Genomic DNA, 57,671 nt, shown 5'->3' on the forward strand with positions numbered 1-57,671 from the left:
TCTTCAGCATGAAACCGGCCCCCAGTTCTCGATCATGGAATGGTGGCGTTCACGCTAACAAGGCACATCTCGACTTTACGTAAAATTTATACCAACTCGCTGCAAAGCAGAGCGGTATGAGTGTTCACCCACCCATACCGCCCCTCCCCCCGCCTCCCCTCCTAGAACGCGTCCCCCACCCCCGTGAACTCGCACCAGACGATCTTGCCGGGCGACCGGGGGCCCACGCCCCAGCGGTCCGCGAGGGCGTCGACCAGGAGGAGACCTCGGCCGGACTCGTCGGCGGGTTCCCGTCGCTCGGGGGTGCCGTCGCCGCTGTCGTGGACCTCGACGCGGAGAGGACCCGGGCGGTCGAGGGAGAGGCAGAGCCGGTAGCCACGGCCCGGCGGGACTCCGTGGCGGAGGGCGTTGGTGGCGAGTTCGCTGACGCACAGGAGTACGTCGTCCGCGCAGGCGTCCAGGCCCCAGTCGATCAGCGCCTTGCGGGCGAAGTCGCGGGCGAGGGGGACGGTACGGCGCTCGCGAGGGTAGAAAACCTCGCGGAACAGGGGGAGTTGGTTGTCCACGGCGCTAACCTTCATCCCTCCCGCCCCAACCGCCCCAGGGAGCCGACCCGTACAAATTCTTTGTACGGGTCCGTGATGCGTCGAGCACGCCCAGTGAGGGGAAGCCACCGATCATGCAACGCGGCACCAACACCAAGAAGAAAGTTCCCTCATGGGAAGTGGTCGGCGCGCTCCTGGCGCTCTACCGGAAACAAGCCGGTCTGACCCAGCCCCAGTTGGCCACGCACCTGTGCGTGGGGCTGGAGACCCTGGGCTCGATCGAGCAGGGGCGGAGAGCCCTGCGACTGTCGCTCGCCCGCGAGATCGACGACCTCCTGGAGACGAAGGGAGCACTCACCGTAGCCGTCTCCAAGGCGCCGAAGAAAGAGCGGTTTCCGGCGTTCGTTCAGGACTTCATCGAGCTGGAGGCACAGGCACTCAACCTCTGCTCGTACGAGAACGGGGTCGTTCCTGGTCTGCTCCAGAGCGCCGAGTACGCCCGCGCCGTCTTCGACAGTCTGTATCCGCCGATCACTTCGCAGGAGGCGGAGGATCGGATGCTCGACCGGCTCGATCGTCAACGGATCTTCGAGCAGAAGCCCTGGCCGCCGATGATGTCCTTCCTCCTGGATGAATCCGTCCTGGAGAGGGCCATCGGCGGACCCGAAGTACTCAGGGGGCAGATTCTCCATCTGCGCCAGATGGCCGAACTGCCCTTCCTCGCCATCCAGATCATCCCGAAGTCCCGGACCAAACACGCGGGGCTCGACGGACCCATGGTGCTCATCGAAACGCCTGACCACGAACACGTCGCCTATATCGAGGGACAGCGGGTGAGCTGCCTCATCGACGACCCCGACGAGGTCGGTATTCTCCAGGCCAAGTATGGAATGCTGCGGTCACAGGCCCTGACGCCCGAGGAAACCATGGGCCTGTTGGATCGTCTGGCAGGAGAGACATGAGCGCAGCAGCACTTTCGTGGTTCAAGTCCAGCTACAGCGGCAGCGAGGGTGGCAACTGCCTCGAAGTCGCCTACGACTGGCGTAAGTCCAGTTACAGCGGCAGCGAGGGTGGCGACTGCCTTGAGATGGCCTACGGCTGGTGCAAGTCCAGCTACAGCAGCGACGAGGGCGGCGCCTGCGTAGAGGTGTCCGCCCACCCCGCCGCCGTCCACGTCCGTGACTCCAAGCTCGGCGAGACCAGCCCCGTCTTCACCGTCTCCCCCGGCGTCTGGGGCGCCTTCGTCGGCGCGACGGTCTGAGCGCGGCGACAACTCCGCGCCTGCCCGTTCACACCTGGCACACAAGAGCGGCCCCGCACCGGATTCCGGTGCGGGGCCGCTTCTCGCGCTGAAGACCCGGGGAAGGGCTCGCCCACGCCTGCCCGTGGGCATACCGCCAGGCTCAGCCGTGCTCGGGCTCCACCGGGAGCCACAGTTCGGCGTCTGCCTCGGTCTTCTCCGGGGACAGATGGGTGCGCAGGATCTCGGGGCCGGTGCGGGTGCGGTACGGGTTCGACGGGAACCACTCGGTGAACACGTCCCGCCACAGCTCCTGGATGGCCCGCGGTACCGGCCCGGAGGTGGTGAAGACCGCCCAGGTGCCCGCCGGAACGGCCAACGTGGTCGTGCCCTCCGGAGCTGCCGCGGAGGTGATCACGCCCTGGTGGTAGTCGAGTCCAGTGCCCTCGGCGCGGCTGGGGTCCATGCCGTCGCAGACCGCGACGATGCCATGCGGCTCCTGGTCCGACAGCTTCTCCAGGCGCTCCAGGGCCCGTGGGCCGATCCCTCGGACGAAGTCCATGATCGCCTGGTTCGGGCCCGCGTGCACCAGCGGTACCCGCGTCTTGAACCCGACGACGGTGAAGTCCGCCCTGTCCACGACGCGGTAGCGCATACTGCTGCTCCCTTCGACGGTGAGGCGGAAGGCCATCCGGGACTGGGAGTCGAGTACCGCGCCGGTCCGCCGGGCCTCGCCTGGTCCGACGCCGTGCATGGCCCGGAACGCCCGCGCGAACGCCTCACCGGAGCTGTAGCCGTAGCGCACCGCGATCTCCAGCAGCGTTTCACGTTCCGCGAGCACTTCGGCGCCCGCGAGAGTGAGCCGACGGCGCCGGATGTACTCCGACAGCGGCATGCCCGCGAGTGCGGAGAACATCCGGCGCAGGTGGTGCTCCGAAGTGGCCGCGATGCGTGCCAGCTCCCCCACGTCGACGGCCTGGTCGAGATGGCGCTCGATGTGCTCCATGGCCTGGTTCAGCCGCTCCAGCATGCCTGGCCTCCTTCCTCATCCCTCTTCACGGCCACCTCGCCGACGACAGTCGTGGAACACGTCTACCCGGCGCTGTGGTCGGTTCCGTCCCCGTCCGGACCGGGGGTATCCCGTCCCAGACCCCGGCGGATCGCGATCTCCACGGGTGAGTACGCGCCGTCGGCCCGCTCCAGTTCGTACGGCGTGGCCGGCATCAGCGGCGGCTGGGCCATGAAGCGCGGTCGCGCCCCATGGTGCGGTTGCGCCGCGTGCACCAGGAACGGGTGGCACAGGAAGACGTCGCCCGGGGACCCGGTGGCGAGGGCGAGTGGCCGGTGGTCGGTCGCCGCCACCAGACCGGGCGCGAGGGCCAGCCCGCTCGCCCCGCTCTCCCCGTACTCCTCCAGCACCTTCGGCACGTCGAGGTGTGAGCCGACCCTGATCCGGGTCGGGGCGTCCTCCTCACCGACCTCGCTGAACAGGAACAGCATCAGCAACGCCCGGCCCCGGGAGCGCAGATTGGTGAAGTACCAGCTCTCCCCCTCCGGCAGATAGCTCCCCTCGATGTGCCAACCCGCGTCGTCCGGCTCCTCCTCGTGCGGGAAGCGCAGCGGGAACGTGCCCAGCGAGTAGCGCGGCTCCCAGCGTCCCGCGCCGACGAGCAGGTCGTACGCGTGCTGGAGGGACGGGGAATTGGGTGCGGCGGCGAACGGCCCCTGCGCCATGCCTGCCACCCAGTGCACGGGCTCCGTCCATGTCGACGGGTCGTCCGGGTCGCAACCCGTCTCCCGCCACAGCAGCCGTGCGCAGTCAGCGGCCACGCGCGGCGCGACGGCGCCCTCCAGCTTCACGAAGCCGTCACGGAGGAAACGGGATACCAAGGTCGTGTCATCCATGCCCCCATCCTGCGGCGACACCGGCTCCGACCACCCGATATTTTCCGCACCGCCTTTGTCGGGTACGAGGATGGGCGCCCGGCCCCCTGCCACACCGCCCGCTCCAGGGCCCGCGTCGAGGCCGAGGTCCACCCGGGCCAGCGCTCCGACCAGGAGGGTTCGCCGGAGGGACGGTTCAGGAGGCGGGCGGCTCGATTTCCCCCGCGAAGACGATGACCTGGTCGATGAGGCTCCGTCGCAGATGGACGACGTCCGTTCCCGCCAGGCGGGGGCCGCCCTCGGGCGTGGTGAAGACCCACTGGTAGCGGGCCCATTCGTGAGGCATGTCCACCGCCGAGCAGCGCACCATCGTGCCGGTCCCCGCCGGGTGGTGCCGGATGTCCAGCACGAACCGCTCGACCGCCGCGATTCCCTCGCTGCGGCCCAGCGGTCCCCAGAAGACCACGTCCGAGGTCAGCGCCTGGGAGAGCAGGACGGTCACATAGTTGTCGTCCGAGGCGTTGAACGCGGAGATGAACGTGTCGATCGCGGAACGTGCGGTCTCTTCCTGCATGCCCCAGTAATACCAGCCGCTCCGCCGCCTCTGGCGGGGGTCGCCGTTGCGGTACCAGACGACCAGTCCGACGACGGTGGCGGCGGACGTCAGTGGCCCCGCACCGGGAGTTCCGGTGCGGGGCCACTGACGTACGAATACGGGGAGATCAGTCGTACGAAGACGACGGGATCAGCCGTACGAAGACAAGGGGATCAGCCCTCGGTGACGCCCAGCTTCTCCAGGATCAGGTCCTTGACCTTCGCCGCGTCCGCCTGACCGCGCGTCGCCTTCATGACCGCGCCGACCAGCGCGCCGACCGCCGCGACCTTGCCGCCGCGGATCTTGTCGGCGATCGCCGCGTTGCCCGCGATGGCCTCCTCGACCGCCGCGCCGAGCGCGCCGTCGTCGGACACGACCTTCAGACCGCGCTTCTCGACGACCTCGTCCGGAGTGCCCTCGCCCGCGAGAACGCCCTCGATGACCTGACGGGCCAGCTTGTCGTTCAGATCGCCGGAAGCGACCAGGGCGGAGACCCGGGCCACGTCCGCAGGCGTGATCGCCAGCTCCTCCAGGGAGACACCCTGCTCGTTGGCGTTGCGCGCCAGCTCGCCCAGCCACCACTTACGGGCCGAAGCCGCGTCCGCGCCCGCCTCGATCGTGGCGACGATCGGGTCGACCGCGCCCGCGTTGAGAATGGACTGCATGTCCAGCTCGGACACGCCCCACTCCTCGCGCAGCCGGTTGCGGCGCACGCGCGGCAGCTCGGGCAGCCCCTTGCGCAGCTCCTCGACCCAGTCACGGGCGGGAGCCACCGGCACCAGGTCCGGCTCCGGGAAGTAGCGGTAGTCCTCGGCGTTGTCCTTGATCCGGCCCGAGGTGGTGGAGCCGTCGTCCTCGTGGAAGTGACGGGTCTCCTGCACGATCGTGCCGCCGGAGGACAGCACCGCCGCGTGACGCTGGATCTCGAAACGCGCCGCCCGCTCCACCGAACGGAGCGAGTTCACGTTCTTCGTCTCCGAACGCGTGCCGAAGGTCTCGGTGCCGTGCGGGCGCAGCGACAGGTTCACGTCGCAGCGCATCTGGCCCTTGTCCATCCGCGCATCGGAGACGTCCAGGGCACGGATCAGCTCGCGCAGCTCGGCGACGTACGCCTTGGCGACCTCGGGAGCCCGCTCGCCCGCGCCCTCGATCGGCTTGGTGACGATCTCGATGAGCGGGATGCCGGCCCGGTTGTAGTCGAGCAGCGAGTGCGAGGCGCCGTGGATACGGCCGGTCGCGCCACCGATGTGGGTGGACTTGCCGGTGTCCTCCTCCATGTGGGCGCGCTCGATCTCCACGCGGAAGACCTCGCCGTCCTCCAGCTGCACGTCGAGGTAGCCGTTGAAGGCGATCGGCTCGTCGTACTGGGAGGTCTGGAAGTTCTTCGGCATGTCCGGATAGAAGTAGTTCTTCCGGGCGAAGCGGCACCACTCGGCGATCTCGCAGTGCAGCGCGAGACCGATCTTGATGGCCGACTCGACGCCGATCGAGTTGACCACCGGCAGCGAGCCGGGCAGACCGAGGCAGGTCGGGCAGGTCTGCGAGTTCGGCTCCGCGCCCAGCTCGGTCGAGCAGCCGCAGAACATCTTGGTCTTGGTGCCCAGCTCGACATGGACCTCAAGGCCCATGACGGGGTCGTACTCGGCGAGCGCCGCTTCGTACGACAGCAGTTCAGTGACAGTCACGGTGGAACTTCCCTCTCAGCCCAGCAGGACGTCGTCGTCGCCGAGCCGCTTCAGCTCGCGGTACAGGATGGCGAGGCCGGTCACGATGGCGGCGGCGGACACGACCGCGTCGACGAGCTTCAGCGTGTCGTGCTCGTCGCGGGCCTTCTTGATCTGCTTCGTCACCGCGACGGCACCGAAGGCGGTGGTGCCCATCGACAGGTACGTGCCGGTCTTGGACTTCTTGAAGCCCTTGGCCTTCTGAAGTGCACTGGTACTCACAGCGACGGAGCCTCCTCAAGCAGCGGGTGCCCCCACTTTTCCACGAAGGCGGCCTCGACGGCGGCACCGACCTTGTACAGGCGGTCGTCCTTCATGGCGGGAGCGATGATCTGGAGACCGACCGGAAGACCGTCCTCGGGCGCGAGGCCGCAGGGCAGCGACATGGCCGCGTTGCCCGCCAGGTTGGTCGGGATGGTGCACAGATCCGCGAGGTACATCGCCATCGGGTCGTCGGCGCGCTCGCCGATCGGGAAGGCGGTGGTGGGGGTCGTCGGGGAGACGATCACGTCCACCTCCTCGAAGGCCTTCTCGAACTCGCGGGTGATGAGGGTACGGACCTTCTGGGCCGAGCCGTAGTACGCGTCGTAGTAGCCGGAGCTGAGCGCGTACGTGCCCAGGATGATCCGGCGCTTGACCTCGTCGCCGAAACCGGCCTCGCGGGTCAGGGCCGTGACGTCCTCGGCGGAGCGCGTACCGTCGTCGCCGACCCGCAGGCCGTAGCGCATGGCGTCGAAGCGCGCCAGGTTGGACGAGCACTCGGACGGCGCGATCAGGTAGTACGCCGAAAGGGCCAGGTCGAAGGTCGGGCAGTCCAGTTCGACGACCTCGGCGCCCAGCGACTTCAGCAGCTCGACGGACTCGTCGAAGCGCTGCACGACACCGGCCTGGTAGCCCTCGCCGCGGAACTGCTTGACGACGCCGACGCGCATGCCGGCCACCGAGCCGTTGCGGGCCGCCTCGACGACCGGCGGGACCGGGGCGTCGATGGAGGTCGAGTCGAGCGGGTCGTGCCCGGCGATCGCCTCGTGCAGCAGGGCCGCGTCGAGGACCGTACGGGCGCAGGGCCCGCCCTGGTCGAGCGAGGACGAGAAGGCCACCATGCCGTAGCGGGAAACGCCGCCGTAGGTCGGCTTGACGCCGACGGTGCCGGTGACGGCGGCGGGCTGACGGATCGAACCGCCGGTGTCCGTGCCGATGGCCAGGGGCGCCTCGTACGCGGCGAGGGCGGCGGACGAGCCACCACCGGAGCCGCCCGGGATACGGGTCAGGTCCCAGGGGTTGCCGGTCGGGCCGTAGGCGCTGTTCTCCGTGGAGGAGCCCATCGCGAACTCGTCCATGTTGGTCTTGCCGAGGATGACGACGTCGGCGGCCTTCAGGTTCTTCACCAGGGTCGCGTCGTACGGCGGGAGCCAGCCCTCCAGCATCTTCGAACCCACGGTGGTCGGCATGCCGACGGTGGTGAAGATGTCCTTGAGCGCGAGCGGCACGCCCGCGAGCGGGCCGAGCTTCTCGCCCCGGGCACGCTTCTCGTCCACGGCACGCGCCTGGGCGAGAGCGCCCTCACGGTCGACGTGCAGGAAGGCGTGCACCTTCTCGTCGACGGCCTCGATGCGGGCCAGGTGGGCCTCGGTGACCTCGACGGCGGTCAGGTCGCCCGAGGCGATCCTCCCGGCGATCTCGGCCGCGGTGAGCTTGATGATGTCCGTCATGGCTGTTAGTCCTCCCCCAGGATCTGCGGCACCTTGAAACGCTGCTGCTCCTGGGCCGGGGCGCCGGAGAGCGCCTGCTCGGGGGTGAGCGACGGGCGGACCTCGTCCGCGCGCATGACGTTGGTCAGCGGCAGCGGGTGGGAGGTCGGCGGAACGTCTTGGTCGGCGACCTCGGAGACGCGGGCGACCGCGCCGATGATCACGTCGAGCTGTTCGGCGAAGTGGTCTTGCTCTTCGCCGGACAGCTCCAGACGCGTCAGCCGGGCGAGGTGGGCGACCTCCTCGCGCGTGATGCCAGGCATGCAGCGATCCTCAGGGGTGAGTCTTGTGGGATGTACCGCAATCCTATGGGGCGCGGACCACCACGACGAACACACCCATTCGTCCTCGGGCCGTGGGTCCGAGCCGAGTGCCCGGGACGACCGTGCGGAGGGGGTCTACCCGACCACCCGGCCCGAGGGGTGGTCCAGGTCGATACGGGTCCCGGACTCGGTCCCGGACAGGGGCTGGGTCCCCCCGGGCAGGGGCCGCATCCGGCTCTGGGGCTGGGTCTGAGGCTGCGTCTGGGCCTGCGTCTGGGTCTGGGCCCGGGTCTCGGCGGGGCGGCGCCAGCCGTGCTCGCTCCGGGCGGACAGCCAGGCGGTGGCCTCCCCCGGCGGCATCGCGGCGGCGACCAGCCAGCCCTGGACCGCGTCGCAGCCCAGATCCCGCAGCCGCTCCCAGGTCTCGTCGTCCTCGACTCCCTCGGCGACGACCAGGAGGCCGAGGGAGTGGGCGAGGTCGACGGTGCAGCGGACGATCTCGGCGTCCTCGGTGTCGACGGCGAGCCGGGCGACGAAGGACCGGTCGATCTTCAGCTCGCTGACCGGCAGACGGCGCAGATGCACGAGGGAGGAGTAGCCGGTGCCGAAGTCGTCGAGCGACATCTTGACGCCGTGGCCGGTGAGACCGTTGAGCGTGTCGGCGGCCCGCTGCGGGTCCTCCAGGAGAACGTGCTCGGTTATCTCCAGCTGGAGCGCGCCGGCCGGGACGCCGTGCCGGGCGAGCCGGGCGGCGACGGCGCCCGCGAAGCCGGGGGTGTGCACATCGCGCGGCGACACGTTGACGGCGACCGGCACGACGATGCCCTGGGCGCGCCAGCGGGCGACCTGCGCGAGCGCGGTCTCCAGGACGTACTCGGTGAGGTGCGGCATCAGACCGGAGGACTCGGCGATCGCGATGAACTCGTCCGGGGGGACCTTGCCCCGCTCCGGGTGGACCCAGCGGACGAGCGCTTCGAGACCGGCTACCTGACCGTCGAAACGGACCTTGGGCTGATAGTGCAGTTCGACCTCGCCCGCGTCGAGAGCGCGGCGGAGGTCGCCGAGGAGACCGAGCCGGTCGGGCGTGTTGGAGTCCCGCTTGGACTCGTAGACCTCGACTCCGGTGCGGTCCCGCTTCGCCTGGTACATGGCGACGTCGGCGCGGCGGAGCAGCCCCTCGGCGTCGAGCGCGTGTTCCGGGAAGACGGCGACGCCCGCGCTGGCCTCCAGGACGAGGGTGAGCCCGTCGAGGTTGAGCGGCGAGGACAGCTCGGCGACGAGGTGGCGGGCGACGCGCTGGGCGCTGGTGGTGGAGTCGGTGGCGGGCAGCAGGACGGCGAACTCGTCGCCGCCGAGCCGGGCGGCTTCGGCGCCCCGGGGCAGGGCGAGCCGGATGCGCTCGGCGATCTGGAGCAGAAGCCGGTCGCCCGCGAGGTGGCCGAGCGTGTCATTGACCGAACGGAAACGGTCGAGGTCGATCAGGACGAGGGCGGCGCGGGCGCCTTCGCCTTCGGCCTCCTCCAGGGCGGTCCAGGCCCGCTCCAGGAGCCACTGCCGGTTGGGCAGGCCGGTGAGCGGGTCGCGGAGCTGCTCCTCGGCACGGGCGCGGGCGATCCAGAGGGTGGAGTCGAGGGCGATGAGGGGGACGGCGAAGAGCGGCAGCAGTACGGGGCTGGTGGCGGCGACGACGCAGATCAGCGGGGCGATGCCGAGCAGGGCGACGGCGACGAGACCCTGCCGGAGGAGGGCGGTGCGGGCGAAGGTGGGCAGCCCGGGGCTCTGGGGGGCCAGCGTGTACCAGAGGAAGAGCCGGGTGACCACGAGATACGCGGCGGCGGCGAGGACGATCTCCGGGAGGTCGCCGATGGTCCAGTCGAGGGGCGCCCAGGGCTGTTCGACGGTGGGCACGTCGCCGAAGGAGGCGAGGAGCAGGGCGGCGGTGGCGAGCCCGAGGACGTCGGCGGCGCCGTGCAGCAGGCTCTGGCGCCAGCGGTGTCTGCGGGCGGCGCCGACGAGGGCGAGGACGGTCAGCGAGACGAGCCCTGCGGGCACCCAGCCGTAGAGCAGCAGAACGGCGAGGGTGAGGGCGGCGGCGGAGCCGGTGCCGCCCCACCAGCGGTCCCGGCCGAGGGCGACCAGATGCCCGACGATGAGCCCGGTGAGCACGGCGAGGGACCAGCCGGGGGCGCCACCGGGGAAGAGCCCCTGACCGGCACTCAGGGCCCGCTGGAGCCCGGCGAGAAGCACGAGGGCGGCGAGCGCCGTGAGCGCGGCGGGCAACCGCGAGACGAACCCGAGCCCCCCCGCCGCCACCGAGCCCCCCGGATGCCCGGGAGAACCCTGAAACCCCTGGAACCCCTGGGAAACCTGAAACCCCTGAACGGGCGGGGAAGCCTGCGGAGCCCGGGGGGCTGAAGAAGCTTGGGGGGCCTGGGGGGCTTGGGAGGCCGAAGAAGCCTGGGGGGCCTGGGGGGCCTGGGGGGCCTGGGGGGCCTGGGGGGCCTGGGGGGCCGAAGAAGCCTGGGGAGCCTGTGGGGCTTGGCGGGCTGAGGAAGCCGGAGAAGCCTGAGGGGCTTGGCGGGCGGGGGAAACCTGGGGCACCTGGAAACCCGGGGAGGGCTGGGAGGCGGGGGAAGCCGGGAAACCTGGGGAGGGCTGGGGGCCGAGGGAGGCCGGGAAACCTGGGGAGGGCTGGGGAGCTTGGGATGTCCGGGGGCCCGGGGAAGGCTGAGGAGCTTGGGCGGCGTGGGGGGCTTGAGGCGCCGGGGTGGCGTGGGGGGCCCGGAAGCCGAGGGAGGACTGGGGGGCTTGGGGGGCTTGGGACGCCTGGATGCCCGGGGAAGACTGGGGGTCCTGGGGCTCCTCAAGGCCATGGGAACCCTCCACCGCCTGGAGGCCGTGAGGGTCCTGGCGCCCCTCAAGTCCGTAGGAGCCCTGTGGGCACGGGGAGCCCTGGACCGCCTGGAGCCCGTGGAGGTCTTGGGCGTCCTGGAGGCCCTGAGAAGCCTGAGGTTCTTGGAGACCCAGGAGGCTGAAGAAGCTCTGGGGGCTCTGGGGCTCCTCGCGGCCCTGGTCGCCCTGGCGCCCCTCAAGCCCCTGGGAGCCCTGCGGGCACGGAGAACCCTGGACCGCCTGAAGCCCGTGAAGGTCTCGGGCATCCTGGAGGCCCTGCGGGCTCGGCGAACCTTGGGTGCCCGGGAGGCCCCGGGAAGCCCGAGGAGCCGAGGGAGCCGAGGGAGCCGAGGGGTCTTGAAGGCCCAGGAGGCTGAAGAAGCTCTGGGGCTCCTGGTCCCCCTGCGCTCCCTCAAGGCCTTGGGAGTCCTGCGGGCTCGGCGAACCCTGGGCGCCCGGGAGGCCCCGGGACGCCTGAGGAGCCGAGGGAGCCGAAGGAGCCGAAGGGTCTTGAAGGCCCAGGAGGCTGAAGAAGCTCTGGGGGCTCTGGGGCTCCTGGTCGCCCTGGAGACCCTGAGGCTCCTCAAGGCCATGGGGGCCCTGCGGGCACGGAGAGCCCTGGACGGCCTGGAGCCCGTGGGAGCCCTGGAGGTCCTGGGGACCTTGGAGACCCCGGAAGTCCTGAGGGTCCAGGGGCGCCTGAGGGCCCAACGGTTCCTGAGGGCTCGGGGACGCCGGGGGGCCTGGGGGGCTCGGGGGCGCCGGGGGGCTCGGGGGCGCCGGGGGACCCTGGGGGTCCTGGAAGCCGGAGGGCACGGTGTGCCCGGGTGTCCGTGGCACCGGGGCGGCGCGGTCGGTCGGTTCCATTCCCGTCCCTCTCACAGGCGGCGGTGCCGTCGGTGTGCGATGGGCCGCGGTGAGGCGGCCGTCCGTCGTCCGGCCGGCCGTGGGGAGGGCCGCCGACGGGCGGTGGCCGATCCTGGTGGCACGGGGCCGATGTCCAGGCACCACGGACGGCGGAGCCCTCGCATGGCCGTGCGGACGGACGCACGGTCACCAGACTAGGCCGCCGAGGGCTCCGACGGGCAGCGCTCTCCCTCTCTTGCCCGAATGCGGCCGGGCCACCCGTAACGATCTGATATGCGTCGGACGGGTGGCCTTCGTCGGCCTCGCGGGGCCCCTGGCGGGCGCTACTCGGGGACGGGCTGCGCGGCCTCCCGAGCCGCCTCGGGCCCTTGTTCGAGCAGAATCGTGAACCCGTTCTCGTCCAGAACCGGAACCTTCAGCTGCATCGCCTTGTCGTACTTCGAACCAGGGTTTTCACCGACCACTACAAAGGCGGTCTTCTTCGAAACGGAACCGGTCACCTTCGCTCCCAGGCCCTGGAGCGATTCTTTTGCGCCATCCCTGGTGAAGTTCTCCAGAGTGCCGGTCACCACGACCGTGAGCCCCTCCAGCGGACGCGGGCCCTCGTCCTCCCCGGCGCCCTCGTCCTCCAGGGCGATTCCGGCGGCCCGCCACTTGCGCACGATCTCGCGGTGCCACTCCTCGGCGAACCACTGCTTCACCGCCGCCGCGATGATCCCGCCGACCCCGTCGACGGCCGCAAGCTCCTCCTCGCTCGCCTGCTCGATCCGGTCCAGGGAGCGGAACTCGCGGGCCAGCGCCTCGGCGGCGACCGGTCCCACATGCCGGATGGAGAGCCCGTTGAGGAAGCGGGCGAGCGGGCGCTTCTTGGCGTCCTCGATGTTCTTCAGCATCGCCAGGGCGTTCTTCTTCGGCTCGCCCTTCTGGTTGGCGAAGACCGTGACGATCTTCTCCTCGCCGGTCTTCGGGTCCCGCTTGGGCAGCCCGCTGTCCGGGTCGAGGACGTACGCCTTGATCGGCAGCAGCTGCTCGATCGTCAGGTCGAAGAGGTCGCCCTCGTCGGCCAGCGGCGGCTCGGCGGGCTCCAGCGGGCGGGTCAGCGCCGCCGCCGCCACCGCGCCGAAGTTCTCGATGTCCAGGCACTGCCGTCCGGCGAGGAAGAACAGCCGCTCCCGCAGCTGCGCCGGGCACGTCCGGCCGTTCGGGCAGCGGAGGTCGATGTCGCCCTCCTTCATCGCCTGGAGCCGCGCCCCGCACTCCGGGCACAGCTCCGGCATCACGAACTCGCGCTCGCTGCCGTCCCGCAGGTCGGCGACCGGCCCGAGGATCTCCGGGATGACGTCACCCGCCTTGCGCAGCACGACCGTGTCGCCGATCAGCACGCCCTTGGCCTTGACCACCTCCTGGTTGTGGAGGGTGGCGAACTCGACCTCGGAACCGGCCACGGTCACCGGCTCCACCTGCGCGTACGGGGTGACCCGCCCGGTCCTGCCGACGCCGACCTTGATGTCGATCAGCTTGGTGTTGACCTCCTCCGGCGCGTACTTCCAGGCGATCGCCCAGCGCGGGGCGCGCGCGGTGGAGCCGAGGCGTCCCTGGAGCGGGATCTCGTCGAGCTTCACGACGACGCCGTCGATCTCGTGCTCCACGGAGTGCCGGTTCTCGCCGAAGTAGGCGATGAACTCCCGCACCTCGTCGAGCGTGCCGACCACCTTGTTGTGCCGGGCGGTGGGCAGTCCCCAGCCGCGCAGCAGCTCGTACGCGTGCGAGAGGCAGTCGATGGCGAAGCCCTCGCGGGCGCCGATGCCGTGCACCACCATGCGCAGCGGGCGGGTGGCGGTGACCTTGGGGTCCTTCTGGCGGAGCGAGCCCGCCGCCGCGTTGCGCGGATTGGCGAAGGGCTTGTCACCCGCCTCGACCAGACGCGCGTTGAGCCCCTCGAAGGCTTCCATCGGGAAGTAGACCTCGCCGCGGATCTCCACCAGATCCGGCACCCGGTCGCCGTGCAGCCGCTCCGGGATGTCGGCGATCGTCCGGACGTTGGGCGTGATGTCCTCGCCGGTGCGTCCGTCGCCCCGGGTCGCCGCCCGGGTCAGCCGCCCGTGCTCGTACGTGAGGTTGACCGCGAGCCCGTCGACCTTCAGCTCGCACAGATAGTGGAAGTCGGGCGTGCCGACGTCCCGGGCGACCCGCTCGGCCCAGGTCGCCAGCTCCTCGTCGTCGAAGGCGTTGTCCAGGGAGAGCATCCGCTCCCGGTGCTCTACGGCGGTGAACTCCGTCTCGTACTGCCCGGCGACCTTCTGGGTCGGCGAATCGGGCGTGCGCAGCTCCGGGTACTCCTCCTCCAGCGCCTCCAGGGCGCGCAGGAGCCGGTCGAACTCGCCGTCGCTGATGACGGGCTGGTCCTTCACGTAGTACCGGAAGCGGTGCTCCTCGACCTGCTCGGCCAGCTCGGCGTGCTTCTCCCGTGCCTCGGCGGGCAGGGCCCCCTGTTCGACTGTCACCTTCGTCCGTCCTCCCGTACTTCTGAACCCGGTCACTCTGGGTTGTCCGCGAGCGATCTCGCCGCCCGGACGCAATGGGCGAGGGCCGCCCGCGCGTAGGCCGGCGAAGCGCCCGCGAGCCCGCAGGCGGGCGTGACGACCACGGACTCGGCGAGAGTCCCCGGATTCAGCCCCAGCCTGCGCCACAGCGTCCTGACACCCATGACGCTACCGCCCGGGTCCGACAACGGGCTGTCGGTGGACGGCACCACACCGGCGAAGAGCGTGGTCCCGGCCTCGACGGCCTCCCCGATCGTCTCCTCGTCACGTTCGGTGAGGAGGCTGAAATCGAACGACACGCCGGTGGCTCCGGCCCGGCGCAGCAGGGCGAACGGCACGTCGGGGGCGCAGGAGTGGACGACGACCGGCCCGTCGTGGACCGCGAGGACCTCGCGCAGGGTGCCCTCGACGAGCTGCCGGTCCACCGCCCGGTGGGTGCGGTAGCCGCTCGCCGTACGGATCTGCCCGCGCAGTACGGCGGTGAGCGAGGGTTCGTCGAGCTGGAGGACGAGCCGGGCTCCGGGGACGCGCCGGCGCAGCTCCGCGAGGTGGGCGCGGAGCCCTTCGGCGAGGGAGCCCGCCAGGTCCCGGCAGGCGCCCGGGTCGCCGAGTGCGGCCTCGCCGCCGCGCAGTTCCAGGGCGGCGGCGAGCGTCCAGGGGCCGACCGCCTGCACCTTGAGCGGGCCTTCGTAGCCCTGGGTGAACTCCTCCAGGGCGTCGAGGTCCTCGCCGAGCCAGGAGCGGGCCCGCTTGGTGTCGCGGCCGGGCCGGTCGCCGATCCGCCAGCCGGACGGCTCCACGCGCGCGTAGAGGTCGACGAGCATTCCGGTGGTGCGGCCGATCATGTCGGCGCCGGGTCCCCGGGCGGGCAGTTCGGCGAGGAAGGGGAAGTCCTCGAAGGAGCCGGTGACGGTCTTCGCCGCCTCGCGGGCATCGCCGCCGGGCAGGGAACCGACGCCGGTGGCGGGCCCCCACGGGTTCGTGTCGCTCACGTCTACCGCCCCGGGCGGACGGTGAGGTCGTTGATCTCCGCGTCGCGCGGGAGGTCGATCGCCGTGAGGATCGCCGTGGCGATCGACTCGGGGTCGATCCACTTCGCGGAGTCGTACTCCCTGCCCTCCTGGGCGTGGATCTTCGCCTGCATGGGGCTGGCGGTGCGGCCCGGGTAGACGGAGGTGACCCGGACGCCGTGGGCGTGCTCCTCGTGCCGCAGGGCGTCCGCGAGGGCCTTGAGGCCGTGCTTGGAGGCGGCGTACGCGCCCCACTCGGCGTGCGCGTTGAGCCCGGCGCCGGAGTTCACGAAGACGACGTGGCCCTGGGAGAGACGCAGCTGCGGCAGGAAGTGCCGGGTCAGCTCGGCGGGGGCCACCAGGTTGACGTTGAGCTGGCGGTGCCAGGTCTTCGGGGTGAGGTCGCCGACCGCGCCGAGGTCGACGACGCCCGCGATGTGCAGCAGGCTGTCCACCCGGTCGGGCAGGCTCTGGTGCGAGAACGCCCAGGAGAGCCGGTCCGGGTCGGCGAGGTCCCCGACGAGCGTGTGCGCGCCGGGGAACCCGGCGGCGAGTTCCCTGGCGCGCCCCGCGTCGCGCGCGTGCAGGACGAGCTGGTCCCCGCGCGCGTGGAGGCGGCGCGCGACGGCCGCGCCGATGCCGGAACCGGCTCCGGTGATCACATGTGTAGCCATGGGAGTCATCGTCCCATCAGCGGAGCCCAGAGCCCTCCTCCAGGTAGGCGAGGGCCGCCGGGCCGTCCTCCGCGAAGAAGACCAGGTCCGTGAGGGGTATGGGGAGGAAGCCCTCGTCCTCCATGCGCCGGAACTGTGCCTTGAGGCCGTCGTAGAAGCCGTCCGTGTTGAGCAGGACGACGGGCTTGCGGTGCTTGCCGTGCTTCTTCAGTTCCAGGATCTCGGTGGCCTCGTCGAGGGTGCCGGTGCCGCCGACCATGATCACGACGGCGTCGGACTTGGCGAGCAGGAGGGCCTTGCGCTCGGCGAGGTCCCCGGCGACGACCATCTCGTCGGCTCCCGGGCGCGCCTTGTGGGCGAGGAAGTCGACGGAGACGCCGACGAGCCGGCCGCCCGTCTCCGCCACGCCGTCCGCGACGACCTTCATCAGACCGGTGTCGGAGCCGCCCCAGACCAGGGTGTGCCCTCCCTTGCCGAGGAGCCGGGCGAAGTCCCGGGCGGGGGCCGTGTAGCGCTCGTCGAGATCGGCGGCGGAGAGGAAGACACAGATGTTCATGGCTTCACCGTATGCCCTGACCAGCCGGTCCCAAGATTTTCCGGGAATTCCCGCCGGACGGCGATGAGTTCCGGTGAGCCGCCCGGTCTCCCCTCCCATGGACGAGCTGAGCAAGACGCCGAAGAGGTTCCGGGGCCGGGTGGTGTCACGGGACGGCACACCGATCGCGTACGAGAGGCAGGGGGACGGGCCGCCGGTCGTCCTGGTGAGCGGGGCCCTGGGCACCGCCGCCGGTGAACGGCCGCTCGCCGGGCTCCTCGCCCGGGGGTTCTCCGTCGTGGCGTACGACCGCAGGGGGCGCGGCGACAGCGGCGCCGGGGCCGGTCCGTACGCGGTGGAGCGGGAGATCGAGGATCTGGCGGCGGTCCTCGGGGACGCGGGGCCCTGGCCGGCGCTGCACGGGGTGGGGACGGGCGGTGTGCTCGCCCTCGCGGCGGTCGCCGCCGGGCTGCCCGTCGGAACGGTGTCGGTGTTCGAGCCGCCGTTCCACCCGGCGGCGGCCGAGCGGCTCGCCGGTGCGGCGGAGCTGGCGGTGCGGGGGCGGAACGAGGAGGCCGTGGCGCTGTTCCTGGCGGACTCGCCGTTACCCGCCGCCGCCGCCCGGCCCGGTCCGGCCGGACTCGCGCCGACTCTCGCGTACGACCTCGCCGTGCTGGGCGGAGGGACGGTACCGGAGCGTCTGTACGGGGGGGTCCACGCGCGCGTGCTGGTGGTCGACGGGGGCGCGAGCCCGGCGGGCACCCGCCGGGCGGCCCGCGCGCTGACGACGGCACTCCCCCGGGCCCGGCACCGCACCCTCACCGGGCAGACCCACGAGGTGGCCCCGCACGTCCTGGCCCCGGTCCTGGCGGCCTTCCTCGACGAGGAGCGGGAGTTCGCGGGGGCGGTGTGAGCGGTGCGGGTACCGGACGGTGGCCGGTGGGGCCACCGCCGGACGCGTGCCGCGTGCCGCGCGGCGCGCGGACGGGACCGGGCGGACGGGACCGGGCGCGAGTGACGGGCACTGCGAGTGCCTGCCCCGCGCGGGACGAGACCGGCGCAAGTGACGGGCACTGCGAGTGTCCGCCCCCTCCCGGCGGACGGGCTCGGCGCGGGTGACGGCCTCCGGGGAAGCCGTCGGGCAGCCGTCGTCCAGGGACCGGTCCGGTCGGTTCAGTCGGTTCAGACCGTCGCCGTCGCCGTACGGCGGACCGTCGACGCGATCGTCGCCGAGCCGACCACGCGGGTGCCGTCGTACAGGACGATCGCCTGGCCGGGGGCCACGCCTCGGACGGGCTCGTCGAAGGAGACCTTCAGCTCGCCGTCCTCCATCGCCGCGCTCACCGGTGTCTCGCCGCCGTGGGCGCGCAGCTGGGCCGTGTAGCGGCCGGGACCGGCGGGGGCGGTGCCGCACCAGCGGGGCTTGATCGCGGTCAGTGCCGTGACGTCGAGCGCTTCGGCCGGGCCGACGGTCACCGTGTTGTCCACCGGGGAGATGTCGAGGACGTAGCGGGGCTTGCCGTCGGCGGCCGGGTGGCCGATCCGCAGGCCCTTGCGCTGGCCGATCGTGAAGCCGTACGCGCCCTCGTGGGTGCCGATCGTGGTGCCCGCCTCGTCGACGATGTCGCCCTCGGCGCGGCCGAGCCGGGCCGCCAGGAAGCCCTGGGTGTCGCCGTCGGCGATGAAGCAGATGTCGTGGCTGTCGGGCTTCTTCGCGACCGCGAGCCCGCGCCGCTCGGCCTCCGCCCGGATCTCGTCCTTGGTGGTGAGCGTGTCGCCCAGCGGGAACATCGCGTGCGCGAGCTGCTTCTCGTCGAGGACGCCGAGCACGTACGACTGGTCCTTGGCCATGTCGGAGGCGCGGTGCAGCTCGCGGGTGCCGTCCTCGTTCAGGACGACGGTGGCGTAGTGGCCGGTGCAGACCGCGTCGAAGCCGAGGGCCAGGGCCTTGTCGAGGAGCGCCGCGAACTTGATCTTCTCGTTGCAGCGCAGGCACGGGTTGGGCGTGCGGCCCGCCTCGTACTCGGCGACGAAGTCCTCGACGACGTCCTCGCGGAACCGTTCGGCGAGGTCCCACACGTAGAACGGGATGCCGATGACGTCGGCCGCCCGGCGCGCGTCACGCGAGTCCTCGATCGTGCAACAGCCCCGCGCGCCCGTACGGAAGGACTGCGGGTTCGCGGAGAGGGCGAGGTGCACACCGGTCACGTCGTGGCCGGCTTCGGCGGCGCGGGCGGCGGCGACGGCGGAGTCCACTCCGCCCGACATGGCGGCGAGGACACGGAGGGGGCGCGGAGTCTGAGTCATAACCCCTCCAGGGTACGGGGCGGCGGGAACCGGGATCGCGGTGGTGAGCGTTCTGGATGGCATGGGGAGCAAGACGAACGAGGGTTCGACCGGTTCGAACCGGCGGGTGGGGCGGCGAGCGGTGCTGCTCGGGGGCGGGGCCGCCGTGCTCGGCGCGGGGGTGCTGGCCCGGGAAGGGCTGGCGGACGCCTGGCGGGGGCTGCCGGGCATGCGGCGCAAACGGGTCGAGGGCGAGATCGACCACGCGGGCGCCGAGTGGACCTCGGCGGCGCGGGCGAACTGGCGGTGGGCCGACCGGCCGGACGACTACGCGATCGACCGGGTCGTGATCCATGTCGTGCAGGGCAGCTACGCGGCAGCGCTGCGGGTCTTCCAGAACCCGGGGCACGGGGCCGCCGCGCACTACGTCGTCCGCAAGGACGGGCACGTGGCGCAGATGATCCGGGAGCTGGACGTCGCCTTCCACGCGGGCAACCGGGCCATGAACGAGCGGAGCATCGGCATCGAGCACGAGGGCTGGGTCCATCGGCCGCAGGACTTCACTCCGGCGATGTACGCGGGGTCGGCGGCGTTGACGGCCGACATCTGCGCGCGCTACCGGATACCCGTGGACCGCGAGCACATCATCGGACATGTGGAGGTCCAGGGCACCGACCACACCGATCCCGGGCCGCACTGGGACTGGGACCGCTACATGAAGCTGGTCCGGGAGGCGACCGCCGCCGCCGCCCGGAAACCCGCCGACGGCTCCCCGACGCCCGCCTGAACCCCGCCGTATCGCCCGGCCAGAACCCTCGGTGCCGCTCGGCCGGAACCAGCCGTATCGCCCGGCCAGAACCCTCGGTGCCGCCCGGCCGGAACCAGCCGTATCGCTCAGGACCCGCCGTATCGCTCAGCCAAGGCCCGCCGTATCCCTCAGCTGAGGCCCGCCGTGCGTGCCCGCTCCACCGCCGGGCCGATCGCGTCCGCGACCGCCTGGACGTCCTCCGGGGTGGAGGTGTGGCCGAGCGAGAAGCGCAGGGTGCCCCGGGCCAGGTCCGGATCGGTGCCGGTGGCGAGGAGGACATGGCTGGGCTGGGCGATCCCGGCGGTGCAGGCGGAGCCGGTGGAGCAGGCGATACCGGCCGCGTCGAGCAGCAGGAGCAGCGAGTCGCCCTCGCAGCCGGGGAAGGTGAAGTGGGCGTTGGCGGGGAGCCGGCCGGCCGGGTCGCCGCCGAGGATCGCGTCGGGCACGACCGTGTGGACGGCGGTGACGAGCGCGTCGCGCAGCGCCCCGACCTCGCGGGCGAACTCCTCGCGCCGCTCGGTGGCGAGCCGCGCGGCGACGGCGAAGGCGGCGACGGCGGGCACGTCGAGCGTGCCGGAGCGGACGTGCCGCTCCTGGCCGCCGCCGTGCAGCACGGGCACGGGGGTGTACTCGCGCCCCAGGAGCAGGGCGCCGATGCCGTAGGGGCCGCCTACCTTGTGGCCGGAGACGGTCATGGCGGCGAGGCCCGAGGCGGCGAAGTCGACCTCGACCTGCCCGACCGCCTGGACGGCGTCGGCGTGCAGCGGGACGCCGAATTCGGCGGCGACGTCCGCCAGCTCGCGGACCGGCATGACGGTGCCGATCTCGTTGTTCGCCCACATGACGGTGGCGAGGGCGACGGATCCGGGGTCCCGGGCGATCGCCTCGCGCAGGGCCTCGGGGTGCACCCGGCCGTAGCGGTCCACCGGCAGGTACTCGACCTCGGCGCCCTCGTGGGTGGCGAGCCAGTCGACCGCGTCGAGCACGGCGTGGTGCTCCACCGGGCTGGACAGGACGCGGGTACGGCGCGGGTCGGCGGCGCGGCGGGACCAGTAGAGGCCCTTCACGGCGAGGTTGTCGGCCTCGGTGCCGCCGGAGGTGAGGACGACCTCGCTGGGCCGGGCGCCGAGCGCGGCGGCGAGCGTCTCGCGCCCCTCCTCGACGGTCCGCCGGGCGCGTCGGCCGGAGGCGTGCAGGGAGGAGGCGTTGCCCGTGACGGCGAGCTGGGCGGTCATCGCCTCGATCGCCTCGGGCAGCATCGGCGTGGTCGCGGCGTGGTCGAGGTAAGCCATGGTCCCCCGATTCTACGAGCCCCGGCCCGTGCCCCCGGCGGGTGGCCGGTTTACACCCCCGCCGGTGGTCCGGTGGGGGTGTCCGGTTCACGCCGGGGGGCCCTGCCGTACGCCCCTGACGGGGGGCCGTCAGCCTCGGGGTGCGCGGGCCAGTTGGCGGGACTGGGCCACCAGTCGGTTCGCCGTGTCCCAGACTTCGGCGTCCTCCTCCAGGAAGCCGCCGGCCAGGTTGCGGGTGGTGATGGAAACCCGCAGCGGGCCCGGGGCCGGGCGGCAGCGGATGTGGGTGGTCAGTTCGACCGTGGGCGTCCAGCCCTGGAGGCCCAGCTCGAAGGCGGTCGGCGGCAGCGCGTCGACCGTCAGGAGCAGCGAGAGCGGGTCCGGCTCGTGGCCGTCCGCGAGACCGAACCAGGCCCGCATCTCGCCCTTGCCCGAGGGCGCGCCGACCGCCCAGCCGACGCAGGCGGGGTCGAGGCGGATGTCGAGCCGCTCGGTGATCGCCGAGGAGCCGGGGATCTGCGGGGTCGGGCCGTCGGAGGCGCTGAAGCAGCGCTCGATGGGGGCGATCTCCGGCGGGTTCGCGCTGGTGCGGACGTCGTCGGAGAGCGCGTCCAGGTCGCCGTAGGAGGCGAGGACCCGGATGCGCTCGACCTCGGTGCCGTCCTCGGCGTACTGGAAGAGGGAGGCCTGACCGGTGGAGAGCGTCCGGCCGGTGCGGACCGTCTCGGTCCTGATCACGGCGGGGCCGGGCACGGACGGCGTCAGGTAGTGCGCCGAGATCGTGAAGGGGTCCGGGTGCGGCAGGTGGTCGCCGAGCGCGCGGCCGAGCAGCGCGAGCAGATAGCCGCCGTTCACGGCGTTGATGATCGTCCAGCCGGCGGAGAGGTGCGCGTCGTAGACGCCGGGTTCCCGCGGGGTGACGGCGGTGTCGCGGTCGAACTCGCTCGCCGCGGCCGTCCCGGTGGCGCTCGACTCGGTGCTCGTGGTCATGCTTCCGACGGTACCGCAGCGAGCTACTGAGCGGTAGCTTTTTCCGGTTCCTCGCGGGCGGAGGAACGCCTGTTCCAGGCGCGGGGCGCACGCCAGTGATAGCGCATCGCGAGCAGCCGCAGGACGAAGGCCGTGAGCACGGCCGCCCCGCTGGTGAAGGCGTTGAGGGTGTCGAAGCGGATGCAGAGCGCGACCATCCCGGCCCCGACCATGGCGGGCACGGCGTACAGGTCCCGGTCCCAGCGCAGCAGCGACGGCACCTCGTTCGCCAGGATGTCCCGCAGGACGCCGCCACCGACGCCCGTCGCGAGACCGAGGACCGCCGAGGAGGTGAGGCCGAGCCCGTAGTCGTACGCCTTCGTCGTCCCGGTCACGCAGAAGAGGCCGAGTCCCGCCGCGTCGAAGACGTTGACGGCGGTCTGGGTCCGCTCGACCTCCGGGTGCAGGAAGAAGACCAGCACCGAGGCGACCAGGGGCATGAGGAAGTAGCCGAGGTCCGTGAAGGCGGCCGGGGGCACGGCGCCGATCACCAGATCGCGGAAGAGACCGCCGCCGAGCGCGGTGACCTCGGCGAGGACCGCCATCCCGAAGACGTCGAAGTTCTTCCGGACGGCGAGCAGGGCACCGGAGATCGCGAAGACGAAGATCCCGATGAGATCCAGCGTGTGCTGGACGGAGGGGGTGAACAGGTCGTGGAGCACCGGCCAATTGTGCCGGTTGTCCGGGAAGGGTCCGTACGGGACTCCCCGGGCACGCGAAGGCCCCCGGCGCCGCGCGTACGGCGCCGGGGGCCTTCCCGTTCCGGTCCTCGGCCCTCGGGCTTCGGTCCTCAGGCTTCGGCCCTCAGTCCTCGGACGGACCGGCCTTCCCGGTCTCTCCGGAGGACTTCCCGGTGCCCCCGGAAGGCGCCTCGGTCTCCTCGGCGGAGGTCCCGTCGGGCCCGGCCGGCGCCTCGGCGTCCTCGGAGGGCGCCCGGTCGGCCTCGGCGGAGACACCCGTGTCCCCGGGGCTCGCCTCGGGCGCCGTCGTGATCTCCACCGACTCCCGCGCCCCCGGCACCGTCACGGCGGCCGGGTCGCCCGTGTTCTCCGGGTGGTGGCACGCCACCCGCTGCCCCGGGCGCAGTTCCAGGAGCGGCGGCTCCTGGGTCTTGCACAGTTCCGTCGCCTTCCAGCAGCGGGTGTGGAAGCGGCAGCCCGGCGGCGGGGCGATCGGCGACGGGACGTCACCGGTGAGCAGGATGCGGTCGCTCTTGGCGCCCCGGCGGCGCGGGTCCGGAATCGGCACCGCCGACATCAGGGCCCGGGTGTACGGGTGCATCGGGTTCTCGTACAGGGACTTGCGGTCCGCCAGCTCGACGATCTTGCCGAGGTACATGACGGCGATGCGGTCCGAGACGTGCCGGATGACCGACAGGTCGTGGGCGATGATCACGTACGTGAGGCCCAGTTCCCGCTGGAGGTCGTCCAGGAGGTTGACCACCTGCGCCTGGATGGAGACGTCAAGGGCGGAGACCGGCTCGTCCGCGACGACCAGCTTCGGCTTGAGGGCGAGCGCGCGGGCGATGCCGATGCGCTGGCGCTGACCGCCGGAGAACTCGTGCGGGTAGCGGTTGTAGTGCTCGGGGTTGAGGCCCACCAGGCCGAGGAGCCGCTGGACCTCCTGCTTCACACCGCCCTCCGGCTCCACGCCCTGGAGCTTGAAGGGCGCCGAGACGATCGAGCCGACCGTGTGGCGCGGGTTGAGCGAGCCGTACGGGTCCTGGAAGATCATCTGGATGTCCCGGCGGAACGGGCGCATGCCCGAGATGCCGAGGTGGGAGATGTCCTTGCCCTGGAACTCGACCGTGCCCTCGGTCGGTTCGAGGAGCCGGGTGATGAGCCGGCCCATCGTCGACTTGCCGCAGCCGGACTCGCCGACGACACCGAGCGTCTCGCCGGGCAGGACCTCGAAGTCCAGCCCGTCGACCGCCTTGACCGCACCGGACTGGCGCTGAAGCAGCCCCTTCTTGATGGGGAAGTGCTTCTTCAGGCCGGTGACCTTGAGGAGGGGTTCCATGGTCTCGCTCACAGTTTCGGCGCAATCTCTTCGGTCCAGATACGGGTCCGCTCCTCCTGCGGCAGATGGCAGGCCGAGTAGTGCCGCTCGCCGGCGAGGGCCAGCTCCGGCCGCTGGGTGCGCGTGACGCCGCCCTTGGGGAGGTCCGCGTACGGGCAGCGGGGGTTGAAGGCGCAGCCGCTCGGGATGTTGATCAGGCTGGGCGGGTTGCCCTTGACCGGAATCAGCCGCTCGGTCTGCTCGCGGTCGATCCTCGGCATGGAGCCGAGCAGCCCCCAGGTGTAGGGGTGCTGGGGCTCGTAGAAGACGGACTCGGCCGGTCCGCGCTCGACGCACCGCCCGCCGTACATCACGAGGATGTCGTCGGCGAGTTCGGCGACGACGCCGAGGTCGTGGGTGATGATGACGACCGCCGAGCCGAACTCCTTCTGGAGGTCCCGCATCAGGTCGAGGATCTGGGCCTGCACCGTCACGTCGAGGGCGGTGGTCGGCTCGTCGGCGATGAGCAGCGCGGGGTTGTTGACGAGCGCCATGGCGATCATCGCGCGCTGGCGCATGCCGCCGGAGAACTCGTGCGGGTAGTTGTCGAACCGCTTGGCGGGCTCGGGGATGCCGACCCGGTCGAGGAGTTCGACGGCCCGCTTGCGCGCGGTCTTCTTGTCGACGTCGTGGTGGACGCGGTACGCCTCCACGATCTGGTGGCCGACCGTGTAGTAGGGGTGCATCGCGGACAGCGGGTCCTGGAAGATCATCGCCATCTCGCGGCCGCGCAACCGGCGCACCTCGTCGGGGTCGGCCGAGAGCAGCTCGCGCCCGTTCAGCCAGATCTCGCCGGAGATGCGGGCCTTCTGGCGCCCGTACTGGCCGACGGTGTGCAGGCCCATGATGCCGAGCGAGGTGACCGACTTGCCGGAGCCGGACTCGCCCACGATGCCGAGGGTCTTGCCCTTCTCCAGCTGGAAGCTGAGGCCGTCGACCGACTTGACCAGACCGTCGTCGGTCGGGAAGTGGATCTTCAGGTCGCGTACGTCGAGGAAGGCCTCGGACGGCCCGGAGGCGACCGGCTCTCCCACGGCCGCGCCCGTCTTCGTCAGCTTGTCCGTCATGCGAGCCTCACTCGGGGGTCGATCACGGCGTACAGCAGGTCCACGATGAGGTTGGCGATGACGACACAGGTCGCGGTGATGAGCGTGACGGCCAGGATCAGCGGCAGGTCGCGCTCGCTCACGCCCCGGATGGCCAGGGCGCCGAGGCCGTGGAGGCTGAACGCGGTCTCGGTCAGGATCGCGCCGCCGACGAGGGCGCCGAGGTCCATGCCGAAGATGGTCAGGATGGGGGTCATGGTGGAGCGCATGGCGTGCTTGCCGAGCACGACCGACTCCGGCAGGCCCTTGGCCCGCGCGGTGCGGATGTAGTCCTCGCCGAGGACCTCCAGCATGGTGGCGCGGGTGAGCCGCGCGTACATGGCGGCGTACAGGAAGGCGAGGGTCACCCAGGGCAGCAGCAGTCCGCCGAGCCAGCCGCCGAAGGACTCGGAGATCGGCACGTACGAGGCGTCCAGCCAGCCCAGGTGGGTACGGAAGACCAGCATCGCCAGCATGGCGGTGAAGAAGATCGGCAGCGAGACGCCGGCGAGGGCGGTGATCATCGCCGCGCGGTCGACGATCGTGCCCCGCTTGAGCGCGGAGACGACGCCCGCGGTGACGCCGATCAGCAGCCAGAGCACGGCGGCGCCGATGACCATGGAGAGGGTCACGGGGAAGGCGTCGACGAGCATCGACGAGACGTCCTGCTCGCTGCGGAACGAGTAGCCGAAGCAGGGCGCCGCGCAGTGGATGGTGTCGCCGCCGCCGGTGTAGTCCCGGCCGACGAAGATGCCGGAGACGAAGTGCCAGAACTGCACCAGTAGCGGCTCGTCCAGGCCCAGCTTCTGCCGGACGGCCTCGATGGAAGCCGGATCCGCCTGCTTGCCGACGAACATCGCGGCAGGGTCGCTGCCGGTCATCTTGGGGATGAGGAAGAAGATGCTGAGCGTCACCAGGGTGACGACGAGCAGCATCACGACGACCGCGAAGAGTCGTCGGACTATGTATGCAAGCATGCGGTCGGCCGGTCGGCGGCCGGGGAACCCGCTGGGGTCCCCGGCCGCCACCCTCGGCCATCACCTGCCCTTCGGACCTGGCGGCGGGTGGTGCGCCGGTGAAGCGGGTCGGATTACTTGACGACGCCGAGCGACGCGTAGTCGTAACGGCCGTTGTAGGCGTCGGCCGTGTAGACGTTGGTCAGCCGGGAGCTGCGCCAGATGATGTTCTTCTCGTGGGTGAAGGGCAGGTAGACCGCGGCCTCCGAGACCTTCGTGTTGATCTGCTTGTAGAGGTCGCCGGCCTTGGCCGGGTCGGTCTCCTTCAGCGCCTGGTCGAACAGGCCGTTGACGGCCGGGTCGTTCAGCTCGGCGAAGTTATTGTTGCCGCTCTGGAGGATGAAGCGACCGTCGACCAGCGGCTGGAGGAAGCCCTGACCGGTCGGGAAGTCGGCGCCCCAGCCCATGATGATGATGCCGTAGCCCTTGTCCTTGACCACCTTCGGCGAACCGATGATGCCGGAGGTCTGGGCGCCGTCGAACTGGTCGATCTGGGCGTCGATGCCGACGGCCTTCAGCGACTGCTGGAGGGACTCGGCGGTCGCGATCTCGATCTTCTTGTTGTTGCGGACCGCGATCGTGGTCTTGAAGCCGTTCGGCTTGCCGCACTTCTTGAGCGCGTCCTTGGCCTTGGCCACGTCCGGCGCGCCGCCGAGCTTGCCGTACGGGTCGGCCTGCGGGTCGGCGCCCTTGATCGCCGGCGGCAGCATGTTGGAGGCGATGTCGCCACCGGCCTGCGGGCCGCCCCGGGCGGTCTGGAGCGACTTGGAGTCGGCCGCGTAGATGATGGCCTTGCGGCACTCGATGTTGGGGATGACCGTCTGCGGGAAGACCGCGTAACGGATGAAGCCCGTCTGCGGGTTGTCGACGTTGCCCTTGTGCTGCTGGAGCACCTTCTGCCGGGCGGAGGCGCCGACGCCCGTCGCGTTGATGTCGAGGTCGTACTCGCCCTCGACCAGACGGTTGTCCATGTCGTCGGCGTTCGTGGTGAACGTGACGCTGATCTTGTCCGGCAGGGCCTTGCGGACGGTGTCCGACTTGGCGTCCCACTTGTCGTTGCGGACCAGCTTGATGGACTTGTTGGGGGTGTACGACTCCCACTTGTACGGGCCGGAGGAGAAGGGCTTCAGGCCGTAGCGGGCCTTGGTGTCCTTGTCCTGGCGGACCGGGGAGGCGGAGGGCATGGCCAGCATCTGGAGGAAGTCGCCGTTGGCGACCGGCAGCTTGAAGACGATGGTCTTGTCGTCCGGGGTCTCGATCGCCTTGAGGCCGAGCTTGTCCGCGGCGGTGTCCTTGTACGGGCCCTTGTAGTCGCCCTTGGGGTCCAGGACCTGCTGGAGGTAGATCGGGCCGCCGGAGATGACGTCCTGGGCCCAGATGCGCTCGATGCCGTACTTGATGTCCTTGGAGGTGATCGGCTTGCCGTCCTCCCAGGTCACCCCGTCCTTCAGGGTGAAGGTGTAGGAGAGGCCGTCGGCCGAGACCTTGCCGGTGTCGGTGGCGAGGTCGGGGACCAGCTCGGTGGAGGCGGTGCCGGGCTCGGCCTTGAAGGTGACGAGCTGACGCGTGTAGTAGCGGGCGAAGTCCCACACGAAGCCGTAGTAGCCGCGCTGCGGGTCCCAGTTGTCGGCCTCCTGCGAGCCGATGAACTTCAGCTCGCCGCCCTTCTTGTCGGAGGGGTTGGCGATCTTGTTCACACCGGCGTTGAAGCCGGGCGCGCCGCCCTTGCCCTTCTCGCCGCCGCCGTTGTCACCGCCGCCGCCGCAGGCGGTGGTGACGACCATCGTGGCCGCCGCGAGCAGCGCGCCCGCCGCGATGCGGCGCCTCTGGGAACTCATCAGAGTCATGGGTCTCGCAACCTCCGGAATAGTGGCGGCCGATACGGTGGTCCGCCGTTGGGGATGAGCCTCCTGTCGCCTGCGGCAGGGGCGGGTCGTGCGGTCGTCGGCGACGGTCAGCGGGAGCCCTTCGGGTCGAGCGCGTCACGCACGCCGTCGCCGAAGAGGTTGAACGCCAGGACGGTGATGAAGATCGCGAGGCCGGGGATGATCATGAACAGCGGGTCGGCCTCGTAGGTGGTGATGGCCGTCGACAGCATCTGTCCCCAGGAAGCGGTGGGAGGCTTCACACCCGCGCCGAGGAAGCTGAGGGCCGCTTCGGTGAGGATGTTGGTGGGGATCATCAGGGTCGCGTAGACCGTGATCGGGGCGATCAGGTTGGGCAGCAGCTCGCGGCGGAGGATGTAGAGCCGCCCCGCACCCAGGCTCTGGGCGGCCTCCACGTACTCCCGGTTGCGCAGCGAAAGCGTCTGGCCTCGGACGATACGGCCCACGTACGGCCAGCCGAAGAAGCCGATGACCAGGACGAGGGCGGCGATGCGCACCCCGGAGCCGTCGAGTCCGAGCAGCGAGTTGGGCAGTACGGAGACCAGGGCGATCGTGAAGAGCAGCTGCGGGAAGGCGAGCATCACGTCCATGACGCGGCTGAGAGCGGCGTCGATCCAGCCGCCGAAGTAACCGGCGACGATGCCCAGGACGGTGCCGAGGGCGACGGCGAAGACCGCCGCGAGGAAGGCGACGAGCAGCGAGATCCGGGCGCCGTAGACGATCCGGCTGAAGACGTCGCGGCCGTTGACCGGCTCGACGCCGAAGAGGAAGTCGGAGCTGGCGCCGCCCCAGGAGCCGATCGGGGTGCCGAACAGCGGGTCGATCTGGTCCTCGTGGAACTCCTCCGGCGGATGGCCGAGGAGTCCGACGATGAGCGGGGCGAAGAGCGCGACCAGGATGAGGAAGAGGACGACGAAGGCGCCCGCGAGGGCGAGCTTGTCGCGCTTGAGGCGGGTCCAGGCGATCTTCCAGGGCGAGCGGCCCTCGATCGCCTTCCCGGCGTCGGGCGAGGCGTCGACGGTGGCGGTCGGCTCGCCCGCACTCGTCTCGTGCAGTGGTGCCGTCATCGTGGTGAGGACCCCTCTCGGCCGCCGATAGCCGGCCCTTGCCCGCCGCGGATTTGCGGCTCGGTGGAACAACCTGCCGGGCAGTGCCCCCGTGGGAGCCGAAAGCCCGGTGTTCCGGGGAGTCTTCAATGTGGCCGCGATCACCCGCCAGCCCTGACGAGGAATGTTTGCTCAAACGTGATGCGGTGCTGCGACTTCCGTTATCCGGACGCCGTGATCACGTGAGCGGACCAACTCGGGGCCTCTTCCCCTCAAAGGGGCATGTCCGCTCAACTACCCTTTCGAGGGATGCAATGAGGGCGAACGTAGGCCTCCGGAGCGAACTCCGGAGGCCCGGGGTGCGGAAGGCGACGCGCGGTACGTCTCAGTATCCGGACGGAGCCGGGGGCGGGTAGCCGTATCCGGGGACGGGCGCGGGGCCCTGCCCGGCGTGCGCCTCGCGGTCGTAGAAGGAGCGTCCGTTGGCCCGCAGCCAGAGCGCCACGGGGTCGTACGCGTCGGAGAGGGCGACCGTGGAGACGGGCAGCCCCTCGGGTACGGCGCCGATCGACTGACGCATCATCGCGCGCACCGCGTCCACCGCGGCGGCGGAACCGTCGTACAGGTCCAGACCGATGACGAGGTACGGGGAGCCGAGCGCGGGCTGCACCCAGCCCCGGCGCAGCGACCGGACGGCCGGGGTGCGATGCGCGTTCTGGGTCAGCTGGGCGTAGAACTGCGGCAGTTCGAGGGTGGGTTCGGTGACCCGGAGCGGCCCGGCGGGCATCCGGTCCAGACCGGTGGCGATCCGGCGCAGATCGGCCCACGGAATGCCGAGACCGCCGCCGGGGGCGTGCGGATTCAGCCAGACGCCCCAGCGGTCGGGGTAGAGGGCACGGGCGATCTCACGGCCGGTGACGACCTCGTGGGCACGGTGCCAGCCGGAGGCGGCCAGCTCCCGGTCGGAGGTGACGCAGGGGGCGTAACCATGGCCGTCGACCTGCATGTTCCCGTACTGGGCGTCGGCCGATCCCGGCGAGCCCTGCCAGAGCAGCATCCGCAGCTCGCCGTCGGCGAGGGCGTGCAGCAGCTGCTCGTACGCGTCGTAGCGTCCGGGTGCCACCTGGCGCAGCATGTGCTCGACCGCTTCGGTCGCAGCGGTGCCTGACGCGCTCACCCTGGGTCCCGCCCCTCTTCCGTCACCACGTCTGTCTGCGTCCGTCCTGCGTGTGTCCCGCGCCTGTCCGGCTTCGGTCCCGCGTCCGCGCCGGGCCTGTCCCGCGCCTGTTCCGCTGTGAGAAGTTCAGCTTAGACAGGGGGTCCGTCACACGGCGGCGCGCTGGTAGAAGGGACGCACCCGCTCCAGCATCCAGGTGGCGACCGGGTCGTCCTGGGCCATGTCGAGCAGGATGAGGTTGACCGGCCAGGCGGCCTCGACCCGGCCGAGGGCGCGGCCGAGGGCGTCCAGGGGCGCGTTGCGGTCGACGCCGTCCCAGGCCAGGAGTTGGACGCCGATGAAGAGGGCGGGTTCGGTGCCCTCGACGCTGGCGAGGGCGCGGCGCGCGGAGGCGACGATGCCGGTGGCCTCGAACTCGGCGGAGGCGGCGGAGAGGAAGTCGACCGGATCGTCCTGCCAGTCGGGCTCGAAGAGCCGGACCCGGCCGCCGTTGGCGGGGCCGTCCAGGGGGGTGCGGCCGATCCGGCAGAGTTCGGCGACGGCGGGCGGGGGCAGCGGGACGCCGACGACGCCACCGGGGTTGACCGCGATGCCGAGCTGCGGGGGCAGGCCCCGGGCGAAGTCGCGGGCGGGGGCGACGGTGAAGGACATGTGGCTGCCGACGCAGGCGAGGAACTGCTGCTCGGAGCTGAAGACGGGGACGTAGGGGGCGCCCTCGATCTCCATGGTGGGCAGGTCCAGGTCGGCGCTCTCGGGGCTGCCGCCGTTGGGCAGGGGCACCCACACGGGGCTGCGGCCGAGCACCTCGACCAGTCGGCCGCCGGCCTCGGGGTTGCCGAGTGAGGCGGCAAGGACCTCTTCGAGCTCGTTGCCCGGCCACGTCACGTCCACGGTCCCGTCTTCCCCAATCTCGCCCGGCCCGCCGCACGGGCGGGCCCGCCAGCACCCTAACGCCGCCCCGACGGCGCCGTGGCCCAAAGGGTACGGAACCCGGGAGGCCCGGGACGCCGGTGCGATGGTCGGACGGACCCCCGGGGGCCGGTCCTCAGCGCGGGCACGGGGGAGGCGGGCGGCTCACGACGGGGGCGCGAGCACCCGAACGGCGGGGTGGGGGCGGTCCTCAGGCGGGGGCGGCGCTCGTACGGGGTCCCCTCTCGTGCGGGGCCGTCCACGCACGGGGGCCGTCCATGTGCGGGGTCAGCCCACCTGCGGGTCCGTCCTCACGCGGGATCCACGGGGTCCGTCCGCGCACAGGGCCGCCCTCACACGGGGCCCGGCCTCATGTCGCGCCCGGTGCGGTCGGTGCGCCCGGTCCGGTCGGTGCGTCGGCTAAGACGGCTCCCCGGAAGCCGATCCTGGTGAGGGCGTCGGCGGCGTCCCGGTCGAGCAGGGTGGCGGAGGCGCAGCCGTGCGGGAGGCGGCCGGACTCGGCGGCGGCGAGGAGCCGGGCCACGGCTCCGCGGTGCCGGGCGAAGGCGTAGGCCGAGACGCCCCTGCCCCGCTCGCGCTGTCCGGCGCGGGCGGTGCCGGGGGTGACGTCGAGGAGGACCAGGTGGAGGGCGCGGCCCCGGCGGCGGGCCTCGCGGGCGAGCCAGGCGCGCACCCAGGACTGGGTGCCGCAGTCGTGGACGATCACGCCCTCCCCCGAGCGCAGGGCGCGGCGGAGTCCGGCGTAGTGCGCGAGGCGGACCAGGGGGCGGTAGACCGCGTACGGCAGGAAGCGGGGCATGCGGGTCTCCCAGCGCTCGCGGGCGTCCTGGGAGTCGACGCCGGTGCCGTGGGCGGCGCGCCGCATGAGGGTGGACTTGCCGCTGCCGGGCAGTCCGGAGACCACGACGAGGTCACCGGCGGCGAAGGTGAGGGCGCGGGGGCCGCGGCCGCCGCGCTCGCGCAGGTCCCGCAGGGTCCGGCCCCGTCGCCGGGTCCGGGCGCGGGCCCGCTGGGACGGTATCCCGGTGCTCGGAGCGTAGGCGCCGGTGTGCTGGAACCTCATTCGATTCTCCCCCCTGCGGGTCTCGGAAGACCCATGCCCAAGAAGTGTAAAGAATTGGTAATGGGACACAAGTGATGTGACCCGCCGAGCACGCGTGCGATGATGTGCGCGCCAGGCGCGCACAGTCGCCGTACAACCGCATACCGGCCGCTCGAATCCGCGCGGGAGAGTTCCGGGTCGCCACGGCACCCGGACGCCGAAGGAGCAAGACCCTCCCTTGAATCTCTCAGGCCCCGTACCGCGTGGATGAGGCAGATCTGAAAAGCGGGACACCTCGCCGTGTCCCCACCCAAGGTGCAAGCCGATCTCTCGGTGACGAGATGCTCTCGGTGAACCTCTCAGGTTCCATGACAGATGGGGAGGACGTCCTCGCCCGTCATGTGTTTTCGTCACCGATCACGCCCTTGGGACCCGGGAGCCACCCCATGACCTCTGCCGCCCGACTGACTGCCCTCGATGCCCTGCATCGTTCGCTGGGCGCGACCATGACCGACTTCGCGGGCTGGGACATGCCGCTGCGTTACGGCAGCGAGCGCGAGGAGCACCTCGCGGTCCGCACCAAGGCCGGTCTGTTCGACCTCTCCCACATGGGCGAGATCACCGTCACGGGCCCGCAGGCGGTGGAGCTGCTCGACCACGCCCTGGTCGGCAACATCGCCACGATCGGCACCGGCCGGGCCCGGTACACGATGATCTGCCGCGAGGACGGCGGCATCCTGGACGACCTGATCGTGTACCGCCTGGGCGGGACCGAGGCCCCCGAGTACATGGTGGTGGCCAACGCCTCCAACGCCCAGGTGGTCCTGGACGCCCTGGTGGAGCGCTCGGCGGGCTTCGACGCCGAGGTCCGCGACGACCGCGACGCGTACTCCCTGATCGCGATCCAGGGCCCGGAGTCCCCCGGCATCCTGAAGTCGCTCACCGACGCCGACCTGGACGCTCTGAAGTACTACGCGGGCCTGCCCGGCACGGTCGCGGGCGTGCCCGCCCTGATCGCCCGTACCGGCTACACCGGCGAGGACGGCTTCGAGCTGTTCCTTAAGCCCGAGCACGCCGAGGGCGTCTGGAAGGCGCTGACCGAGGCGGGCGCCCCGGTCGGTCTGATCCCCTGCGGTCTGTCCTGCCGCGACACCCTCCGCCTCGAAGCGGGCATGCCGCTGTACGGCCACGAGCTGACCACCGAACTGACCCCCTTCGACGCGGGGCTCGGCCGGGTCGTGAAGTTCGAGAAGACGAACAACGAGGGCCGTTTCGTCGGCCGCGAGGCGCTGGAGAAGGCCGCCGAGCGCGCCGAGACCGCCCCGCCGCGCAAGCTCGTCGGCCTGATCGCCTCCGGCCGCCGGGTCCCGCGCGCCGGTTTCTCCGTCGTCAAGGACGGCGTGGTGATCGGCGAGGTCACCTCCGGCGCCCCCTCCCCGACGCTCGGCAAGCCGATCGCGATGGCGTACGTGGACGCGGAGCACGCCACGCCCGGCACCGAGGGCGTCGGCGTGGACGTCCGGGGCACCCACGAGCCGTACGAGGTCGTGGCGCTGCCGTTCTACAAGCGCCAGAAGTGACGTATTCGTCTCCTTTCCCGTCTCATCCCGTAAGACCCACGTTCATCAGCACTCCCCCGATCCAGGAGAATCAGGCCATGAGCAACCCCCAGCAGCTGCGGTACACCAAGGAGCACGAGTGGCTGTCGGACGCCGTGGACGGCGTCGCCACCATCGGCATCACCGAGTTCGCGGCCAACGCGCTCGGTGACGTCGTCTACGCCCAGCTCCCCGAGGTCGGCTCCACCGTGACCGCGGGCGAGACCTGTGGCGAGCTGGAGTCGACGAAGTCGGTCAGCGACCTCTACTCCCCCGTGACGGGCGAGGTCGTCGAGGCCAACCAGGACGTGGTGGACGACCCGTCCCTGGTGAACACGGCTCCGTTCGAGGGTGGCTGGCTGTTCAAGGTGCGCGTCGAGGGCGAGCCGGCCGACCTGCTCACCGCCGACGCGTACGCCGCGTTCTCCGCCGGTAACTGAAAGACCGGGCCCGAGACCCCTAGGGATCGATTCATGTCGCTTCTGAACACTCCCCTCCACGAGCTGGACCCGGACGTCGCCGCCGCCGTCGACGCCGAGCTCCGCCGCCAGCAGTCCACCCTCGAAATGATCGCCTCGGAGAACTTCGCTCCGGTCGCCGTCATGGAGGCGCAGGGCTCCGTCCTCACCAACAAGTACGCCGAGGGCTACCCGGGCCGCCGCTACTACGGCGGCTGCGAGCACGTCGACGTCGCCGAGCAGATCGCGATCGACCGGATCAAGGACCTGTTCGGCGCCGAGTACGCCAATGTGCAGCCGCACTCCGGCGCCTCGGCGAACCAGGCGGCCCTCTTCGCGATCGCGCAGCCCGGCGACACGATCCTGGGCCTGGACCTGGCGCACGGCGGTCACCTGACCCACGGCATGCGCCTGAACTTCTCCGGCAAGCAGTTCGACGTGGTCGCGTACCACGTGGACGAGGCCGGTCTGGTCGACATGGCCGAGGTCGAGCGCCTCGCCAAGGAGCACCGCCCCAAGGTGATCATCGCGGGCTGGTCCGCCTACCCGCGTCAGCTGGACTTCGCCGAGTTCCGCCGGATCGCCGACGAGGTCGAGGCCTACCTGTGGGTCGACATGGCCCACTTCGCGGGCCTGGTCGCCGCCGGTCTGCACCCGAACCCGGTCGAGTACGCGGACGTGGTGACCTCCACCACGCACAAGACGCTCGGCGGCCCCCGCGGCGGCGTCATCCTGGCGAAGAAGGAGTTCGCGAAGAAGCTGAACTCCTCGGTCTTCCCCGGTTTCCAGGGCGGCCCGCTGGAGCACGTGATCGCGGCCAAGGCCGTCTCCTTCAAGGTCGCGGCCTCGGAGGAGTTCAAGGAGCGCCAGCAGCGCACCCTGGACGGCGCCCGCATCCTGGCCGAGCGCCTGGTCCAGGCCGACGTCACCGAGCACGGCGTCTCCGTCCTGTCCGGCGGCACGGACGTGCACCTGGTCCTGGTGGACCTGCGCGACTCCGAGCTGGACGGCCAGCAGGCCGAGGACCGTCTCCACGAGGTCGGCATCACGGTCAACCGGAACGCGGTCCCGAACGACCCGCGCCCGCCGATGGTCACCTCCGGCCTGCGCATCGGCACGCCGGCGCTCGCCACCCGCGGCTTCGGCACCGAGGACTTCACCGAGGTCGCCGAGATCATCGCGGAGACCCTGAAGCCCGGCTTCGACGCCGAGAAGGCCGAGGCCCTCAAGGCCCGGGTGACCGCCCTCGCGGAGAAGCACCCGCTGTACCCCGGCCTGTAGCAGTTTCGTACCCTTTCATTCGTACGAATCTTCGGGGCACCGCGCACACTGGACTGTGAGCGCGGTGCCCCGCGCCATGCCCGCCCGCCGGGCGGCACCCACACCCGCTCTCCCCGCCACCCCGTCCCCAGCCCCGCCCCTGCCCCGTCTCCGCTCCCCGCTCAGCCCCCTCTGCGCCACCCGGCAGACAACGGCGTCTAGCCCCCACAAGGAGTCCTTCCGTGGCCATCTCGGTCTTCGACCTGTTCTCGATCGGCATCGGCCCGTCCAGCTCCCACACGGTGGGGCCGATGCGGGCGGCCAGGATGTTCGCCCGCCGACTGAAGAACGAGGGGCTGCTCGCCCACACCGCGACCGTGCGGGCCGAGCTGTTCGGCTCCCTCGGCGCGACCGGCCACGGCCACGGCACCCCCAAGGCGGTCCTCCTCGGCCTCGAAGGCAACTCGCCGCGCACGGTGGACGTGGAGCACGCCGACGAGGAGTTCGAGCGGATCAAGGCGAGCGGCCGGATCAATCTGCTCGGCGCGCACGACATCCCCTTCGACTTCGACGCCGATCTGATCCTGCACCGGCGCAAGGCGCTGCCGTACCACGCCAACGGGATGACCGTCTCCGCCCGTGACGAGCAGGGCGGTCTCGTCCTGGAGAAGACCTACTACTCGGTCGGCGGCGGCTTCGTCGTCGACGAGGACGCCGTCGCGGGCGAGAACCCGATCATCCCCGACGACACCGTCCTGAAGTACCCCTTCCGCACCGGCGACGAGCTGCTCCGCCTCACCCGGGAGACCGGCCTTTCGATCTCCTCCCTGATGCTGGAGAACGAGAAGGCCTGGCGCACCGAGGACGAGATCCGCACCGGTCTCCTGGAGATCTGGCGGGTCATGCAGTCCTGCGTCGCCCGCGGCATGTCCCGCGAGGGCATCCTGCCCGGCGGCCTGAAGGTCCGCAGGCGCGCCGCGAACTCGGCCCGCAAGCTCCGCTCCGAGGGCGACCCGGCGGCGCACGCGATGGAGTGGATCACCCTCTACGCGATGGCCGTGAACGAGGAGAACGCGGCGGGCGGGCGCGTGGTCACCGCCCCGACGAACGGCGCGGCCGGCATCATCCCCGCCGTCCTGCACTACTACATGAACTTCGTCCCCGGCGCGGACGAGGACGGCATCGTCCGCTTCCTCCTCGCCGCGGGCGCGGTCGGCATGCTCTTCAAGGAGAACGCCTCCATCTCCGGCGCCGAGGTCGGCTGCCAGGGCGAGGTCGGCTCGGCCTGCTCGATGGCCGCGGGCGCCCTCGCCGAGGTCCTCGGCGGCTCCCCCGAACAGGTCGAGAACGCCGCCGAGATCGGCATGGAACACAACCTGGGCCTGACCTGCGACCCGGTCGGCGGCCTCGTCCAGATCCCCTGCATCGAACGCAACGGCATGGCGGCGGTCAAGGCGGTCACGGCCGCGAAGATGTCGATGCGCGGCGACGGCAACCACATGGTCTCCCTCGACAAGGTCATCAAGACGATGAAGGAGACGGGCGCGGACATGTCCGTCAAGTACAAGGAGACGGCTCGGGGCGGGCTCGCGGTGAACATCATCGAGTGCTGAGCCCGCTCCGACCCGAGGACCCCGTCCGGCCGAGGCCGGGCGGGGTCCTCGCGCGTCTACGGCCGGGCGGGGTCTTGGTGCACCTGCGGCGCGATCTTCCAGGGCGGGACCACGATCACCGAGGGCAAGGTCACCGGATACGTCGCCAAGGGCACCGAAACCGCCACCGGCACGCTCGACCACTGGCCGAGGAGAATCACCGCCCTCTGGTTCAAGTCCGTGCCCGAGCACGCCACCCGCATGATCCGCACCGCCTGGACCCTCGGCGCGCTGCGCGCCGCCTGCCGCGCCTGGCGCGCCGAACAGGCCCGGACTCATGCCGACCTGCCCCCACCGGACCCGACGCCGCTGTATGGCACCGCGGGGAACTGGAACGGCAGTTCGCGGCCGAAGAGGACTACTGATGGCCTCGCCTCCACTCGCGGGCCTCCACCCGGAAGCGGTCCCGGGGCTGGATCTACTCACGGTGCCCCAGATCATGGGCCGCCTTCAGCTCGGCCGCTCGGCCGTCTACGACCTGCTCCGCACGGGTCGGCTCGCCTCGATCACCCTCGGCCGCGCGCCGTATCCCTGCCCACGCCCTCACCGACTTCATCCACGCCCGCCTCGAACAGGACGCCGTCTGATGACCACACCCACAACACCCCCGCCTCGCGCCGCGTACGCGCCAACGGCGCCGGAACCGTCTACCAGCGCAAGACAGCCGCTGGGAAGCCGCCGGATACGTCCTCGCCTCCCGGCAACACCCGCCGCCGCGTCCGCGTCTACGGCACCACCCGCAAGGAGGCCCTGGCCAAACTCACCGAGAAGATCGCAGCCAGCGACCAAGGCGTCCCCGTGCCCTCCGTGCAGGGCAGCGTGGCTGCATGCCTGACGTACTGGCTGGAGGCCGTCGCCGTCTGCCACCTCCGCGAGAACACCCACACCCGCTACACCTCCTGCGTCCACCAGCACCTCATCCCCGGCCTCGGCAAGAAAAAGCTGGCCAAACTCACCGCCAAGGACATCCGCACCTGGCTCAACCAGCTCCGCACCACCTGCCAGTGCTGCGCCCGCAGTATCGACGCCCGCCGCGATCAGCCCCGTTGCTGCGCCGCCGGAGCGTGCTGCTCCAAGCAGCTCTCCTGCTGACGCTGGCGCACATCCACTCCGTACTCAAGTCCGCCTTGGAGCACGCCGTTCGCGAGGAGGAGATCACGCGCAATGTCGCCCGCAACGTCCGTACGGGTACGCCGCGCCCCCGTCGGTTCGAACCGCTCACGTCAGACGAAGCCCGCCGGTTCCTCGCCGCTGTCCGCAATCACTGCCTGTTCGCCCTGTACGAACTCGCCCTCCACACCAGACTCCGTAAAGGAGAGCTCCTCGGCCTCCAGTGGGAAGACCTTGACCTCCACAACGGCACCGCCAGCATCCGCCGCACCCTCCAGCGCCCCAGACCGGCGGGCTTACCGCACTGCCCACCAAGACGCACGCATCCGAACGACGCATTGCCCTCCCGCGCGAGTGCATTCCCTCGCTGAAGCAACACCTTGAAGGTCAGGAACGGGAACGCGAAGAGGCAGAGGGGCCTCGTCGTCATCAAGGAACTCCTCGGACACGCCCACATCGGCGTCACCGCCACCATCTACGCCCACGTACGACTCCGCCTGCAGTGTGACGCCATCAACCTCCTCGGCCGTACGCTCCACACCCCTTCCGAGACCGCCAACCGGCCTGACGCCGACGACACCCAGCTCTCCTGCGCACCCCCGTCCGCTGACGTTGCCGTCAACTACTGCCGTCAAACCGCCAGAAGCCCCACCGGACGAAAATCCGGTGGGGCTTCTGGCGGCTTTATGGGGTGGGTGGGTCCTGAGCCATCCACCCCAAGTAGCAAGGTGCCCCTCACTACATCATTAACAACCCAGGGAGGCCATCACCCAATCTTCAGAAATGACAATCTCCTGCCGCTCCCCATTTATCACCCATGCCCCATCCCATTCAACTTTCCGAACCTCGCCATGGAAGTTCTCAAATTCTACGAAACTCCCAAGAGCACCTTCGAGGTAACCGAGCTCCCTGAGCAGGACATCTGGAGTTGCGAATCCACGGACAGGGCCCACGCTTCCCCCTCCGGTCTTTCTGTTCTCGTATCGCATCCGAAGATATGGACTAGGCGCTCTAGACGTGAGAGCCGGTCGCAGCATTCGCTTGAACCGGTAGGTCGCTTCCTCGAAGGTCTCATTGTCGGAAAATTCGCAACGATAGGACGGGAATACCGCGATAACCGAATCGTTCAGGGATTCGTCCCTCCCTGCGTGATATCCATGAACAGAAGAAGAGACTGCCGCCACCGAGTCGAACCTGTAGCCTGCATGGGCGAAACCTGTCGCCACGGAGAATGGTCGCACTTCCGGCTCAACACGGATCCGCCGGTGACGGGAAAACTCGAGGACAGCCTTGACCAGACCCTCATCGAATGAATCGAGCGTGTTCATTTGGTACGCTCGATCCCCTTCAGGGCTCAACGCCAACGAGAAGACAAACCTGGGGTTTGGCGACCATTGCCACGCATCAGAAAGGCCGGGGAACTCTCTGACGTCCCCAATTCCAGTCACGGCCTGCCTGATATTCACGGTTCCACTCACTTCGCTCTCGCGCCTATCTTGAGTAGTTCGGCCCTGTGATTTGCCTGTACCGCTGCGTCATGCTGCCACCCAAACTAGAATTCAATGATCCCGACATCGGACGAAGATTGCTGACGTCGTTGTAATAATCATTTCGAACTGCTCGACTACTGTTGTAGCCAATCGAATTCCAGTGATCAACCACAGGTGAGATGTGATCATAGGTGACATTCCCCTGAATGATACTACCCGTCTCATCGAGCCAGTTACCCTGCGCATCCGTCCATTGATTGCGCATAGCGTCATGAGTCGTAGCTCGGTACCCGCTCGGGTATTGATCGCGACCGAGCCTGGCAGCCGGAGGATTGGGGTTGCTCCCCATAGTTCCATTGGCGAGTCTGGGCTGGCCTCCGCTTGCACAGGTACACGCTGGCGAGTGCGCCAAGTTGCTGCCGCCGCAGTTGTGTACCAGGACCGGAGTAGCCCCCGCCAGCACATAGTACGCATGGACGTCCTCAATCGTGAGGTCGTGCGTACGCTGGCGCTTCGTGTAATGGTCGAGTGTCGTGATCTGGACGAGCGTTCCCGCACTCGTGCGGAGCCATTGGCCGGCCTTCAGGGAACCGGCCGGCACCCATTCCTTCAGTGCGGGGACCCAGAAAGGGTGGGTGTCGGTCGCGACGATGCTCGACAGGGTCTCGCCTGTCGCGACAGTGATGTCGGTGAAGTCCTTGTCGTCCTCGGTCCTGATGGTTTCGAGGACCTTTTTCTTCGTGTTCTTCCCGGTCTCGACATCGGTCGTGGCGACGGTGTCCCCGACTTCGATGTCCTCGATCTTCTTGCGGGTGCCGTCGGCCATGAGGACTTCGGTGCCCGGGAGGAAGGAGTGACAGATGCTCTTAGCAGCCTTCAAGCCCTTGCTGGCGCCGGTCTTGGCAGCGGACCCGACCCCCATGAACATGATGCCGGCCAGATCCACCAAGCCCTCGCCATCCTCATAGCCAGGGTCCTTGATGTCCACGCCAATCGCTCCCATGGCACTGTCGTAAGCCCCCGTAAAGGAGACAAACGGCGACATGAAACTGAACGCTTCCGCAGTGCTGACAAATGAGCGTCCCGCACCGGCAATGGTGTTCTTGTTGTAGGTGATCTTGCGGGGCGTCAGATCGACGACGGTCCCCCAGTTCACACCGGCGATCTGGTCGAAGAAGCGCTTCCCGTTGATGTTCTGATAGGCGGTGTACTTCCACCCGGACCCCGTAGGCTGCCAGGTCTCGTGGTACGTGACCGACATCTCGTTCTTCTGGCCGTCAGGCCTGCATGTGCTGGAGTTTCCTCCGCAGATGCCGTCCGGACGGAGGCCCGTAGGGTCGCTCTTCGAGACCGGGTTGCCGTTGGCGTAGGTGTACCCGTTCATCTGAAGCGGGTCGGCCATGTCGATGATGGGGTCGGCGGAGAGGAAGCGGCCGGTGTTCTGGTCGTACTCACGCGCCCCTATGTGAGTGAGACCGGTGGTCGCGTCGTCGATTCCGACACCGAGGTATCCGCGCTTGTTGGGCCATTCCGCGGGCTTCGTGCCACGGAGTTCGCCGTAGGGCTTGATGTGGCGACGGGTGACCGTTTGGGCCGCCGCGCCGGTTCCGGAGAGTTTCACGGCGGTGATGCCGGTCCCCAGGTGGTCCGAGAGCAGGGCGGTGAGGCCCTGATTCGCGCTGCCGTCGGTCGTGCGCACGACCGACGGAGCTCCGCTCAGACCGTAGGAACGGGAGGCCCGGACGATGGAGGTGCCATTCGTCGTGAGCTCGGTTTCGCCGAGGTAGAGCGTGCTGCCCGTGGAAGAACTCTCCAGGAGCCGGTTGCCCGCGGAGTCGTAGACATAGGTGATCTTGGAGGTGCCGATGCTGTTCGACTTGAGTTTCTGCTCTGTCGACCACTCCAGGGTCTGGGTCTGGGTTCCCCCGAGAAGGGTGCGCGTCCCGGTCGTGCCGTCCTCGTTGTAGGTGTAGCTGCTGCTCTTCCCCGCGCTGGGAGTCGTGGCCGAGATCAGCGTGTGCGGCTGAGTGGTGCCGTAGGAGTGCGTGTAGACGATGTTCTTGCTGGTGTCGCCGGCCGGATCGTGATCGGTCATCGTGGCGCGGTTGCCGATCCAGTCGTACGTCAAGGACTGGCGGTAGGCGGCGGAGCCGGTGACTGCTGCACCCGAGGCGACAGTGCCCGCGGCGGGCGCCGTGTCGGCCATACGGGCGGGGGCGGGGTTGGGCTGCCCACTGGCGTTCTTGGGAGCCAGATGCGGGGCGTCGGCGACGGGTCCGCTGGAGAGGGCTCCCGTGCTGTTGTAACCCCAGGTGGCTCCCGAGGCCGCCTTGCAGCCGGTCGCCTTTCCGTCGGGCTTGATGTTAGACGTCCAGGCGTTGAGCAGTTCACCCATGGCGTCATAGGTGAAGCACTGGTTGTCCCACGTCGTGAGGGTGGGCGTCTCCGCGTTCTGCCGTGCGCTCGCGGTGATCATGCCTGAGGCGTCGTAGGCGTATCCCGTGTCCGAGATGCGGTGGGGACCGGCGGTCTCCCGGTCGGTCACGGTGCGCTGGAGGCGTCCGGTGTGCTCGTCGACGAAGTTGGTCGTCCAGACGCGGTAGGGCTGGGAGCCGGAAACCGCTCGCAGGACCTCGCCGTAGGGCGAATAGGTGACGCTCGAGGTGTACCAGTCGATACCCGACGTGGACTCGGGAAGACCGTCCTCGTTGTAACGGGTGAGGACCTTCTCGCCGGCGAGACCGCCCTTGGCGGGCAGTCCGACGGACAGCGGCTTGCCGGTCGGCGTGTAGGTGTAGCTGTAGCTGTACGTGCCGTCGAGGCCGGTGGTCATGGAGTTCTTGGGAATGACGGTCTCGCGTGCGGTCGGCCGATTCTCGCTGTCATACCCGGTGACCCGATCGATGTACTCGCCGGACGGGTCGATCCGCTTCGACTCCCAGGGGAGGCCGAGCGCCCCCGGGCGGTCGTAGGTGAACGCCTTGACCAGCGCCGGTTCCGTCGTACCGGCATACACCTTGGAGACCCGGCCGAGGTCGTCATAGGTCGTGCGGGTCGACTGAAGGCGGGAGTCCGTGATGACGTAGGGCCGGTCGGCCGAGTCGTACTCGGTGCGCGTCGTGCCCGTGTCGGGATCGGTGACAGCGGTCACCCGCCCCCGCGCGTCATGGACGTACGTCCAGGCGTTGCCGGCCGGGTCGGTGACCTTGTTCCGGTTGCCCCGCTTGTCGTACCCGTAGGTGGTGGTACGGACGTTGCCGGAACCGGTGTGGTGCTTGACCTGGGTGACCCGGCCCAGAGCGTCGGTGACCGTGGTGACCGTGGGGTTGGTGGAGCCTGCGGGGTCCACCGTGACACTGGTGTCGGTGTTGTACTTCGTGATGGTGGACGTCTGGCTGACGTTCCTTCGATAGGAGGTCTGTCTGACCTGACGTTCGAGACCGTCGTAGAGGAACCTGACCGAGTTCGGCACGAGCGACGGGGATTTGACCTTGAAGAGCTTGGCCGCGGGCTCGCCCTTGGCCAGGTAGCCACCGGTCTGTTCGGAGACCAGCCCGTGGTCGTTGTAGTAGGTGTCCGTGACGATGCGTCCGGGACCGTGGGCTTCGGACTGGGTCTGGATCTGCCTCAGCAGGCCGTCGTAGAGCGTTACCTGCCCGGCGTACGTGCCGTCGTCCTTGAGTGTCCTGGTGGTGACGGCCGCGGGCTGCGCTCCGCCACTGGGGGTGGCGGACGCGAGCTGGTAGGAGATCTCGACGTTGGGCGACTGGCTGCCGGTCGAGCGAGAGGCGGACCACCCCTTGACCAGGCGGCCGAGACCGTCGTACTGGTTCCGCGTGACGCGGCCGTTGGGGTCGGTGACGGTCAGCGGCAGCCCACGGCCGGGATCGAAGGTCGTCGTGACGGCGTGCGCTGCGGCATTGATCACCTTGGTCGAGGTGACGGCTCCCGTGGCCGGGGTGTACTGGGTCTCCGCCGTGCCGAGGCCCGGTTTGGTGACGGTGAGCACACGGCCGAGGCTGTCGTAGGTGGTGGCCGTACCGACCGAACTGATCTTGCCGGTGCCGTCGAGTTCCTTGGTGAAGGTCGGCAGCCCCTTGGTGGGAGTGGCACCGTGGGCAAGCTGGTCGTAGGTGGTGAGGACCTCGCTCTTGAGCTCGGTGGCGGGATCGGCGGGGAAGGGATCGGTGGAGGAGGCCGGACAGGTGGCAGCAGCACTGCGAACCGATGAAGGCAGCCCGATCAGCCCTATGGCGGTGTTGTGCACATAGGAGGTCGTCGTACAGCTGGGCTCGGAGAACGTCTGGCCACCGGCGCTGTTCGGAGTGACGACCCGTGTCTGCACCATGGTGGGCAAGCCGTGCTCGTCACGCGCGAGCGTCTCGGTCCGGACACCGCGCCAGCTGGTGCCCACCGCCTGGATGGCGTCGTTCTTGTCGATAGTCGTGCGGTAGGAACGCAGGGGGGCGAGTGCGCTGCCGTCTTCGGCTTCCCGGGGGCGCGAGGCGGTTTCCACCGCCGGGCCAGGGAAACTGCGGGTGCGGCTGGTGAACTCCGTCGGCTTCTTGAAGGAGTCGAGGTAGGTGAGGGTTTCGGCGGTCATGCCCGCGTATTGCGGGGTGTCGTCGTGGAGCAGCTCGGTCCCGTCGATGGAGTCGAGGACCGCCCCTCCGCCTCCCTGGAAGTACCGGGTGACCGAGCGCGACTGCGTCGGCGGTATCCCCAGCGTGGCGGAGCCGGTCGTCTTGCTGCCCTTGGTGACGGCGACCTCGCGGTAGCCGCGCCAGTCGCTGAAGGTGCGCAGTGAAGGGCGGAGGAACTCGTCCTCGTTCTTGGCCCAGGCCGCGCCCGTGTAGCTGTAAGCGGTCGTGATCGGGAAGGAGAACTGGGTGTCCACCTTGTCGGTTTCGGTGACCGAGGCGACGACGTACTTGTTGAACCACGCCTTGGCGAGGGACTTCTCCTCGGCGTCGGGCGACCAGTGGACCGGATAGCAGGTTCCGTTCTTACTGCCCTGGTCAGTGCTTGGCTCCACGGGGCAACCGCCGTCGTAGACGACTTCGATCTCGGCTCCGGCTTCCGTGACGACGGTACCGATCCGGGGTCGCGCGAAGCCGGGGCGGCTGCCCTTTGCCTTGGAGCCGGCCGGTTGGGTGCTCTGCGGGCGGGCGGGAACGAGGTTGGGAAGCCGCTTGTCGAGAAGGTTGGGAGGGGCCCCCTCTCCGGGCTCGGCTTTGTGGCGGGCGAGAGGGTGTCCTGGCTTGACCTGGTAGTGGGCGAAGCTGACACCGTCCTTGGACTGGATGGTGCCGGTGGCGTCACCGGGACCGTAGCCAGTGCGCGTGATGGAGTTGAGCCACAGGCCGGGGGTCGTGTCGTACCAGTCCTCGGGGAAGGACTGAGAGAGGTTGTACTCGTCGATCTTGCCCAGACCGCTCTGGTTCGCGCGAACGCCACGGGTGGTGACGGTCTTCAGCCGGATCTGGCTCCAGAAGGACGGGAATCCGGGGCAAAGCCGGGAAGTGCTCTTGCAGTTCAGGGACCCAGGAGTGTCCCACCACGGGCGGTAGGAACCAGGGGTGTCGGTCTTGTCGAATGCGGCGGGGGTGCACGCCGCAGCGGACACGAGGCATCGTTGGTCGACGCCGAAGTCGATCCTGGCAGCGGCCTTGCTCAGGTCGTCGGCACGGATGCCGTACTCGATGCTGACGGGGTAGGCGCCGCGGTCGTACTGCTCGGGCTTCTTGCGCTCCCCCCGAACGGCGTAGTAGTTCCTCTCCTGCGCCCAGTTGATGATCATGACATTGCCGTGGACGTCCTCGACCTTGTCGAGGCCCCAGCGCCATGCCTGCTGCTTGCCGTCTCCACAGCGCGATGCCTTGAAGGCCGAGGCATGGCAGGGCTCTCCGGGATGGTTGCCGAAGACGGGGACGGTGGACACCGAGTTGGTGTCGGCGTGCGTGCCGCCCACCTTGTCGAGGCCGAAGTGGTACCGCGTGCCGTCGGCTGTGGTGACGATCCAGTACTCGCCGTTGTCATCCTTGTTGGCGGCGCTTCCGGCGGGATGGAGACGGTGTTCCACCCGGGTGCCGTCGTCGCGCTGGAGACGGTAGGACTCGATGTTGCTTTCCGGGTAGCTTCCGTCTTCGGCCTTGGCCACATCGCGGACGAGTTCGGTGGTGGTACCCCCCAGGGACATGACCGCGTTGTAGGAGACCCAGCACAGGTCACCGGTCTTGTCTGCCTTGGCCGTGTTATTGGGCGTTTTGTCAGCTATTTTGTGCGTATCGTCCTTGCAGGCGCGATAGCGGCGCTCGATGAAGCCAGGGCTGTAGTCCCATCCTTCGCCGATCCAGGACGACTGGGGAGAGGAGACGGCCGTCTTTCCGTCGGCCGCCTGCGAGCTGTAGGAGAGTGTGACGTTCGGTGCGGGGCCGGCCGGGGCGGGCGGCATGACCATCGGGTAGGACCAGGTGAACGCACCGGAGGAGCCGCCCGCACTCCATGTGCCGCTGGAGGCGAGCGGGGTGGCCTTGAAGGAACCCCCAGGACCGGCGCCCGAGTCCACGGCGCCGACCACGGCAGCACCGCCGCCACCGGATGCGACGCGGTAGGAGACTCCCGTGAAAGCGGAGGATCCGGCGGGGCTCGCGAATGAGCCGGGCACGGCGTCGACGTCCGTGACGTCGACCGTCGCCGTCAGGGTGCCGGTTTCGATGTCGTTCTCGGTTTCGAGTTCCTCGTACGCCTGACACGCCTCTTCGAGAGGCGTGGAGAGGTAGCACTCGGGGAAGCGGACGAGTCGCAGGCGTGAGGCCCAGTCGGCACTGTGGAGATTCTTGAACGCCCCGTACCGCAGGCCGACCGAGACGGGCACGGCGCCGTCGACTGGGGCCTGGACCTTGACGAGCGCACCGATCTTGGGAGCGTCCTCGACCGCGGCGACCTCACTGCTGCGGTCGACGACGGATGCCTTCCAGGTTCCGGTGGGCGCGGGCAGCCCTTGGGCCTTGCCGAGCAGGACGGGCACATTGGGGACCTGAGTGGGGGTCTCCGCCTCGGCGGTCCTCGCCGCCGACGCGGCAGGGGAGGCGGGGCCGAAGTCGATCGTGCCGGTAGCGGCGGCCGGGGTGGTCGTCGTACCGGAGGGTGCCTGCTCCACGTCGGAGGGCGGTACGACCTTGAGCGCGTCGAGATCCTTCTCGAACGGGAGCCCTTCCAGGGGCTTGTCGACCTTGAGTTCCTCAAGCTCGACAGGGTCGGCCTCAAGGGGTTCGCGCCCCAGCTCGATGTTCGCCGGGTCTGGGGGCATCGCCAGGGCCTGAGTCGGCAACAAGCCGACCAGCAGCGCGGCACTGAGCACGGAGATGGCGGTGCGGCGGGCCCGAAGGCGGGCATGACGATGACGAGCGAACACAGCGAGGTCTCCCGGACCACTTGGAGCGGAAACCGGCGACGGACCGCAGGTGATGGCGCTTCAGATCGGGGAGATTCTGCGCGTGAATCGTGAAGGAACACCAGGGGATATCACCCCACAGTGATTATCGTCACGGAACGTAACAATGCAGTTACGTGTAAGGGTTGCATAAAATCACATATCTCGAAAATGGCACGCCTCTTACAGCAAGCAAGCCAATTCCCCACTCTCCTCCGATCACGGACGAAAGCAGTCAATACTTTCGCCTATTCGAGGTGATTTCGGAGTGTCTGCGGCTTTTCCAGTGGTGCGGGCTGGCGATACGGAGCGACGAGCCCCTCCGTTCCGCACCGGAAGATCCGGCCCCGCCATGCCCTCCAAGGCGCGGGTTCCCAAGTGACGGGCCACCGTTGATGGGCCATCATCGGCTCACCCAGCCGTGCCTGTGCGAAAGGTGCTCCGCCCCGGACTCACCCTCCAAGACGTCATGGCCGGCCTCGAGGTTCAGCCGGTGCCCTGAGAGCCCGGATCTCCTGGGAAGTGAGGGGTTCTCTCCTGATGAGACAGATACGGCAACAACCGGCGGCCCGTCGCGTGGGCGCCTTGGTGGTCGCGGCCGCGCTCGCCGCAGGCGGCATCACCTACCTGGGCTTCCAGAACGGCTCACCCGACAGCACACCCCGTGCACCGGAGTCCCGTGGCGGTGAAGCGAAGAAGCCGACCGTCAATCAGGCGGGCGCGGCTTCGCTGGCCCGCAAGACCGGGAAGCCGGTGGAAGTCACCGAGCTGCGAACGAACCGCTCGACGACATGGGCCCGTCCGGACGGGCTGATGACGAAGAAGCTGTACTCCTCCCCGATCTGGGCCAAGGTCGGCCAGGAGTGGAAGGCGATCGACACCACGCTGCGGAAGACGGACGAGGGCTGGGCGCCCACCGCGACGAACACCCCGGTGGTGTTCTCCGCCGGAAGCAAGGCCGGAGATGCCGGGCGCGCGTCGCGTACGCGGGTGCGTCGTGTCGCGCTCGTCGAGGGGTACAAGGCCACGGCGGACGAGGGAAGTCCCCTGGTCACCCTCACCGTCGGCGGTACGGAGGGGATTCCCGCCCTCCATCAGATCCAGCTGACCTGGCCCGGCACGGTCCCCACGCCCATCATCGACGGATCACGGGCCCTGTATCCCGAGATCTTCCCGGGCGCCGATCTGGTGCTGACGGCCGAGGACAGCGGCTTCGCGCAGCTTCTCGTCCTGAAGAACCGTCAGGCCGCGGCGGACCCGCGTGTCACACAGCTGTCGTACGGACTGGCCTCGCCCACCCTGACCTTCCGCCTCGACACGGAGTCGGGGATCATCGGGGCCGAGGACTCGGACGGACAGGAAGTGGCGCTCTCTCCGACGCCGGTGATGTGGGACAGCAGCGGCGCTCCCGCCGTCACCGACGGTCAGCTCGGCACGTCGTCACAGCCCACCGCACCGGAGCCCCCGGAGACTCCGGCCGCGTCGACCACCGCACCGGAGCCCAGCCCCAGCACGAGCACCGAGGAACTGGCCGACGACAACGTCGATCCCGAAGCCGAGGTGCTGCCTTCCGCCACGGACGAGCCCGCGCCGGACCTCACCGACGCGCCACTGCCTCCCGTTCCCGCGGAGCCGACGCCCGCGCCCTCACAGACCGGCGCCGCCTCCACACTGAGCCTGCCACTGCTCAACGGCCCGTCGCCCGAGTCCCGGGGTGACGTGGTGACGACCGATCTCGAGGAGAACACCTGGCTCCTCACTCCTCGTCAAGGATTCCTGAACGACCCGGACACCGTCTATCCGGTCTTCATCGACCCCACCGTCACGAAGCACACGCAGGACTGGACCACCGCCTACAGCCGCCACCCCAAGGCCACCTTCTTCAACGGCAAGGACTTCAACAAGGGCGGCACCCACGAGGCGCGCGTCGGGTTCGAGTCCGACACCTGGGGGACCTCCCGGTCGTACTTCAACATCAAGTTCGACAAGAACCTCACGGGCGTCAAGCTCCAGAAGGCCACCCTGTACCTGCTGGAGACCTACTCCTGGTCCTGTAGCCCCCGGGCCATGTCCGTCCACTACACCAGCCCGATCAACGGACGGACCACCTGGAAGAACGCCCCCGCCCTGACCGACGCGAACCTGGCCGCTCCGGCCCGGTCCTTCGCTCACGGCTACAAGACGAGCTGCCGCGACGACTACGAGAAGTTCGATGTGAAGGCAGCTGCCCAGAAGGCGGCCGACAAGGGTGCGTCCACGATCACCTTCGGAATGCGGGCCAGGGACGAGGTCTCCCAGTACTCCTGGAAGAAGTTCCAGGCCGACGGCGACAACGGCCCGGCCCTCGAACTGACCTACAACCGTCCGCCGACGAGCCCGACGAGTCACGACCTCGGTCCCGATTTCAGATGCACCACCTCTGAGCCCTATGTCAGGGTCGGCTCCTCCAGCATCACCTTCACCGCCCGCGCCACCGACCGCGACGAGAACCTCGCCTACCTCGACTTCACCATGTGGCCGACCAACAAGTGGTCCACTACCGGCGACATGCTCAAGTCCCTCGGCAACGTCTCCGTCGGAGCGGACACCTCGGACGCCAGACGCACTACTCCGGCCTTCTCCACCAGCGGCCTGGTGAACAACACCCTCTACTCGTGGTCCGTACGAGCCGTCGATGCGGCCGGCGCCTCCTCCGCCTACACGCCCTCGAAGGTTCCCTGCCGGTTCGTCTTCGACTCGGTGGCCCCGCGGGCTCCCCGGGTGAGCTCCACGGACTTCCCCGACGCCGACGGCGGCGACAGCTCCTTCGGAAACGACCCCGAGGACTCCAGCTGGTCGAAGATCAAGTTCGGCGGAACCGGCACGTTCAAGTTCCAGGCCTTCGACCCGGACGTGATCCGTTTCGAGTACGGGTTCAACGCGAACGGCTACCCCTACTCCGTGTCCCGCGCCGCAGGTGCGCCCATCACCACCATCACCTCCCTCACGGGTGCCCGGCCCCCGGCCGCGGGCCCCAATGTGCTGTACGTGCGTACCGTCGACCAGACCGGCCACGTCTCGGTGGCCACGAAGTACTTCTTCTACGTCTCCCCTCGCGACCAGGCCGACAGCCCCGGCGACTTCACCGGAGACGGGCTGCCCGACCTGTTCGCCGTCACCCCGAGCAACAACCTGCGCCTCTTCCCCTCCCAGGCGGACAGCGGCACACCGCCCAAGGGCTCGGGCAAGTTCGACTACTCCATGTCCGGCGCGTACCAGATGAACCCCGCGAAGGATCCCAACGGCGACAAACTGCCCGTTCTCATCGCTCCGCCGTCCGGACACTTCGCCCAGTCCCTGATCACGCACAACGGCGATTTCTACGGCGGTGACGGGCTGCAAGACCTCGTCGTCCGCCTCGGCGGCAAGCTCTGGGTGTACCCGGGAGACGGGTACGGCTCCGTGAACATCACCCACCGGCGTGAGATTCTGCTTCCCTCGAACGCTCCCGCGCCTTCGGCACTCACCCAGATCCTCGCCGTCGGCGACGTCACCGGCGACAAGCTGCCCGACCTGTTCGCCACCTCAGGTGACCAGTTGTGGATCTTCATCGGCTACACCGGCGCGTCCTTCTCCGAAGCCCGCATGCTGACCAGTGCCCCCTGGGCGGATCGCGACCTCGTCTCCGTTGCCGACATCTCCGGGGACAACGTCCCCGACCTGCTCTTCCGCGGCGAGGAGGCCGGGCGGGGCCTGCTGCTTCGGCACGGCAAGCCCGGAGTGGGCGGCGGCGTCGATCTGGCCTCGCTCGCCACAGCGGCCGGTTCCAAGACCGGCAAGGACGAGGTGTACGGGTCGGGCGGTTGGACGGCGGCCCAGATGCCGTTCGTCATCGGCACCCCCGACGTCGACCGCGACACCGGCGCCACCCCCGACCTCTGGGCCGTGGCATCCGATGGAAAGCTCTACTTCTACCCCGGAGGCACCACCACCCACGGCACACGTGTCCTCGCCAGTTGGGTGAACTGGGCGAGCACTCCCATCTTCGGCTGACCACGGCGAAAGAGGGGGTGGGGCGACCGTCGTGACGGTCGCCCCACCCCCTCTTTCGCGTGCCATCAAGAACCTCGACCCCATATCGAACGCCTCTGCGACAGATACTCCGTGTGAGTGAAGCGCCCTCCATCCCGTGCCCCCACCCACCCCCCGCCTGTTCTCCTCGGCGAAAAAGATCGTTCCGGCGGGGGAAGAACGCGTGACACGGCGATACGGGGAAGGCGGCCGGCGCACATGAGCCTGTTCGAAGAGGGGGGCGGGGTGGTCGAGGTCGTCGACGGGCCCGCGCGGGCCGCGCGGGAGGTCGCCGGGGTGCTGCTCTCGCGGACCCTCGGGCCGCTGCCCGAGGGGGCCGGGTCGCCCGTGTGGACCATCGGCGGCGCCGGGCCCGTCGGCATCGACGCGGGCGACGAGCGGGCCGCGCAGGCCGCCTGCGGGGTCATGGCCGTGCACGGGCGGGCCGGTGGCGCCCCCGCCCCGCTCCTCGCCGAGTACGTCTCCACCGTCACCGGTGTGCTCGCCGCCCAGGGCGCCACCGCCGCCCTGCTCGCCCGCGCCCACGGCCGGGCCCCGCTGCGGACCGGGACCTCCCTCGCCCAGGGTGCGCTCCTGACCGTCACCCAGTACCTCGCCGCCGCCACCGCCGAGAGCGACGACCCGGCGCCACCGAGCGGCCCCGGGCTCGCGACCCTGGTCACCGCCGACGCCGTCCGCGTCGAGATCGAGACGCTCGACCCCACCGCCTGGGCTGGGTTCTGGCGCCGATTAGGCGTCCCCTCCCGGACCGCGGGACACGGCTGGCTGCCCTTCCAGAGCCGCTTCGGCACCGCCGTCTGCCCGCTGCCCCCGGAACTCCGCGCCGCCGTCGCCGCCCACCCCCTGGAAGCCGTACGGCACGCGGGCGCCGCCCACGGCGTCTCCGTCGTCGAGGTCGGCGAGTCGACCACCGCCCCCGTCCTCGCCCCCTGGACCCTCGAACCCGCCCCCCTCTCCCTCCTCCCCCCGCACCGCGTCCCCGCCGCCGCGCCCGAGGCGGACGCGCTGCCGCTGGCCGGCGTACGCGTCGTCGAATCGGCCCGCCGGGTGCAGGGGCCGCTGGCCGGGCACGTCCTGCGGATGCTCGGCGCCGACGTCGTCCGCGTCGAACCCCCCGGCGGCGACCCCCAGCGCGCCCTGCCCCCGGTCGCGGGCGGCTGCTCCGTACGGTTCTCGGCGCTCAACCACGGCAAGTCCGTCGTCGAAGCCGACCTCACCACCCGCCAGGGCCGCGACACCGTCGGCGAACTCGTCTCCGGCGCCGACGTCTTCCTGCACAACTGGGCCCCCGGCAAGGACCGCGACCTCGGACTCGACGCCGCCGCCCTGCACACCCTCAACCCGCGCCTGGTGTACGCCTCCGCCTCCGGTTTCGGCACCGCCCTCGGGCCCGTCCCGCCGATCGGCACCGACTACCTGGCCCAGGTACACGGCGGGCTCGCCGCCGCCCTGCGCCCCTCGGACGAGCCCCCCGCCCCCTCCCTGATGACCGTCACCGACGTCCTCGGCGGGCTGGTCCTCGCGCAGGCCGTCCTCGCCGGGCTCCTCGCCCGCGAGGCCACCCACCGGGGCTGCCGGGTCTCCTCCTCGCTGCTCTCCGCCGCCGCCCTGGTCCCCCGCCCCGCCCCGCGGGCCGCCCTCGCCCCGCTCGACCGCCCGCTGCCCACCGCCGACGGACTGCTCTGCCTGGGCGCCGAGGCCCGCACCCGGCCCCGGGAGGTCGCCGGGACCGTCGGCGCCGGCGGACCAGAGACGGTGGCGCGACGGCTGCGGGACCGTACGACCGAGGAATGGCTGACCGCACTGCGCACCGCCGGACTCCCCTCGGTGGCCGTACGCACCGATCTCGCCGCCCTCGCCGCCGAACCCGCCTTCGCCCGCGCGGTCCTGCCGCCCGACGCGCACCAGCCGTACGCCCGGCCCGCCGCGCCCTGGAGCTTCACGGAACAGACCGACCGCTGAGGCCGGGTCGCCGGGGAAGGGGCCGGGGCCCGGGGCGAGAGGGCGGTGCGCCCGGGTCCGTACCCCCGTGTCCGACCACCCGTGTCCGTACCGCCGGGACCCGCGCTCGTGAGGGTCCGCGCGCCGCCCGCCGTACCGTCGAAAGAACAGGACCCATGACCACCACACCCCCCGCCCTCCGGACCGGCGCCCCCTGGCGTTCCCGTAACGGGCTCGACGTGCCCGACCGGGTCCCCCGTGCCGACCGCGAGGCCTGGCAGGCGCTCGGGCTCTGCCCCGACGCCGATCTCTTCACCCTCTTCCGGGAGCGCGTCCACGCCCACCCGGAGCGCGAGGCGGTGGTGGACGAGCGGGGGGCCCTCACCTACCGGGAGCTGTACGCCGAAGTCCTGCGGATCGCGGGGCTGTACGCCGAAGCCGGGCTCGGCGCCCGGGACGTCATCGCGCTCCGGCTGCCCAACGGGCGTCTCGCCGTGGCGGCGGAACTCGCCGTCTACGCCCTCGGCGCGGTCGCGCTCCCCTACCCGCTCGGCGGCGGGATCCGCGACACCCGCTCCCTCCTGACCGGGTCCCGCGCCGCCGGGGCCGTGCTCGGCACGCCCGAGGACCTCGAAGCCGCCGCCGGGCTCCCCTGGCCGCGCGCCCTCTTCACCCCGGCCACCGAGGCACCCGAGGGGGTACGACGGCTCGACGGGGCCCCCGCGCGCGGGCCGTTCCGCCCCGCCGACCGGCCCGCCGAGGCCACCGCCCCCGCGCGGTTCCTCGTCTCCTCCGGGTCCGAGACCGAGCCGAAGATGATCGCGTACAGCCATCAGGCGATGGCCGGAGGCCGGGCCGCCTATCTCCGGGCCCTCACCGGGCCCCCGGCGGGTCCGCTCCGGCTCCTCGTCCTCGTCCCGCTGGCCTCCTCGTACGGCTCCCTCGGCGTCCCGGTGGCGCTCGCCGCGCTCGGGGCGACCCTGATCACCCGCGAGCGGTTCGACGCCGCCGACGCGCTCCGGGCGATCGCCGCCCACCGGCCCTGCCATGTCTTCGGGGTGCCGACCATGCTGCGCCGGATGGCCGACCTGCCGCGCCTCCCGGACGAGGACACCTCCGCGCTCCGGGCGCTCGTCTCCAGCGGCGCCGCGCTGCCCGCCTCCACCGCGAGCGCCTGCCGGGAGCGCTTCGGGGTGCCGGTCGTCACCGTCTACGGCTCCTCGGACGGCGTCAACTGCCATACGGCCGACCCCTCGGGGGAGACCGCGGGAACCCCCGACCCCGCCGTCGCCTCCTTCCGGATCGTGCGGCCCGACGGCTCCCCCGCCGCCCCCGGCGAACCGGGCGAGATCCAGGCCAAGGGGCCGATGAGCCCGCTCTGCCACGTGGGCGCGCCCGCACTGGACGCCCGCTACCGGACCGCGAGCGGCTGGGTCCGCAGCGGCGATCTCGGGGCGCTCGACGGGGCGGGACGGCTGCGGGTCCTCGGCAGGCTGAAGAACGTGGTGCTCCGGGGCGGCTACACGATCAGCCCCGCCGAGGTGGAACAGGAACTGGGCACGGATCCGCTGATCGCCGAGGCGGTCTGCGTCCCGGTGCCGGACGAGGAGTTCGGGGAGCGCCTGTGCGCGTGCGTACGGCCCGCTCCGGGGGCGCCCGCTCCGGTCCTGGCCACCGTGCTCGCACACCTGGAGTCCCGGGGGCTGGAGCGGCGCAAGTTCCCCGAGTACCTGCTGGTGCTCGACCGGGTGCCGGTGCGGCCCACCGGGAAGCCCTGCCGCCGCACCCTCGCCGTCTGGGCGGCCGAGGCGGCGGGGGCGCTCGGGGTCCTGGGCGGCGGTTCGCGGACGGGTGCGGACGCCAACGCGACGGCGCCTGTTAACCAAAACCCGGATACTTCACTCGTATAGGGGAATCAACGGATTTATCACGCTCGACAGCGGCTCCGCGTGTGATCCTGGAACCACAGACGGAAACTCCGATCCTCGCTCAATTCCCTTCCCGGCAAGGCCCTTTGACCAGCCTTGCCAGTTATGGAGCAGGTCCCTTGCGTCGTTCCCACATCACCCTCGCACTCGCCTTCGGCGCCGCACTGGGCCTTCTCCAGAGCCCGGCCTTCGCGGCCGAGGGAACCGTCACCGTCTTCCAGACCGAATTGCAGCCGCTGTCCGTGTACGAGAACCCGCGGGGCTGCCACAAGCTACCGGCCGCCGCCCACGTCCTGGCCAACGAGACGGACCGGCCGGTGCGCATCTACGGCGACCCGTTCTGTCTCGGCCCGTCCCTGACGGTGGCCCCCGGCTACGGCTCCCACGTGGCGCCCGGCAGCGGCAGCTTCAGCGCCTGACGGGCCGGCGGCGAGGGACACACCGACAGACACATCGGGGGGATACATGTTCGCAGAAGTCGCCGTGGTCGGTCTCGGCTACGTCGGCCTTCCGCTGGCTCGCAGAGCCTGCGAGGCGGGGCTCGCGACCGTCGGATACGACATCGGTGCCGAGGTCGTCGAGGGGCTGGACCGGGGGCGCTCCCACATCGAGGACATCGGCGACGAGGAGATCGAGGCGATGCGCGCCGCGGGCTTCCGCGCCAGCACCGACCCCGGCATCCTCGCCGGTGCCCACACCGTCGTCATCTGCGTGCCGACCGGACTCACCCCGGACGGCGCGCCCGACCTGGAGCCGCTGATCTCGGCGGTCCGCACCGTGGCCCGCCGCCTTGAGCCCGGGATGCTGGTCTGCGTCGAGTCGACCAGCCACCCGGGGACCACGGAGGAGATCGTCAAGCCCCTCCTCGAAGCGCACGGACTGCGCGTCGGCGAGGACTTCCACCTGGCGTACTCCCCCGAGCGCATCGACCCCGGCAACCGCCGCTACACCCTGCGGACCACGCCGAAGGTCGTCAGCGGCTGCACCAAGCTCTGCGCCAAGCACGCCACCGCCTTCTACGAGCGGCTCGTCGACGAGGTCGTCGTCGCCGCCGGGACCCGGGAGGCGGAGATGGCCAAGCTCCTGGAGAACGCCTACCGGTACGTCAACATCGCCCTGGTCGACGAGGCGGCCGTCTACTGCGACCGGGTCGGCATCGACATCTGGGACGTCCTGCGCTGCGCCGACACCAAGCCCTTCGGCTACTCCGCCTTCCGGCCGGGGCCCGGGGTCGGCGGCCACTGCATCCCCGTCGACCCCCGCTATCTGATGACCCACGCCGCCGAACAGGGCTTCACCTTCCACACCCTGGGCGCCGCCCGCGCCGTCCTCGACGCGATGCCCCAGCATGTCGCGGGACGGGCCAGGGACCTGCTCCTCGCGGCGGGCAAGGACCCCGCGCGGGCCCGGGTGACCCTGCTCGGCGTCGCCTACAAGGCCGATATCTCCGACACCCGGGAATCACCCGCCTACGCCGTGGCCCGTGCGCTGAGCGCCCTCGGCACCCGGCTCTCCTACCACGACCCCTACGTCGGGCGCTTCGAGGTGGACGGCGTCCCCGTCCCCCGGCAGCGCTCCCGCGAGCAGGCCCTGGCCGGCAGCGATCTGGTGGTGCTGCTCCAGGAGCACGCCGAATACCGGTCGACCGACTGGGACTCCGCCGACTGCCCCGTACTGGACACCCGGGGCACGGCGGAAGGCCGGCACGTGGTGCGGCTCTGACGCCGCCCACACCCCACAGACCTCCGGTCCGGGCCCCCCATCCATGACCCGGACCGCGGGAAAGGCCGGAAGGACATCCGTCCCGACGGCACCATGAAGAACAACAAGGAGAACACCTCATGACCATGGCAGTCGGCAACGTCGCCCAGGAGCGTCTGTCGAAGCGATTCGACAAGTGGGACGCGAACGGCGACGGCGTGCTGGAGCCCTCGGACTTCGTGACCGAGGCCGCCAACATCGCCCGCGCCTTCGGCGAGACCCCCGAGTCGGAGAAGGGCGTCCAGCTGCGCGACGGCTTCATCGCCATGTTCGAGAACCTCGCGCAGAGGGCGGGCGTCGCCCCGCAGGGCCCGATCGACCGCGCGCAGTTCCTCCAGGCCGCCGGTGAGGTCGTCGAGGGTGGCGCCGCCACCTTCAACCCGGTCCTCGGACCGGTCACCAAGGGCATCGTCGCCCTCGCCGACAAGAACGGCGACGGAGTCATCGACGACGGCGAGTTCGCCGTCTGGCTCCAGGTCCTCGGCCTGGGCGAGGAGGAGGGCCGCGAGGCCTTCCAGCAGATCGACACCGACAAGAGCGGCACGCTCTCCGAGGACGAGCTGCTTGAGGCGATCCGTCTCTTCCACACCGGTGACCTCGACTACGAGCTGCTCGGCTGAGTCCGTCACCCTCGTAAAGCAGCCGGCCGGCACCCTCTCGGGGGCGCCGGCCGGCTGTTCTTCCCGCCCGGGAGACCGGGCGGTCACGGCATCCGGTCGGTCACCGCGTCCGGGCGGTCACGGCGCACCGTCGGCCGGGGCGAAGAGCACCGGGGTCTCCGGCGCGAGG

At 70.3% G+C, this 57,671-nt stretch carries 43 protein-coding genes, 2 pseudogenes and 1 riboswitch (2 of these 46 cut by a window edge); of the genes and pseudogenes, 16 read left to right on the forward strand and 29 right to left on the reverse strand.

Annotated features, from left to right (window positions below):
- Together BU197_RS19945 and BU197_RS19950 are read right to left on the reverse strand one after the other, a co-directional pair.
- On the reverse strand, positions 1-10 hold the 5' end (the start) of the coding sequence (locus BU197_RS19945; RefSeq protein WP_188269638.1) for a hypothetical protein. It extends 518 nt beyond the left edge of the window; the window shows 10 of its 528 coding nt (coding positions 1-10); its start codon is at positions 8-10; its stop codon lies off the left edge, out of view.
- A 151-nt stretch (positions 11-161) separates the two neighbouring features.
- On the reverse strand, positions 162-581 hold the full coding sequence (locus tag BU197_RS19950) for an ATP-binding protein (protein ID WP_188269639.1): 420 nt from the start codon (positions 579-581) through the stop codon (positions 162-164).
- A 98-nt stretch (positions 582-679) separates the two neighbouring features.
- Here BU197_RS19950 and BU197_RS19955 point away from each other — a divergent pair, with 98 nt between their 5' ends.
- Together BU197_RS19955 and BU197_RS19960 are read left to right on the forward strand one after the other, a co-directional pair.
- A complete protein-coding gene (locus BU197_RS19955) occupies positions 680-1,507 on the forward strand; it encodes a helix-turn-helix domain-containing protein (RefSeq protein ID WP_188269640.1) in 828 nt (275 codons plus the stop codon).
- Positions 1,504-1,806 carry a DUF397 domain-containing protein gene (locus BU197_RS19960; protein WP_188269641.1) on the forward strand — a complete coding sequence of 101 codons (303 nt, stop codon included), beginning with the start codon at positions 1,504-1,506 and terminating at the stop codon, positions 1,804-1,806. Before BU197_RS19955 ends, BU197_RS19960 begins: the two co-directional genes overlap by 4 nt.
- 142 nt (positions 1,807-1,948) lie before the next feature.
- Here BU197_RS19960 and BU197_RS19965 read toward each other — a convergent pair whose 3' ends face one another.
- The 12 genes from BU197_RS19965 to BU197_RS20020 form a co-directional block, all read right to left on the reverse strand.
- Entirely contained in the window at positions 1,949-2,815 is an 867-nt protein-coding gene (locus tag BU197_RS19965; protein WP_188269642.1) for an AraC family transcriptional regulator, read from the reverse strand.
- A gap of 62 nt (positions 2,816-2,877) precedes the next feature.
- Positions 2,878-3,690 carry a phytanoyl-CoA dioxygenase family protein gene (locus BU197_RS19970; RefSeq protein ID WP_188269643.1) on the reverse strand — a complete coding sequence of 271 codons (813 nt, stop codon included), beginning with the start codon at positions 3,688-3,690 and terminating at the stop codon, positions 2,878-2,880.
- A 175-nt stretch (positions 3,691-3,865) separates the two neighbouring features.
- The gene (locus BU197_RS19975) at positions 3,866-4,243 is read right to left on the reverse strand and encodes a nuclear transport factor 2 family protein (RefSeq protein ID WP_188269644.1); all 378 of its coding nucleotides are present in this window, start codon (positions 4,241-4,243) and stop codon (positions 3,866-3,868) included.
- A gap of 194 nt (positions 4,244-4,437) precedes the next feature.
- Positions 4,438-5,949 carry an Asp-tRNA(Asn)/Glu-tRNA(Gln) amidotransferase subunit GatB gene (gene gatB / locus BU197_RS19980; RefSeq protein ID WP_188269645.1) on the reverse strand — a complete coding sequence of 504 codons (1,512 nt, stop codon included), beginning with the start codon at positions 5,947-5,949 and terminating at the stop codon, positions 4,438-4,440.
- Between the two features lie 15 nt (positions 5,950-5,964).
- The gene (locus tag BU197_RS19985; RefSeq protein ID WP_223183255.1) at positions 5,965-6,144 is read right to left on the reverse strand and encodes a hypothetical protein; all 180 of its coding nucleotides are present in this window, start codon (positions 6,142-6,144) and stop codon (positions 5,965-5,967) included.
- A 62-nt stretch (positions 6,145-6,206) separates the two neighbouring features.
- The gene (gene gatA / locus BU197_RS19990; RefSeq protein ID WP_188269647.1) at positions 6,207-7,700 is read right to left on the reverse strand and encodes an Asp-tRNA(Asn)/Glu-tRNA(Gln) amidotransferase subunit GatA; all 1,494 of its coding nucleotides are present in this window, start codon (positions 7,698-7,700) and stop codon (positions 6,207-6,209) included.
- 5 nt (positions 7,701-7,705) lie between these two features.
- Positions 7,706-8,002: an Asp-tRNA(Asn)/Glu-tRNA(Gln) amidotransferase subunit GatC gene (gene gatC, locus BU197_RS19995; protein WP_188269648.1), complete on the reverse strand. Its 297-nt coding sequence runs from the start codon at positions 8,000-8,002 to the stop codon at positions 7,706-7,708.
- Positions 8,003-8,137: 135 nt separating this feature from the next.
- A complete protein-coding gene (locus BU197_RS20000; RefSeq protein WP_223183238.1) occupies positions 8,138-10,282 on the reverse strand; it encodes a bifunctional diguanylate cyclase/phosphodiesterase in 2,145 nt (714 codons plus the stop codon).
- Positions 10,283-12,084: 1,802 nt separating this feature from the next.
- Positions 12,085-14,265 (reverse strand): NAD-dependent DNA ligase LigA, encoded by a 2,181-nt coding sequence (gene ligA / locus BU197_RS20005; RefSeq protein WP_188269649.1) that lies wholly within the window; start codon positions 14,263-14,265, stop codon positions 12,085-12,087.
- Positions 14,266-14,297: 32 nt separating this feature from the next.
- The gene (locus tag BU197_RS20010; RefSeq protein ID WP_188269650.1) at positions 14,298-15,296 is read right to left on the reverse strand and encodes a methionine synthase; all 999 of its coding nucleotides are present in this window, start codon (positions 15,294-15,296) and stop codon (positions 14,298-14,300) included.
- A gap of 2 nt (positions 15,297-15,298) precedes the next feature.
- On the reverse strand, positions 15,299-15,997 hold the full coding sequence (locus tag BU197_RS20015; RefSeq protein ID WP_188269651.1) for an SDR family oxidoreductase: 699 nt from the start codon (positions 15,995-15,997) through the stop codon (positions 15,299-15,301).
- A 7-nt stretch (positions 15,998-16,004) separates the two neighbouring features.
- Positions 16,005-16,544, reverse strand: coding sequence for a TIGR00730 family Rossman fold protein (locus BU197_RS20020; RefSeq protein ID WP_188269652.1), 540 nt, complete (start codon positions 16,542-16,544; stop codon positions 16,005-16,007).
- Between the two features lie 97 nt (positions 16,545-16,641).
- On the opposite strand from BU197_RS20020, the gene BU197_RS20025 reads away from it, so the two are divergent.
- Complete coding sequence (locus BU197_RS20025) at positions 16,642-17,436, forward strand: alpha/beta fold hydrolase (protein ID WP_188269767.1); 795 nt, start codon at positions 16,642-16,644, stop codon at positions 17,434-17,436.
- 269 nt (positions 17,437-17,705) lie between these two features.
- Here BU197_RS20025 and mnmA read toward each other — a convergent pair whose 3' ends face one another.
- Positions 17,706-18,830, reverse strand: coding sequence for a tRNA 2-thiouridine(34) synthase MnmA (gene mnmA / locus BU197_RS20030; RefSeq protein ID WP_188269653.1), 1,125 nt, complete (start codon positions 18,828-18,830; stop codon positions 17,706-17,708).
- 61 nt (positions 18,831-18,891) lie between these two features.
- Between mnmA and BU197_RS20035 the strand changes: the two genes are divergently transcribed.
- Positions 18,892-19,596, forward strand: coding sequence for an N-acetylmuramoyl-L-alanine amidase (locus tag BU197_RS20035; protein WP_188269768.1), 705 nt, complete (start codon positions 18,892-18,894; stop codon positions 19,594-19,596).
- A gap of 149 nt (positions 19,597-19,745) precedes the next feature.
- Here BU197_RS20035 and BU197_RS20040 read toward each other — a convergent pair whose 3' ends face one another.
- From BU197_RS20040 to BU197_RS20090, 11 genes are all read right to left on the reverse strand, one after another.
- The gene (locus BU197_RS20040; protein ID WP_188269654.1) at positions 19,746-20,909 is read right to left on the reverse strand and encodes a cysteine desulfurase family protein; all 1,164 of its coding nucleotides are present in this window, start codon (positions 20,907-20,909) and stop codon (positions 19,746-19,748) included.
- Between the two features lie 129 nt (positions 20,910-21,038).
- Positions 21,039-21,899 (reverse strand): thioesterase family protein, encoded by an 861-nt coding sequence (locus tag BU197_RS20045; RefSeq protein ID WP_188269655.1) that lies wholly within the window; start codon positions 21,897-21,899, stop codon positions 21,039-21,041.
- Positions 21,900-21,922: 23 nt separating this feature from the next.
- Entirely contained in the window at positions 21,923-22,600 is a 678-nt protein-coding gene (locus BU197_RS20050; protein WP_188269656.1) for a trimeric intracellular cation channel family protein, read from the reverse strand.
- 142 nt (positions 22,601-22,742) lie between these two features.
- On the reverse strand, positions 22,743-23,957 hold the full coding sequence (locus tag BU197_RS20055; RefSeq protein ID WP_188269769.1) for an ABC transporter ATP-binding protein: 1,215 nt from the start codon (positions 23,955-23,957) through the stop codon (positions 22,743-22,745).
- A gap of 8 nt (positions 23,958-23,965) precedes the next feature.
- Positions 23,966-25,063: an ABC transporter ATP-binding protein gene (locus BU197_RS20060; protein ID WP_188269657.1), complete on the reverse strand. Its 1,098-nt coding sequence runs from the start codon at positions 25,061-25,063 to the stop codon at positions 23,966-23,968.
- The gene (locus BU197_RS20065) at positions 25,060-26,058 is read right to left on the reverse strand and encodes an ABC transporter permease (protein WP_188269658.1); all 999 of its coding nucleotides are present in this window, start codon (positions 26,056-26,058) and stop codon (positions 25,060-25,062) included. The genes BU197_RS20060 and BU197_RS20065 overlap by 4 nt, the downstream gene beginning before the upstream one ends.
- Before the next feature lie 113 nt (positions 26,059-26,171).
- Positions 26,172-27,944 (reverse strand): ABC transporter substrate-binding protein, encoded by a 1,773-nt coding sequence (locus BU197_RS20070; protein ID WP_188269659.1) that lies wholly within the window; start codon positions 27,942-27,944, stop codon positions 26,172-26,174.
- Positions 27,945-28,051: 107 nt separating this feature from the next.
- On the reverse strand, positions 28,052-29,050 hold the full coding sequence (locus BU197_RS20075) for an ABC transporter permease (RefSeq protein ID WP_188269660.1): 999 nt from the start codon (positions 29,048-29,050) through the stop codon (positions 28,052-28,054).
- Positions 29,051-29,414: 364 nt separating this feature from the next.
- A complete protein-coding gene (locus tag BU197_RS20080; protein WP_188269661.1) occupies positions 29,415-30,206 on the reverse strand; it encodes an enhanced serine sensitivity protein SseB C-terminal domain-containing protein in 792 nt (263 codons plus the stop codon).
- Between the two features lie 147 nt (positions 30,207-30,353).
- Complete coding sequence (locus tag BU197_RS20085) at positions 30,354-31,097, reverse strand: enhanced serine sensitivity protein SseB (protein ID WP_188269662.1); 744 nt, start codon at positions 31,095-31,097, stop codon at positions 30,354-30,356.
- A gap of 388 nt (positions 31,098-31,485) precedes the next feature.
- Positions 31,486-32,199, reverse strand: a complete 714-nt coding sequence (locus tag BU197_RS20090) for an AAA family ATPase (RefSeq protein WP_188269663.1) — start codon at positions 32,197-32,199, stop codon at positions 31,486-31,488.
- A 152-nt stretch (positions 32,200-32,351) separates the two neighbouring features.
- Positions 32,352-32,450: riboswitch (glycine riboswitch) on the forward strand.
- Between the two features lie 174 nt (positions 32,451-32,624).
- Here BU197_RS20090 and gcvT point away from each other — a divergent pair.
- The 6 genes and pseudogenes from gcvT to BU197_RS20115 form a co-directional block, all read left to right on the forward strand.
- On the forward strand, positions 32,625-33,758 hold the full coding sequence (gcvT, locus tag BU197_RS20095) for a glycine cleavage system aminomethyltransferase GcvT (protein ID WP_188269664.1): 1,134 nt from the start codon (positions 32,625-32,627) through the stop codon (positions 33,756-33,758).
- 77 nt (positions 33,759-33,835) lie between these two features.
- Entirely contained in the window at positions 33,836-34,216 is a 381-nt protein-coding gene (gene gcvH, locus BU197_RS20100; protein ID WP_188269665.1) for a glycine cleavage system protein GcvH, read from the forward strand.
- Between the two features lie 33 nt (positions 34,217-34,249).
- Positions 34,250-35,515, forward strand: a complete 1,266-nt coding sequence (glyA, locus tag BU197_RS20105; RefSeq protein ID WP_223183239.1) for a serine hydroxymethyltransferase — start codon at positions 34,250-34,252, stop codon at positions 35,513-35,515.
- Between the two features lie 221 nt (positions 35,516-35,736).
- The gene (locus BU197_RS20110) at positions 35,737-37,107 is read left to right on the forward strand and encodes an L-serine ammonia-lyase (RefSeq protein ID WP_188269666.1); all 1,371 of its coding nucleotides are present in this window, start codon (positions 35,737-35,739) and stop codon (positions 37,105-37,107) included.
- A 403-nt stretch (positions 37,108-37,510) separates the two neighbouring features.
- Positions 37,511-37,733, forward strand: a pseudogene (locus tag BU197_RS30610) (helix-turn-helix domain-containing protein).
- Positions 37,733-38,840 (forward strand): annotated as a pseudogene (locus tag BU197_RS20115) (tyrosine-type recombinase/integrase); the annotation flags it as partial. The pseudogenes BU197_RS30610 and BU197_RS20115, both read left to right, overlap by 1 nt.
- Positions 38,841-39,002: 162 nt before the next feature.
- Here BU197_RS20115 and BU197_RS20120 read toward each other — a convergent pair.
- Together BU197_RS20120 and BU197_RS20125 are read right to left on the reverse strand one after the other, a co-directional pair.
- Positions 39,003-39,722 carry a hypothetical protein gene (locus BU197_RS20120; protein WP_188269777.1) on the reverse strand — a complete coding sequence of 240 codons (720 nt, stop codon included), beginning with the start codon at positions 39,720-39,722 and terminating at the stop codon, positions 39,003-39,005.
- A 25-nt stretch (positions 39,723-39,747) separates the two neighbouring features.
- Positions 39,748-47,058 (reverse strand): RHS repeat-associated core domain-containing protein, encoded by a 7,311-nt coding sequence (locus BU197_RS20125; RefSeq protein ID WP_188269771.1) that lies wholly within the window; start codon positions 47,056-47,058, stop codon positions 39,748-39,750.
- A 663-nt stretch (positions 47,059-47,721) separates the two neighbouring features.
- On the opposite strand from BU197_RS20125, the gene BU197_RS20130 reads away from it, so the two are divergent.
- The 6 genes from BU197_RS20130 (at position 47,722) to BU197_RS20155 (ending at position 57,502) form a co-directional block, all read left to right on the forward strand.
- Positions 47,722-51,213, forward strand: a complete 3,492-nt coding sequence (locus BU197_RS20130; protein WP_188269667.1) for an FG-GAP-like repeat-containing protein — start codon at positions 47,722-47,724, stop codon at positions 51,211-51,213.
- A gap of 237 nt (positions 51,214-51,450) precedes the next feature.
- Positions 51,451-53,214: a CoA transferase gene (locus BU197_RS20135; RefSeq protein ID WP_188269668.1), complete on the forward strand. Its 1,764-nt coding sequence runs from the start codon at positions 51,451-51,453 to the stop codon at positions 53,212-53,214.
- A 155-nt stretch (positions 53,215-53,369) separates the two neighbouring features.
- Positions 53,370-55,103, forward strand: a complete 1,734-nt coding sequence (locus BU197_RS20140) for a class I adenylate-forming enzyme family protein (protein ID WP_188269669.1) — start codon at positions 53,370-53,372, stop codon at positions 55,101-55,103.
- A 137-nt stretch (positions 55,104-55,240) separates the two neighbouring features.
- On the forward strand, positions 55,241-55,540 hold the full coding sequence (locus tag BU197_RS20145) for a hypothetical protein (RefSeq protein ID WP_223183240.1): 300 nt from the start codon (positions 55,241-55,243) through the stop codon (positions 55,538-55,540).
- 46 nt (positions 55,541-55,586) lie between these two features.
- Entirely contained in the window at positions 55,587-56,843 is a 1,257-nt protein-coding gene (locus BU197_RS20150) for a nucleotide sugar dehydrogenase (RefSeq protein WP_188269670.1), read from the forward strand.
- Positions 56,844-56,962: 119 nt separating this feature from the next.
- Entirely contained in the window at positions 56,963-57,502 is a 540-nt protein-coding gene (locus BU197_RS20155) for an EF-hand domain-containing protein (protein ID WP_188269671.1), read from the forward strand.
- 117 nt (positions 57,503-57,619) lie between these two features.
- On the opposite strand, the gene BU197_RS20160 is transcribed toward BU197_RS20155, so the two are convergent.
- On the reverse strand, positions 57,620-57,671 hold the end of the coding sequence (locus BU197_RS20160; protein ID WP_188269672.1) for a DUF6917 domain-containing protein. The gene runs 410 nt beyond the window's last position; 52 of the gene's 462 nt are visible here — the last part of the coding sequence; its start codon lies beyond the right edge, outside the window — the gene reads right to left on this strand; it ends in the stop codon at positions 57,620-57,622.

This window comes from Streptomyces sp. CBMA291 (assembly GCF_014596525.1).
GTDB lineage: Bacteria > Actinomycetota > Actinomycetes > Streptomycetales > Streptomycetaceae > Streptomyces.

Bases quoted from the DNA above. Each gene is read 5' to 3' on its own strand.
- BU197_RS19985 (WP_223183255.1), bottom strand. From the start codon at position 6,144: ATGGGCACCACCGCCTTCGGTGCCGTCGCGGTGACGAAGCAGATCAAG.
- BU197_RS20015 (WP_188269651.1), bottom strand. From the start codon at position 15,997: ATGACTCCCATGGCTACACATGTGATCACCGGAGCCGGTTCCGGCATC.
- gatA (WP_188269647.1), bottom strand. From the start codon at position 7,700: ATGACGGACATCATCAAGCTCACCGCGGCCGAGATCGCCGGGAGGATC.
- BU197_RS20025 (WP_188269767.1), top strand. From the start codon at position 16,642: ATGGACGAGCTGAGCAAGACGCCGAAGAGGTTCCGGGGCCGGGTGGTG.
- gcvT (WP_188269664.1), top strand. From the start codon at position 32,625: ATGACCTCTGCCGCCCGACTGACTGCCCTCGATGCCCTGCATCGTTCG.
- BU197_RS19975 (WP_188269644.1), bottom strand. From the start codon at position 4,243: ATGCAGGAAGAGACCGCACGTTCCGCGATCGACACGTTCATCTCCGCG.
- glyA (WP_223183239.1), top strand. From the start codon at position 34,250: ATGTCGCTTCTGAACACTCCCCTCCACGAGCTGGACCCGGACGTCGCC.
- BU197_RS20150 (WP_188269670.1), top strand. From the start codon at position 55,587: ATGTTCGCAGAAGTCGCCGTGGTCGGTCTCGGCTACGTCGGCCTTCCG.
- BU197_RS20140 (WP_188269669.1), top strand. From the start codon at position 53,370: ATGACCACCACACCCCCCGCCCTCCGGACCGGCGCCCCCTGGCGTTCC.
- BU197_RS19955 (WP_188269640.1), top strand. From the start codon at position 680: ATGCAACGCGGCACCAACACCAAGAAGAAAGTTCCCTCATGGGAAGTG.
- mnmA (WP_188269653.1), bottom strand. From the start codon at position 18,830: ATGACTCAGACTCCGCGCCCCCTCCGTGTCCTCGCCGCCATGTCGGGC.
- BU197_RS20020 (WP_188269652.1), bottom strand. From the start codon at position 16,544: ATGAACATCTGTGTCTTCCTCTCCGCCGCCGATCTCGACGAGCGCTAC.
- BU197_RS20060 (WP_188269657.1), bottom strand. From the start codon at position 25,063: ATGACGGACAAGCTGACGAAGACGGGCGCGGCCGTGGGAGAGCCGGTC.
- BU197_RS20040 (WP_188269654.1), bottom strand. From the start codon at position 20,909: ATGGCTTACCTCGACCACGCCGCGACCACGCCGATGCTGCCCGAGGCG.
- BU197_RS19960 (WP_188269641.1), top strand. From the start codon at position 1,504: ATGAGCGCAGCAGCACTTTCGTGGTTCAAGTCCAGCTACAGCGGCAGC.
- BU197_RS19970 (WP_188269643.1), bottom strand. From the start codon at position 3,690: ATGGATGACACGACCTTGGTATCCCGTTTCCTCCGTGACGGCTTCGTG.
- BU197_RS20035 (WP_188269768.1), top strand. From the start codon at position 18,892: ATGGGGAGCAAGACGAACGAGGGTTCGACCGGTTCGAACCGGCGGGTG.
- BU197_RS20065 (WP_188269658.1), bottom strand. From the start codon at position 26,058: ATGCTTGCATACATAGTCCGACGACTCTTCGCGGTCGTCGTGATGCTG.
- BU197_RS19950 (WP_188269639.1), bottom strand. From the start codon at position 581: ATGAAGGTTAGCGCCGTGGACAACCAACTCCCCCTGTTCCGCGAGGTT.
- BU197_RS20055 (WP_188269769.1), bottom strand. From the start codon at position 23,957: ATGGAACCCCTCCTCAAGGTCACCGGCCTGAAGAAGCACTTCCCCATC.
- gatC (WP_188269648.1), bottom strand. From the start codon at position 8,002: ATGCCTGGCATCACGCGCGAGGAGGTCGCCCACCTCGCCCGGCTGACG.
- BU197_RS20130 (WP_188269667.1), top strand. From the start codon at position 47,722: ATGAGACAGATACGGCAACAACCGGCGGCCCGTCGCGTGGGCGCCTTG.
- BU197_RS20075 (WP_188269660.1), bottom strand. From the start codon at position 29,050: ATGACGGCACCACTGCACGAGACGAGTGCGGGCGAGCCGACCGCCACC.
- BU197_RS20135 (WP_188269668.1), top strand. From the start codon at position 51,451: ATGAGCCTGTTCGAAGAGGGGGGCGGGGTGGTCGAGGTCGTCGACGGG.
- BU197_RS20155 (WP_188269671.1), top strand. From the start codon at position 56,963: ATGACCATGGCAGTCGGCAACGTCGCCCAGGAGCGTCTGTCGAAGCGA.
- gcvH (WP_188269665.1), top strand. From the start codon at position 33,836: ATGAGCAACCCCCAGCAGCTGCGGTACACCAAGGAGCACGAGTGGCTG.
- BU197_RS20070 (WP_188269659.1), bottom strand. From the start codon at position 27,944: ATGACTCTGATGAGTTCCCAGAGGCGCCGCATCGCGGCGGGCGCGCTG.
- BU197_RS20090 (WP_188269663.1), bottom strand. From the start codon at position 32,199: ATGAGGTTCCAGCACACCGGCGCCTACGCTCCGAGCACCGGGATACCG.
- BU197_RS19965 (WP_188269642.1), bottom strand. From the start codon at position 2,815: ATGCTGGAGCGGCTGAACCAGGCCATGGAGCACATCGAGCGCCATCTC.
- BU197_RS20045 (WP_188269655.1), bottom strand. From the start codon at position 21,899: ATGACCACGAGCACCGAGTCGAGCGCCACCGGGACGGCCGCGGCGAGC.
- BU197_RS20125 (WP_188269771.1), bottom strand. From the start codon at position 47,058: ATGCCCCCAGACCCGGCGAACATCGAGCTGGGGCGCGAACCCCTTGAG.